The sequence below is a fragment of the Planococcus soli genome, from assembly GCF_016881065.1.
GTDB lineage: Bacteria > Bacillota > Bacilli > Bacillales_A > Planococcaceae > Planococcus > Planococcus soli.
Genome location: NZ_WXYN01000051.1, coordinates 115,343 through 173,013 on the forward strand (window position 1 = coordinate 115,343; position 57,671 = coordinate 173,013).

Consider the following 57,671-nt stretch of genomic DNA (forward strand, 5'->3'; position numbering starts at 1 on the left):
AATCGGATGTCGATCCGAGCCAAATTGCCGGCATAGGCATCACCAACCAGCGTGAAACGACAGTCGTTTGGGACCGCAACACAGGCAAGCCGATCTACAAAGCCATCGTCTGGCAGTCGCGCCAAACAGACGGCATCTGCAACGACTTGAAAGAGCAGGGCTTGAACGAATTGTTCCGCAAGAAAACAGGCTTGCTGATCGATGCTTATTTTTCTGGAACAAAAGTGAAATGGATTTTGGATAATGTCGAAGGCGCACGTGAAAAAGCGGACAATGGCGATTTGATGTTCGGTACGATTGATTCATGGCTTGTCTATAAACTTTCGGGCGGTGCAGCGCATGTGACGGATTACAGCAATGCATCCCGCACATTGATGTACAACATTTATGATCTGGAATGGGATCAGGAGCTTTTGGACATCCTGACAGTGCCGAAAAGCATGCTGCCTGAAGTGCGGCAGTCATCGGAAGTATATGCCAATACCATCAATTATCATTTCTTCGGCCATGAAGTGCCGATTGCCGGCATGGCTGGTGACCAGCAGGCCGCATTGTTCGGGCAGGCTTGCTTTGAAAAAGGCATGGCAAAAAATACTTATGGCACAGGATGCTTCATGCTGATGAATACCGGTGAAGAAGGCGTTGTATCAGAACACGGGTTATTGACGACTCTTGCTTGGGGTGTTGACGGTAAAGTTGAATATGCACTTGAAGGCAGCATTTTTGTCGCCGGTTCAGCAATTCAATGGCTGCGCGACGGTCTGCAGATCATTGAAAATGCACCGGAAAGCGAAGACTATGCGATGCAAGTCGAGTCAACAGAAGGCGTCTACATGGTTCCGGCATTTGTCGGCCTTGGAACACCTTACTGGGATACCGATGCACGCGGCGCCGTTTTCGGCCTGACACGCGGCACAACGAAAGCCCATTTCATCCGTGCAACGCTTGAGGCGCTTGCATATCAGACAAAAGACGTCGTAGATGTTATGATAGAAGATGCAGGGATTGAATTAAAGACTTTGCGTGTTGATGGCGGAGCAGTCGGCAATGATTTGCTGATGCAGTTCCAAAGCGACATTCTGGATGTTCCAGTGGAACGCCCGATGATCCAGGAAACAACGGCACTTGGTGCAGCTTATCTAGCTGGACTTGCGGTCGGATTCTGGAAAGACAAAGAAGAAATTGCCCAGCAATGGAAAATCGACAAAACCTTTACAAGCGAAATGCCGGCTGAAAACAGCGAAACACTTTACGCAGGCTGGAAAAACGCTGTAGCAGCAACACGTTCATTTAAACCAGTGAAATAACCTACAAGTTAATATCGAGAGATAAACGGCCGGAGACTATGAGAGACCAAGCCAGATGTGCAGAAGAAATTCTGCAGCTGTGCCTGGATCTCTCTTTTTATATGGAGAAACGGTTGTATGAGTTGAATAAGAACATAGTTTTACACCGCTTTGGGTAAAGAAAATCAGCTTAGTGCCTTGCAAAATAGGGTAGTCATGCAGGAGCAGATCAGTTTTCTCTATGCAGTCTTTCCATCGTTATTCCATCCACACACAAAAAAGGAGCAGATCAACTTATGAAATTTTCAAGCTTAAACAGAAATGAACGTTATGAACAAATGAAACAGACACAATTGGATGTCCTCGTTATTGGGGGCGGAATTACAGGTGCGGGCATCGCACTTGATGGAGCAGTGCGCGGCATGAATGTTGCTGTTGTAGAAATGCAGGATTTTGCGGCAGGTACAAGCAGCCGTTCGACCAAATTGGTGCACGGCGGTTTGCGCTACTTGAAGCAATTTGAAATCAGAATGGTCGCCGAAGTCGGCAAAGAACGCGAAATCGTTTATGAAAATGGACCGCATGTGACGACTCCGGAATGGATGTTGCTGCCGTTTTACAAAGGCGGAACGTTCGGGCCGCTCAGCACCAATGTCGGCCTGCGCGTCTATGACTTTTTGGCTGGCGTCAAAAAAGGCGAGCGCCGCAAAATGTTGAGCAAAGAAGAAACCCTGCGCCGCGAGCCTTTACTGAAGAAAAAAGACCTCAAAGGCGGCGGTTATTATGTGGAATACAAAACCGACGATGCACGCCTGACGATGGAAGTTATGAAAAAGGCTGTTGAAAAAGGCGCTTTGGCAATGAACTATGCAAAAGTAAAAAGCTTTATTTACGACAATGGCAAGACTGTCGGCATTCAGGTGGAAGACCAAATTGATGGAACAATCCACGAACTGTACGCGAAAAAAATCGTCAATGCAGCAGGACCATGGGTTGATACATTGCGTGACAAAGACCATTCGAAATTCGGCAAGACGCTTCAGCTGACAAAAGGCATTCACTTAGTCTTTGATGGCCTCCGCTTCCCATTAAAGCAGGCGATTTATTTCGATATGCCGGACGGCCGGATGGCATTTGCCATTCCGCGCGAAGGAAAAGTCTACGTGGGTACAACAGACACAGTTTATAAGCAGGACATCGCACATCCGACGATGACACTGGAGGACCGCAACTATGTCCTGAAAGCCATCGACTTTATGTTCCCTGAAGTGGCAATTACAGAAAAAGATATCGAATCCAGTTGGGCTGGTTTGCGTCCGTTGATCCACGAAGAAGGCAAGGACCCATCCGAGATTTCACGGAAAGATGAAATCTTTGTATCGGATTCCGGATTGATTTCAATTGCGGGCGGAAAGTTGACCGGCTACCGCAAAATGGGTGAACATATCATTAATTTAGTGGCAGAACAGCTGCATAAAGAAGAAGGCGTCAACTATCCGAAAAGCTCGACAAAGCGTTTGCCGATTTCGGGCGGCGAAGTGGGCGGATCGAAAGGTTTTGAATCGTTCATGGCGGACCGTATCCATCAATCGAGAGGCATGGGGCTGGCACCTGATACTATGCGAATGCTCGTCAATCGCTACGGGGCAAACGTGGACAAAGTTCTTCACTTCTATACAACCGGACTGGAAGAGGCGGCACGTGCCGGGCTGAATCAACTGGTTTACGCGATGCTGCGCTATTCAATGGAATACGAAGCATCATACAAGCCGATTGATTTCTTTATCCGCCGTACGGGTGCTTTGTATTTCGATATCCATTGGGTACATGCACATAAAGAAGCGGCCATCGCTTATATGGGCAGCACGCTTGGATGGACTGATGAGCAGGTTGCAGATTACCGCGCTGAATTGGAAGGCTTGCTGCACGAAGCCGTTCATCCTGTGGAAGTATCTTCTCAGAGCTTAAGCTAAATTCAACTCTATCCCACCTGCAATCATTAATTTGATTGCAGGTGGGATTTTTTTGATCTAGACTGGAAAAATTATTCTTTTGGGTTTATACTTATTAAAAATATCTGATTAGACGTAATATTGTGACTTTTAGATTATAGGAATAGGAGCCTTGCCATGAAGAAAACCATAAGTCTTTTTCTTGTTTTGCCGCTGCTCTTCACGGTCTTCACAGCTAATGAAAACAGAGTTTTTGCGGAAAAAGGTCCTCAGCAGGTGATTGTGAAATACAAGGAAAATTCTCAGTCTGCAGCCGCTGCAGCTCAGTCAGCCAACCAGAATGAAAAAGCGGAAATGGCTGCGCTTGAGGTGCCGGCAGGCGAAACTGCAGCTTCTTTTATGCAAGAGCTGAAAGCAAAAGGGGAGGTGGAATTTGTCGAGCCGGATTACCGCATTGAGCTGGCCTATACACCAAATGATCCGGAGTTTGCTAAACTTCAATACCATCATCAAAAGATTGAAACAGCCGCTGCTTGGAATCAGACAAAGGGATCAGCTGATGTGGTAGTTGCAGTGATCGATGATGGCATGGACCTGCTGCATTCCGAATTGGCAAATCAGTTTATTGCACCGTACGATGCGCTCAATAAGCAGGCAGGAACCATCAGTCCAGGTTTCCACGGTACGCATGTTGCAGGTCTGATTGCAGGATCGGCTGACAACGGCACATGGGGTGCTGGAGTGGCGCCGCATACGAAAATTATGCCGATTGATGTGTTTGACGATGGCGGTTACGCCTATACATCTGATTTGATTCATGGCATCGAACACGCCATAGCAGCAAATGTCGATATTATCAACATGAGCTTAGGATCTTATTATTACAGCAAAGCACTGGATCAGGCGATACAGCAAGCACATAAGGAAGGCATCGTTATTGTAGCGGCCGCAGGAAATGACGGAACGCGCAGCGCCCATTATCCGTCTTCCATGGCCAATGTCATTTCTGTCGGTGCTGTAACAAACAATGACACCAGTTCATTATTTTCCAATAAAGGGCCGTCCATTGATGTCACAGCTCCGGGAACGGATGTCTATTCCTCTTTGCCGAACAATCTTTTTGGCCCACTGAGCGGCACGTCAATGGCAGCGCCGATTGTTTCTGGTGTGGCAGCATTGATCAAAGCCGACCAGCCGTCCCTCAGCAACAAAGAAATTGAAAAGCTCATTTTTTCATCGTCGGATGATTTAGGAAAAGCTGGCAGGGACGATGTCTACGGGCATGGTCGAGTCAATGCCAGAAAAGCGCTGAAAAACTAAGAAAAAGCTGCGAAGCAATTCGCGGCTTTGAGCTTGTAGACAAAAGAGTATTTATGAAATTCAAAGAATGAATATTCATTTTAGCTTGTTTATACGGGATCCTGCGCTCCAGGCGGACGCTTTCCGCGGGCTTGCGCCGAACTAACTCGGACTTGGGTCCGAGTGGATTTCGGCACTTCGCTATCCCGCAGGAGTCGCCGCCTTGCGCTCCGGATCCTGGAGTGAGGTGATTTATCAGGCTTGTCGAAATCAGCGTCATGGAGAAACTGGCGAACAGGCTTCTCTATTTGATTAAAGCCGCATGCTCCCAACTGGGCTGGCCACGAGACTCCTGTGGCACAGCGAGAGCTGAAGACCCCGCAGGAACGCAGTGACGAGGAGGCTGAAGCTGAGCCCACGGAAAGCGAAGTGGCCGGACCGGTTGGGATGATACACTACTATTCATTTTGGTTAGATTTTGTCTACAGTCTGAAAGCCGCGAAGCAATTCGCGGCTTTTTTACGATGTTAGATAAATTAAGGCTTTTGAAATGTGGAAGTCGTTTTAAATAACCTATATAATAACAGAATGTTCAGAAAACTAATAGGCAGGTGAAAGCATGGTCGAGCTTCGGCAGAAAAGCTATTGGCAGATAGGAGTATTGAGCGGAGCCATCAGTGCACTGATTTATATGGTCCACGTCATCATGGGCGGCATATTATGGGATGGCTACAGCCATGTGCGGCAGACAATCAGCGAACTGACAGGCAACGGAGCACCTGACGCCGAAATGCTCAGGGTTTTTACAATTGGCTACGGAATTCTTGCAGTCATTTTTTCAGTGATTGTCTACGTGCTATTCCGAAAACATCAAGTCAACCGAATTGCTCAGTTTGGAGCTATTCTGCTGCTAGTCATGCATGCGGCATCGTTGATTGGCTATGGCCTATTTCCATTGGAGCAAGGAGGTGAAGTACTGACGTTTGGCAACTTCATGCATTTAGCGATAACAGCCATTGTGGTGATTACAACGGTGGGTGCATTATTTGCCATTGGCTACGGACTATGGCTGACTAAAAACTTTCGGGCTATCGGATTGTTTACGCTTGTCTGCGCAATCGTTATCGTCTTGGCCGGAGTAGCAACTCCGATTGTCTTGAATAATGAGTTGCCGTATGCCGGACTTGTCGAACGTCTTATTATATTCACCTTGCAGTTCTGGACTTTCGTGCTGTCACTCCATCTGTATAGGCTGCCAAAAATTATGGACATGGAAGTAAAGCGCTTCGGATTTATGGAAATTTATAAAGAACGCTGAAAAGACCGGACAAGGAAAACCCCTGTCCGGTCTTTTTGATTGTTACTGAGCTTTTTCCGCAATGGGAGCATTGCGGTCTTTGAAGATGAATTTCTTGCTGAAAATGTAGTTGGCGACCAGTACGATGACATTGGCCAATATTTTGGAGATTGTACCATTCATGCTTAGCAATCCAACCAATATCATCATCGTACCCAAATCCATAAAAAAGGACAGCACACGGAATCCGAAAAAGGATCCCATCTCCGCAAAGCGGTCGCGCCAATTGGTGGTGACACTTTTAAAGACGTAGCGCTTGTTGACAAAAAAAGCGAAAATCACGGCGAAGAGCCAGGCGATGGTCGTCGAAATGCGGTAATCCAGATGGAACAGCTCTTCGCATATCCAGTAGACTGCGATGTTGACGGCAGTGGTAAAACCACCCATGATCAAATACATGAGTATGCTGCGCCAGTCTTTTGATAAAAATTTCTTCATTGAATTCTCCGATCTCACTTTAAAAAATAATTTATGATTCGCAAAAAGCTATTTCTGTGCAATAGAGTTTTGTATTTAATAAATCCACGGTTTTGGATATACAGGGAAACGGCTCCCAAAAAACTCAGGAGAGAAATCAATAAACCAGCTGTGAATCCTTCCGGTCTATATTTTAACGCAACAGCGTGATTTCCGGAAGGAGCAAGCATGCCTGTATAAGCGGAGTGGACCGGGAATGTATCGACCGGCTGTCCGTCAATGCTCGCTTTCCAGCCGGATGAGTAAGGAATCGATAAAAATAAAACGGCATCCTGTTCAGATGAATATTGTCCTGTTACATAATTATTGCCGTAGCTGATGCCCTTTAGGCTGTTGTTCTGATAACCACGGATAATCTCTTCGTAGGCTCCGTAATCGGCAGCAATTACTTGAATATCTTTGAGCAAAAATTCCCCGGGCTGAATGGTCAAGTGAATAGTTTCAGTATCCGAATCCATTCCGAAACGGAACAGGACTTGGTTTTTGGCATTGCTGTAAGTATATTGGTCAATTTCGTAGCGATTAGAACGCATATTTTTTTCAAGTGTAAAGTTTGCTCCCAGATTATTAGCGGCTTGTATTGTTAAGCCGTTATTTTCTGTGTAGGGAAGAATGTCGGCAAAAACAGCCAACTCGGAAAGTGAATGCGTCTGAACGGGAATGGTGATTTCAATCGGTGTTTGGGATGCTATCCAGACCCCGTCTGCCCGATTTTCTAAGAGAGTATTATCATCAAAAACGGCGTCTGCCAGAGTGCCGATTGTTCGGGACACAGTGGACTCTTCGGGGGCCAGCCCAGCTGCATCGAAATAGTCATCCGGCAGTATCGCGTTTCGCAGCATACGTTCATCAAGCAGCGGATCCATTAGCCCATTCAGCGCAGATATCGGCATTGCCGATTCATATAGGAAGCCGATGGGCAGAAAAAACTGATTTTCTTCGATAAAGATGTTTTCATTTTCATAGACCTTTTCGTAGCCATAGGTGTTGTAGGGTTCAGCAAAAGTGACATTGTATTTATTGTTCAGCAGCGTATTTATAAATGTGCTGGATGGAAATCCTTGGGTGACATTCAGTCGACGGCTGCTGGCTGTTGCTAAATAGTCCATCTCAAACTTTTGCAGGTCCCAATCCATTAAGGACTGATACGCTACATAAGATCGATAGCTATAGCTCATAGAGGCATTAGGTCCAAGGATGCCGGGATAATTGATGTTGATCCGGTATAGGGCGGAATCATCTTGAATAGCTGCAAGCCCTTCTTTTATTTCTTCATTATTATAACGGGTCTGGTAATGTTCTTTATCCATCAGCCTTAGTACGCCCCACACTCCTTTATGGGTGTCCGTGAGTCTTTCTCCATCAGATTTGGCAATCAAATCAGTCATCAGGCTATGCGGAAGCAGGAAACTGTAGGCTATAGCTGACATAGCCGCGAAAGACAGCAATAGACTTTTCACACGTGCCTTTTCAGAAAACTGCCCTGCAATAAACAAAATGGCAAATGCTGCAGGCAGCAATTTGAGCCATTCTGCATAATGGGTAAACGGGTTGGCATCGAACCAAAAATAAAGGAGTAGCGACAAGGAAATCAAAAGAAAAGCATTTTTTGATTTTTTAAAGGAAGCGTCATTGAATGCACGGGCGGTGAGAATGATAAAAAAGAGATTAAAGATAAAAAAAGCCCTGAATTCAAATGGAGAACTAAAACCGCCAACAAGCAAGTGGATATTCTGAACCATCAATATGCCAATCAGTAAACTTGCTGCAGTCCCATAGAGCCAAAATCGATTTCTGGAGCCATTGATGAAAAAAAACGGAATGGCCAAGAGGGGCAAAAAATGCATGCCGCCTTCCCACAGCATTTTGCGGGTCAACTCCTGGGGACCCAAAACTAAATCGGCGATTGGCTGCGGTGGGCGTTCAAGTGCACTGGATCCGAACAGGCTTAGAACGGAAGGTAGGAAAATGATCATTGCAGTGCCCAGAGCGAGCACGTAAAGAAGCGATAACCGAAGGTGGAAATGCAGAAATGCTTTGCCGGTTTTAACAGTATTTGCTGCGGTGAAATACCGGAACAGGCTGTAAAGAATCAATCCAAGCGTGATCATAAACAAAAAATAGAAATTGCTGATGCTGGCAAGCACCAGGACGCTGAATAGCAGAACGGGCTTGTGCTGCGTTAAAAAACGCTCGTAGCCCAGCAGGATGAACGGAAAATACACCGTGGCATTGATGAAAAAGTAATGGGTATAAACATGATCGAAATTGAACAAAGCAAAGCCATTGGCAATGCCGGCCACCAAGGCAATATTCCTGTTAATGCCAAGTTTCCTCAATAACAAGTATGTTCCTGCACAAATCAGGAGAATTTTGAAGAGGGTCATTGGAACAAACGATCCGGGAAACCAGGTTTTTGGCAACATCAGCAAAGGCCATACAAAAATATCGCCGAGCATATAGTAGCCAAAATCATTCCAGAAGCTCCCACCAGGGCCATAATTCCAGGACCAAAACGGCAGCTCGCCCGTTCTGATGAGATCATGGAACAAATTGAAAAAATGGACGTATTGATTGGAGGCATCGCCGCCAGCTGCTAGGAAAAAATAGCCGTTGGCAGGGATTTTGTAAAAGATTAGAACTCCCATAAACAAAACAAGAATTGTGAGCAAGACAAGATGGAAATCGATTTTCTTTGGCATGAAAACGACACCTCGCTTAAACGATTGATGGCAACTTTTGTTTTGCTGGATTAGCTATTAATATACATGAAATCCAGGTATTTATCAGCAGTAACTGCTGTGGCCAAGAAGGTTAAGTGAAATAAGATGATTTTGAAGAAAGAATTTAGTATATCCTTACATAATATTCGGCGATAATGGGTAAAGAAGTATATTGAACGGCAATTGCATAGTTGCCAAGTTGAAACTGGAGGATGAGCAGATGAGAAAGATGAACCGGGGAATGATTACCTCATTAAGTGCAATTGGCGTGGCCCAGGCATTGAAAATTGTCACCCATAAAACAGTGACAGGAAAATGGGATTGGAGACAGGCCTTTACAACAGGTGGAATGCCAAGTTCCCACTCAGCAGGAGTATCTGCACTGGCTTCATATGTCGCCGCCAATAAAGGGGCGCGCCACACGGAAACAGCATTGGCCATTGTTTTTGGCGTCATCGTCATGTATGATGCGCAAGGCATTCGCCGCCATACCGGAGAAATTGCACGATTGGTTAATGACCTGGAAGACAGCTTTGTAAAATTCTCCGGAGAGTTCCCGAGTTTTGAATTTATCCAACGCGAAAAGGAATTGAAGGAATTGCTTGGCCATCAACCGGTTGAAGTAGTTGCCGGTGCAGCTTTTGGTACAGTTCTCGGATTGGTTTCAGCCGCGATTGAGAACCGTGTGCGTGAAATCGAAGAAAAAGAAAATCGTTCTAAAGCTAAATTGCCATACGACGGCCGCAGCCGCAGAGTGACGCGATCCAATTAAAAAAGACAGCCTATCCTTCCGGGATGGCTGTCTTTTTTCTGTCCAAATATTGGGCGACCGCACCTCAAAAGACAAAGACCGCACCCCAAAGAGGAATAACCGCACCTCAAAAGGCAAAGACCGCACCTCAACGAGAGATAACCGCACCTCAAAGAGTAAAGACCGCACCTCAACAATAAAGTAAACAAGATTGCGGTTTCGGCAGGAACTCCCGGCAAGATTGATCCGATGAAGTTTTCAGCGGGTGGTCTGCACTTCAATAGTAAAAGGTGCGTCTTCCTAATTTCTTTGTAAAGTGCAGATTAAGAAATTCTAAAGACTCCTGAAAAGGGATTGCGGTGTTCGGCAGATGGTATATGCTGACTGTAGAGCCTAATCACCTTGAAGGAGGAAGATCTTTTGAAAACTTCGTTTTTGAAAATGTCTGTTCCTGTTCTTGCCCTTGGATTTATTTTGATGCCGCAAGTCAATACCCAGGCTTACATTGCACTAAAAGCCCCGGCCACCGAAGAACAACGGCAAGCCGGCAAGCCGGCAACAGGTATTTTGGAATTAGGTCATTATGAGAAGCAATTAGACGCACTCGAAGAAGACCTTCAGGCATTGGTTGCGGAACTGGGTGAGGAAGAAACCATCAGCTTTGAGCAATATCAACAGTACCAGACTAAACTGGACGAATTGATCATGGAATTAAATACTATGTCTCAGGAAATAGAATCAGAATCTCCTGCTGTAGGCCACAACTTTCAAAAACTGCTGATTGTTCAGGAAAAGATCCATGAAATTGATGTGAAATAAATGACAAATCCAAGGAAACCGCAGCTGCCACATAGGCAGCAGCGGTTTCTTTGGGTGCCCATAATATTCCTGTTTGAGATGTGATCTCCAGAACTGCCTATGGCGCAAAAATTTCTAGATGAAAACAATTTTAATACAAATATTCCCAGGATTATGAATTGCCAATGGAAACGAAAGTTTCCCCGAATATATGAAATTTATCAGTATAATAAATACCTAAAATATGGTATTTTAATGATCGGATAATATTTATTAAAAATGATAATTAATACTGCAAATTTAATAATATTTTACATTTAGCTTGTTTTGTTAACTGTTAATTTGCTATCTATGATAAAATCATCTTCTGAATAGATAGATTTATTACAAATACGAAGACTTCATGACAAGTTGCAACCCTAAGTAGTTGTTTGACGTTATAAGGTTTATAATGGAAGAAATTAATGGGATTTATGCTAGTCCATCAGGAGGTACAGCCATGACATGTAATAAATGCGGGAAAGAAAATGAAGAAGGCGCAAAATTCTGCAAGGATTGTGGGAATTCACTCATGCAAAGAAGAAGCAAAAAGCAAAAAAAGCGTAACTTAATGTACGCAATCGTATTGGTATTAACTTTATTAGGTGTAGGCATTGGTTCTGCACAATTAATGGAAGACGAAGCAGAGCCAGTAGAACCGCCAAAAGAAGAACTGACTGCTGAAATAGAACCGGAGCCGGAGCCGGAACCAGAAGCACCGGAAGTGGAAGAAGAAACTGAAGAAGAGCCAGCAATAGAGCCAGGAGTAGTGGAAAAGGTTGAAGAGCCTGAAGAAACGGTTCCAGCTGAAGAAGAAACAGCAGGTACTGTAACGAAAGTGGAAAACGTCGTGCCGCCTTCCGAACAGCCAGAAAAAGTAGAACCGAAGAAAAAAGAAAAAACAGCAATCATTAAGGAATCACAGCAAAAAGTCTACACCATTTTAACTGAAGGCGGACAAGGATCAGGATTCCTGTTCTCCAATACCGGAATGGTTGTAACCAATGCGCACGCTGTAGCAGGTTTCACGGATGTAGTAGTCCGCAACATCAACGGCCAGGATCACCCGGGGACAGTCGTCGGCATTTCTGATGAATCCGATATTGCATTGATCCATGTTGAAGCATTTGAAGGCATTGAGCCATTGGAAGTTGAAATGGAAGCGACTGACGTGGGTACGGAAGTCATTGCACTTGGCAGCCCGGCGGGTATGGAAAACACTGCCTCAATGGGCTACTTGACCGGAATTGATCGTGACTTCTACCAGGAGTTTACTTACGAAGACATCTATCAGATTGACGCAAAAATTGCACCAGGCAGCAGCGGCGGTCCGCTGGTTGATGCAACAACAGGAAAAGTCATCGGCATCAATTCACTGGTGATTGAAGAAGGCGATTCGATCGGCTTTTCAATTCCAATGTATTCGATGCATGACCAGTTGTCACAATGGGTGACTGCTCCGATGTCGGCCGAAGAAGTTGCAGCCTTATTCCAAGTCTATGACGACTTTAACGGCTATGAAGACGAAGAATATGAATACGATATTGATTTGGAAATGAAATTTGATGAAACCAATTTAAGTGAATTCATCGGTGATTTCCGCTATTATTATGAAACCTCATTGAAAGAAGAAGACTTTTTCTACGTGCAGAATCTTCTTGTCTATGAGAGCGAGATTTACAATGGTATTTCTGAGTATATTACAGACATCGCAGGGCAGGGAATGGAGTTCAACTTCACACAGCTGGATATTGCCGGTATCGAGATTTTTGAAGACCATGCAATTGTCCACACGGAAGAAGCATTTGATCAAAAAAATGCAGCTGGTGAATGGTCCGTTCAGGAGCGCAATAAAACCTATACTATTGTAATGGATGAATACGGATTTTATTACGTTTCCGATATTGTTAATAAAGAATAGGAATCTGTTGGTTCCAAAGCCGCTTCGTAGAATCACTTGATTCTACGAAGCGGCTTTTTAGTTGCCAAAAAGAATCGGAAAGTCGCATGTTTTTGTGGCAAGATGTGTTTATTGCAGTATAATAGAATCAGTTATAGTTATCTAAATATTCCAATTTATAAAAAACTTTTAAAAAAAGAGGGATGTATATGGCGGTGTTAGTAACTGGGGGAGCGGGATTTATTGGCAGCCATGCAACGGCCGAATTGCTTGAAAATGATTATGAAGTGGTGGTTGTAGACAATCTATCAAATAGCCAAAAGGCTTCAATAGATCGCATTAAAGAAATGACTGGAAAAGAATTTGTGTTTCATCAAGTGGATTTGCTGGATTACAAGGCTTTGGATGACGTTTTTTCCCAGCATGACATATCCGCTGTCATGCACTTCGCCGGATACAAGGCAGTTGGGCAATCGGTCCAAATGCCGCTCAGCTACTACAACAACAATATTAGCGGTACGCTAACATTATGCGAAATTATGCTGAAGCATAAAGTGGAGAAGCTGGTCTTTAGTTCTTCCGCAACGGTATATGGCCAGCCGGAACGTGTGCCAATCGAAGAAACGTTTTCTCTATCAGCCACTAATCCTTATGGGCGCACCAAATTGATGAGTGAAGAAATTCTGAGAGATCTGGCTGTTTCAAATCCATCTTTCCGTATTGCAATTTTGCGCTACTTTAATCCGATCGGAGCGCATCCCAGCGGCAAATTAGGTGAAGACCCAAGGGGAGTTCCGAACAACCTGATTCCGTTCATTACCCAGGTTGCAATCGGCAAAAGGCAGGAGCTGCAAGTATTTGGAGGAGATTACGATACCAGTGACGGGACAGGCGTCCGTGATTACATCCACGTCATGGATTTAGTAAAGGGGCATATCAAGGCACTTGAGTATTTGGAAAAGCATGAGGGCATCGAAATTTTCAATCTGGGGACAGGCACCGGCTACAGCGTGCTGGAGATTTTACACAGCTTTAACGAAGTGACAGGTAAAAACATACCTTATAAAATTACAGACAGAAGACCTGGCGATATTGGAGTTTGTTATGCCAATCCGGAAAAAGCGAAAAAGCTGCTTGGCTGGCAAGCGGAGAAAAGCTTGGAAGAAATGTGCCGGGACTCCTGGAATTGGCAAGTTCAAAATCCGGATGGGTTTCACTAACAATCCTATTGTTTTCATGCAAGGTGCAGAGGGGTAGAGTTATGTTCGATATTTATAAGGAAATGTGGAAACGCCGGAAAATGATCCAGTCTCTTTCCATTCAGGAAATAAAAAGAGAATATGCAGGCACCTTGCTTGGATTTGTCTGGGGGCTGGTCAATCCGTTGATGCGAATTGCAGTCTTCTGGTTTGTATTCAGTGTAGGGGCAAGAGCTGGCGGACCTGTGGACGGGGCACCTTATTTTGCATGGCTTGCGATCGGCATGGTGGCTTGGTTTCTATTGAATGATGGTTTCCGGCTTACGCAGAAATCATTTCGCAGCAAAAGGTCGATTATTAAGAACACGCCTTTTCCGATTGCCATATTGCCGGCAGTACAAATTCTTTTTTCGTATTATATTCATTTGATCCTGCTGGCTGTCGTTTTTTTATTGACGGCTTTGTCTCTTCAAACCGTTTCCCTCTACAATTTGCAGCTTCTGTACTACGATTTTGCGGCAGTCATGCTGCTTCTGGGCATCGGCTCGATGACTGCGCCATTGGTTGCTGTCAGCAAGGATTTTGGCCGTTTTCTGGATACGATTCTCGTTTTCCTTTTTTGGATGACTCCTATTTTTTGGTCAGCCGACAATCTTGGCATGTATGACTGGATCATCAAGCTCAACCCGTTCCATTACATCGTCCAGGGCTATCGGGATTCATTTTTCTACGAAACCGGATTCTGGGAGCAGCCGGTATACACGTTCTATTTTTGGATCTTGGTATTCGTCTTTTTCCTTTTGGGAAATTACCTGCACAAACAGATGAAGCCCATATTCCTTGATACTCTGTAAGCTCTATTTCTGAAAGGCGGATTGTCATGGATATAGCAGTTAGTGTCAAAGATATCACAAAAAAATACAGTTTGTATAAAGATCCATGGGGTCCGATCAAAGAAGTGGCAACCCGAAAAAAACTGCATAAAGACTTTTTTGCCCTGCTCGGAGTGACACTCGATTTTCCAAAAGGCGAATCCATCGGCATTTTAGGAAAGAATGGATCCGGCAAGTCCACTTTGCTGAAAATCATTACAGGCATTACGGAGCCGACCTCTGGAAAAGTAGATGTCCAGGGTTCGATTGTGTTTCTCGATGTCAGTTCAGGAATTGATTCGGAGTTGAGCGGCTATGACAATATCTTTATGAAAGGCACGCTGCTGGGCTATACAAAACAGGACATGCTGGCAAAGATCGACGACATTATCGAATTTTCGGAGCTCGGGGAGTTTATTGGACAGCCTGTTAAAAATTACTCTTCCGGGATGAAAGCCAAGCTTGGGTTCGCCATTTCAGTCAATGTGGATCCGGATATCCTGATTGTCGATGAAGCACTGGCAGTAGGAGATGCTTCGTTTCAGAAAAAATGCATGGCAAAGATGAACGACTTTAAGCTGCAAGGAAAAACAATCATTTTCGTCAGCCATGACAACCATGCAATCGAATCGTTTTGCTCTAAAGCGGCATGGATTCATCAAGGAGAGCTCGTTACGTACGGCGATGCCAAGTTTGTCGGCTCCATGTATGGTGAATTCATGAGCGGCCGCAAACCGATCGAGTCGATACTGGCTGAAATTCAATACGAGCATGCCATCAACCAGGTAGCATATGCTGCTAAGGAAGATGGCTTTAGCCTTCAAATAACAGGGATCTTGCGGAATCAGCAACGGAAAAACGTTCACGAACGTTTCCAGCTGGCCATCCGGGATGACCGGACGGGCGAAACCATTATGAAAAATCTTAGTTCGGCAAACCAGGGCTTTACAGTCGATTTTAGTGAAAAAGAGTTTCCACTTTTTTTCAAGCCAGGCAAATTCAGCTTTTGGCTGCACGAGGACTTGGAAGAAGATAAAGAAGTGGAGTTTTCCATTTGGGCAGGAAATGCAGCCATCTCCGCATCGCCATCAAGCGGCTATGAACGTTTTCGCTACCACTTCAACGTCCAGCAGAACAACCTGCATTTGGCCATCGAAAACATTGAGAAAGCCGAGCAGCAGGTTAATCGGATCTGGATAGAGGACGAACTGCTCCATATCGATGGCATAGCATTTGTACGCGGTTATGAAACCAAATCGCCAGACGACCTTGCGATGAAGTTTTATTTAACGGAACTCAACACCTTTAAGCGCCATGCATTCCCAGTGACCATCAGCGAAACGGAAGACATAACAGAAAACCCTGCATACAATCCGCAAGGGAAAGTTTATAATTTCTCGCGTTTCCAAGTAGCAATAGACCTCAGACGACTTGAGATCGGAAGCTTTGAAAGCCACTTAAGCTACATAATGGAAAAAGAACCGCATCATCAGCTGCTGAATCTAGTGTGGGCATCAAAAGCTTCTGAATATCCAGCAGAGCCCTATTCCACCGAAGCCTATACAGTGCACATTCAAACCGCCAATAAATACTTGCGGCTCGAGAAAAGGGCCAGGCTATAGCTACGGCTGCTGAAAGTGAATCTATTTACAAGGGGTAATCATATGGAGCGAAAGAATATCGTATTTTTAATCAATGAATTCAACAACCACGGCGGGGCACAGCGGGTGGCTTCTATTTTGACGGAAGAATTTATGGAGGATGGCCATAATGTTTCTATTTTGAGTGTCAACCAGCAGAAAAAAGCACCAAGTTACTTTTCCAAAGAGGTGCCAGTCACACTCATCCATAAAGACAATTATCGTCCGGCTGCGGCGATTGAACTTTCCTCCAATTTAAAACAGGGGAAATTTATAAAAGTATCAAAAGAGTTGAACCGCCGTTACCGCCTGCAAAAGCAGCGTGAAGATGTCAAAAATTTTTTTGAGGCATTTGGTGATGAAGAGGTATTCGTCATAGCGATTCAAGTATACGGGATGCAATGGATGCAGCCGGTTCTTTATCAAAATAACATTAAAGTAATCGGGCAAAGCCACGAAAGTGTGGAAGCCGCCAGAAGTTCTCAACGTTATAAGCGGATACTTAGCCATTACCGGCAAGTTTCAAAATTCCTGCTCCTGACAAAAAAAGATGAAGAGCATTTTAAAGAGGCCGGGTTCACGAATACAGGAGTGATGTACAACCCCTCGCCATTCCGTCACCTTACCCCTCCAGAAATTTTGTACGAGCATAAAAAGATTGTTTCCTCCGGCAGGCTGGTCGCTGGAAAAGGATTTGACGTTTTGATCGAATCTTTTGCGTCTGTGGCAGAGAAAATTCCTGGTTGGACGCTGCATATTTACGGAGAAGGGCCAGCGAAAGACTCACTGCAAAGCCTCATCCGTATTTTCGATTTGGAAGAGCGCGTCTTTTTGGAAGGACAGACCGAAGACATTGAAGCATCTTTGAGAGAGGCAAGTTTTTTTGTCCTGTCATCGAAGGCTGAAGGCCTTCCAATGTCATTGATTGAAGCCCAATCGTGCGCCCTGCCCTGCGTGTCTACAGACTGCGCTCCGGGCATCCGGGAAATTTTAACAGAGTACGAGGATAGCCTCATTGCACCTGTAGGAGATATCCATTTGCTTGGCCGGCATATCAAACGCCTGGCCGAAAATCCTGAACTGTTTTACTCCTACAGCAGGAAGGCGTATGAAAACAGTTTGAAATTCGATAAAAAAGTTATCAAGCAGCAATGGTATAAATTGTTTGAAGAGTTGGGAGGGCGAAGAGATGGTCAATGAGCAAAAAACTTTGAGACGGCCGAAACTCTCTGTCGTCGTTATTGCCTTTAATAATGAGTTGTATATAGAAGAGGCTCTGCAATCCTTGCAGGAACAGACTTATACCGATTTTGAAGTTGTAGTGGTCAATGATTTTTCAAGCGACCGGACAGGTGAGCTGATCGATGGCTTTGTCGAAGGAAAAGCTAACTTTACAGCCGTTCACTTGACGGAAAACAGCGGAGGCTGCAGCACGCCTCGAAATACCGGCATCGCCAACTCAACGGGAGAATATGTGATGTTTTTGGACGGAGACGATTGGTACACCGTGACAGCTTGTGAAAAAATGGTGGAAGCGATCGAGCGGACCGGTTCAGATTTTGTGGCGGGACAGGTAATCCGTACGAACAATTATGAAATCTGGTACCACAAGCAATTGTATTCAATCGAACGCGTCAATTTGAACATTCGCGAGTTTATGGGAATGCTGTTTGACAGCTTGTCCGTCAATAAAATCTACAAGCGTTCATTTTTGGATGCCCATCATCTGCGGTTTCCCGAAGGTATCCACTATGAAGATATCGTATTTACGGGCAAAGCTTATTTTCTCGCTGAATCCTTCAGCATCATTCCAGAACCGGTCTATTATTGGCGAGTGGTGGAAAACAGTGATGTGAAGTCTATCACCAATCGGCGATTTGAGTTTGAAAATTTTCAGAATCGCATCATCGCCCATCGCTATTTTGATCAATTTTTGAAAGAAAGCGGAGCTTCCCTGTATCAGAAAGAAAAGAACAATAAGTTTCTCCGCCATGATTTAAAGCTCTATACCAATGACTACCTGCTTTTTGATGAAGACTATAAAGAGAAGTTTCATGTGCTAATCCATGACTACCTGCATGAAACAATGGATGAATATGCTTTTCAGAATCTGGCTGAAAAAGATCGGATTCTCTACTATTTGCTGTACATAGGAGACCGTGAGGCGTTTGATGATTGGATCGCTTACACCAACGGACTTGAAACGAAAACTAACCGGATTCACAATGTCGGCAGCCAGTATTATTTCAATGCTTCCAAAGCCGGGAATCATAAATTCTTGAAAATGCAGCGGCCGGAAATTGTCTATCACATTTCGGGTGTTCAGCTGGATGAAAAACAGTTTTCATTTCATGCGTCTGTCAACGTCCATTCGATTGACCCAGGCACCGTTACTTCTTTCTGGATGCTGCGAAACCGTCAGACGGGTGAGACACTCGTTTCAGAGCAGTTGGGGTATGGAACATACACTTTCCGTGTGGAAAACATGACAGAAGGAAATTATTATCTTTCCTTATACGTAAACCATATGGGGAATCTTCACAAAGTATTGGTGAAAGGGTCGGAAATAGCCGATTTGCCGAATATTGAAGTCAAAACGGATAGTCTATCAAAAAGTATATACATCAATGAAAAGAATTCCTTCTCTATCCGTGTTCAGCCCGTGAAGAGTGTTGATCAAGTTAAATGGAAACTTAAACAGCGAAGAAAGACTCAAAAGGCTAAAAAAGCGCAGAACACAGAATCCGCTTTTCAAAAATGGGCGAAACGCTGGATTCCCAAATTACCGGTCCGTTCCAAGTGGGTCCTATTTGAAAGCCATATGGGCAAACAATACAGTGACAGTCCTAAATATATTTATGAGCAGTTGCTTGAGACAGGCAGAAACTATAAATACATTTGGTCGTTCCAGGAGCCGGGAGCGGTGGAACTGCCGGGACCCGCTATTAAAGTGAAGAGAAACAGCCTGAAGCATCTTTATTACTTGAACAGTGCAAAGTTTTGGGTCGACAACCAGGGAATGGCGCATCTTGCTGAAAAGAAAGAACAGCAAGTTTATATTCAGACCTGGCACGGTACCCCGTTGAAAAGAATGGGTTACGACCAAAAGAAACTGCCGACCATTCAGGAGTTGACGCGTTTGAAAAAACAGACCGATGCATGGGATTACCTCGTATCACCTAACGGCTACACCAGCCGAGTGTTAAAAAGAGGCTTCAGATATGGGGGTGAAATTTTGGAGACCGGCTACCCGAGAAATGATATCCTCATTAGCCAACCGCCAGAAATCAAAGAAAAGGTGCGCATGAGTTTGGGCATTTCTGAAGAAAAGCATGTCATCCTTTTTGCGCCGACATTTAGAGACTGGGATCCAAACTCGTTTCAACGGGTATTGGATGATGTCCAGTATTTAAGCAAAGAGCTGCATGAGGATCAAGTACTCATCCTTCGGCTACATTATTTACTGTCGGATAAAATTTCTCAATTCGAATTGCCGCCAAATATTGTAGATGCCTCCAATTACCAGGACATACAAGAACTTTACCTGCTGGCCGACCTGCTGATTACAGATTACTCTTCCGTCATGTTCGACTATGCACTGCTGAAGCGGCCGATTTTGCTGTATTGCTATGATTTGGACGAATACATTACACGGCGAGGCATGTATTTCAATTTTGCTGAAAATGCACCTGGCCCTGTCTGTGAAACAATGGATGAATTGCTTGAATACTTTAAGCATCCAGAAAAACTTGCAGCTTTTGAAGGGGCTCTGGACCGGTTTGTCGAGAAGTTTGGAAGCCTGGAAGATGGAAAAGCTTCCGCTAAAGTGATTGACAGCGTTTTTGGGAAGAAATAAAGGGGGAAGGGTATGGCAATTCTCGTTTCTATCGTTATTCCTGTATATAACGCAATTCCATATTTAGAAGCCTGTTTGGAATCGGTGGCTATGCAAACCTACAAAAACCTTGAAGTAATAGCCATCAATGACGGATCCACCGATTTGAGCGAAGAGGTGCTTCAGCGGTATGCCCAAAACGATAAACGGTTTCACGTATACTCGCAGACTAACCAGGGCCTTGGCTTTACCCGCAATCGCGGTGTCTCGTTAAGCAGCGGCAATTATATTTTCTTTTTGGATTCGGATGATATCATTCCGCCAAGAGCGATTCGATCATTGGTGGATGCGGCAGAAAAAAGCGCCGCGGATTACGTGGTAGGAAAAGTCATCCGCTTTGACCAGGAGCGGCAGTATGCCCCGCCGCGTCATGTGGAGTTCGGTTTATATAATAAGCGGAAACTAACAACGCTGGAGGAAAGTCCGGAGCTTTTGCAGGACAGCATTGCCTGCAACAAGCTTTGGAAAAGAAAACTGTTTACTGAAAACAAGCTGGTTTTCAAAGAAGGAAAATATTATGAAGACTTATCTGTGACGTTAAAAGCGGCTGTGTTATCAACGAAAATCCAGGTTATTGATGAAGTGGTCTATAAATGGAGAATTCGGGAAGAAGAGTTTATGCCATCCATTACACAGCAGCAAATGAAGCTGGAGAATACGGCGCACCGACTTGAAGCGCTCAGTGAAAATCGGCAATGGCTGACAGCGACAGGCAGATCTCCCCGAATCATTGATGAACATGATCTGAAAAGCCTGTTGGATGTAATCCGGCTGCATGTCCTGAAATTTGCTTTGATTGCAGATGAAGAGAGGCAGCAGTGGCAAGAATTGGTTTTACCGTATTTGAAAAAATTTCCGCCATCCATTGCTGAAGAGCTGCCAGATAAAGAGAGACTGCTCTATCAATTAGCAATGGCAGATAAAGAACAGGATTTAATGGGATTGTCACAGTTGTTGACAAATACTGAGAAATCTTCGCTTGTGAAACAGGAAAGCGGCCGTTTTGTTTTTCAGGGAACTGACGCGGAATATGATATCACCAAATTCAATAAACCAAAGGTCGTTGTAGAAACAATCGAAAAGCGGGAGGGCAATTGGCAATTGTCCGGAAAGTTGTGGGTTCCAAAAGCTAGCCGTTCTTTTACAGGAAACTTTTATGCCAGAGACAGAAGGGATAATAAGGATCTGCCCGTAGCTATTATTGAATTGGACCAAATTGATGAAAACAGAATATATCCCTGCGAAGAGCAATCTTTTTTGATAGAGCTGGACGTGAATCCAATGAAAGCAGCTGGAAAAGATACAACCTATGATTTCTATTTCAAACTGGATCAGTTTCCACGATCACCCAGGACCAGAGTGAGGCTCCATTCCACAGGCGAGACGGATGAGTTTCTTAAAATCGGCCATCAGAGAATGGTTCTGTACCGCACTAACTTTGGAAATTTAAGTTCCATCATTTCAAAACCTCAGCGCTTAAAATCTTTGATTAAGAAGGTTTTGCCTTTGGGCAAAAGATAAAATAAAATCCCCTCCTTTAAGGAGGGGATTTGGCAGGCTGCCGAGAAATATTCGGCAGCCTTTTTTATGTTTTCATAAAGTGAGCCGTAACGAAATCTTTCTTATTGGCCATAATTAACATTTTGGGGGTTCTTGTTAAAAGTGTTTTTGCTTTTCTTAACAGTTGGCTCTAAATATTTAATCTTCCCTGTAAATTGACGTGTAATCCCATTTTGGTATAACAAGAAGGCAACACCGATACAGGATGAAAGTGTGAGAAACGCCATAATTGTTACATAAGTGAAGAAGTTCTCGCCGAATGTCAGAGAGAGCCTGACGAAATAAGGAAGAAAAATCATATGCGTCAAATAAATGAAGAATGAAAAATTACTGATCATGACTAAGGTTTGATTATCAAAATTAAACTTTCGAATCAATGCCACTAGAAGAAAGAACATACTTACAGAATACAGCAGCATATCGTATCGTTCACTGGAGATTCTTGTATAGTCCATTTCAAGGTAATTGAACATGATGATGCCGAAGCTGGTAAGAGTCATTAAAGCAGGCACCCATATTTTGTTGGTTAAAAAATTGACGAGTTGCTCGTAGTATTGGCCGATATAAAATGCGACAATAAAATAGAACAGCCACATGAAGATATGAGTCTTATACCAAAGAGGATATTTCGTCAGTATAAGCTCCTGGTAGGAACCAATATGCACAAAACCGTATACGTGTGCAAAAGAAATGGCGAACGAGACCAGTATCGGCCCAACAGGATTGATGCGGGCTAAATATTTTCCAATCAGCCAATGAAGAAGATAAAATTGGAAAATCACAATAACAAAAAATCCATACCATTGACCAAAGATCACTTTTTGAAAGGCAACTTCCATGAAAGAAGATAAGTCTTTATCAGAGCCTCTGTAACTGACAATTATTCCGATTAATATGTATGGCATTAAAATATACTTTATTCGCTTTTTGAAAAAGCCCTTTTTTAAACCGTCTGGATAATTTTTGGATAACAAAGTTTCAGACAGTAGAATGAAGATGGGGGTAGAGCAAAGCAAGGCAAACCGTATCCATAAGATATACTGATCGTAGGCAGCTTGGTCGACTTCTATATTTCTTAAGTAGTTGGATATTGAATGTGTAGCGACGATGGCAAGGCACATGATGGCTCTTATAATGTTGATTTCGTTTAAGTTTTTCACGTAATTTCTCCAATTAGCAACCGATACTTAAAGCAGTAAGGTACTTTCTATATTTGAAAAAGCAAGTAAGTGTTTTACCTGTTCACATTATTACAGTATAAATATTCTTTTTCGCCCTGTCTATCCTTAATTTTAATTGACAGAATTTACAAGAATGATAATATAAGATATTGCGACAATAAAATTGTGTAGGAGATTAACAGCTATGATTTTAAAGAAGTTTTCAAACAAATTTAAAAAAAGATTAGTAAAAAGAGTGGAAATCAAAAAGTACTTTTTTAAAGAGCAAAACTTGCTCTTTGAATTCGAGTTGTCTAATTTCTTTACGTTAAAAAAGAGTATTAAAGCAGAGTTTCTTATTAATGAAGAAACCCATCCGTTAAACAATGAACTGGTGAAAAGCAATCGCCTGATTGTAACAGTACCGCAGCATCTTCTGGCATTGGTAACATCAAGCTCCAGCATGCAATTGACTATCAACAACAAAAAAATATGGATTACAGAACACGAACTGTATAAAGCCGGTGATTTTCAGGAAGCTATATTAATTGGCAATAAGTTTTTATCGACGAAAGTGAAAAGGAATATTATTGTAAATAACCGGTTTGCTGATTTTTACTTTATGGAGACTCCGATTGAGTCCCGAATCCAGTCCGTACAATACGATGTTCTTTCCCTGTCTTTAGATTTGCCGGATGCGACGGAAGAAGCTTCTGCAAAAATTGAATTATATGCTTTTAATAATTTCCAATTCCGCATCTTAACGGGTACAAAGGATGCTGAAAAGAACATTATTGTATTTAGTGATTTTTCTGAAATGGCAGCTGGGCTATGGCGGATGTTCATCCATGTGGATAACAAATTATATCCCCTGAACTTAATGAAGCCTTTTGACGAACCATTCAGCTCCTACCATCATCAGCTCCAGATTTTGAGCCGCAATTCGGTGTTTTACTTGGAGTTGATTCCCCATTCGGTTAAAATCGAGTCTCTTTCAATTGAGGAGAAGCAAAACTATGAATACCTTGTATCGCTTGCCCTCTCTGACGGAAACACTGGTTTTGAGTATTCACTTCTAGTAGATGAGCCGAAAAGCGGAATGCTGAAATCTTATCCGTTAAAGCGCCAGAACGAGCGCCTTCAAACCCGTTTGCCGATAAAGGATTTGCTGGAAAATCTTTTTGTAAAACGTTTTTTCCTTGTTGAACACAGTGAAGAACCCAAAGTCTACAGATTCAGTTTAGATAAGCAACTTTTAAATGGCACAACCACGCATTACAAAGTCGTATCAAATTCGCAATTCGTCAAGTTAAGATTTTATCGCCGCAAAGATTTATCACTTGGCCTGGCAATGACGCAAGCTAAACTGAAAAAATCGATCCATGAAGTAAACGACTTTCAAATACAGGGAGTGATAGGATCGATTGAAGAATTTATCGGTTCTAAAGCTTATTTGATGATTGAAGACCGATTGTCTCAAGATTCACTTCAAGTCCCGATTACTGGGGAGTTTACAGTCGATCTTAACAGTCTGGATTTGATGGGGATCAAAAGTAAAGACAAAACGGTTCTCGACCTTTTTGTTGTTATTGAAAATGGCTCCGGAGAAATTATCCGAAAAGAAAAAATTAGGTACAACAAAGCCCGTTATAAGAAAGACAATTACTACAGCTATAAAAAGCAATATGACGATCAAGGCAATGAACATCACTTTATGATTACGACTACCCCGTTTAACAACGTAAAAGTCGAATCATTCACTATCCGAAGCCACGTGAAGATCCCAGTGGATGTCGAAGCAAAAGATGAAAATATCTGGCTGATGGGCGAACGTACGAACACAGCCCAGGACAATGGAATCGTCTTTTTCAAATGGCTGCAGGAAAACACATCTATTGAATCCTATTATGTAATAGAAGAAGACAGTTCAGACTATGAACACATCAAGCACATTCCAAACGTCTTGATATTTGGTTCGGACAAGCATTTCGAAATTGCTTTCAAAGCTAAAGTTTTGCTTGGGACGCATGATTTGGAAAATATTTTGCCTTATAAGCCGGCGAGGGGATTTTTCGGCTACGAAGAAACTGTGAAAATCTTCCTCCAGCATGGCGTATTGGGCCGAAAAAACGTTGAGTACCATAAGAAAAATTATGATATGCCATTTGATTTATTCATTGTCAGTTCGGACCCTGAAAAACAAGTCATTGTCATGGATGAGATGGGCTATGAGGATCATGAAGTTGCTGCAACCGGTCTGGCGCGTTTTGATAAGTTAATTCAGGTTAACCCTCCGAAAGACATTTTGCTGATGCCGACCTGGCGTGACTGGATCAATACGGATGAGCAATTTTTAAAGAGCGAATATTTTCTTGCGTATGCCAACTTGATCCAAAATGAAAAGTTGCTCGGTTTACTGGAAGAGTATAACGTCAACATTAACTTTTATCCGCATTACCGGGCTCAGGACTACTTCCAAAGCGAGATTGAAAATATGCATGAACGCATCAAATTCATCCCGCTGGGGTCGCAGACTGTTCAACAGTTATTGATAGATCATGCACTGCTCATCACGGATTACAGCAGCGTCAGCTTTGATTTCACGCTGCTCAATAAACCGGTCGTATACTATCATTTTGATGTAGACCGCTTTTTCCGCAAAGGCATCCTGCGTCCGATTGAAGAAACTTTCATTGGCGGCATCGGTACTTATGAAGAAGAGCTTGTAACGATTATTGAAGATCGAATTAAGAGCAATTTTGCTAATTTCGAATACGAAATTACCGGCATCATCAAACATCAGGATCAGCAAAATAGCCGACGCATCTATGACGAAGTCCAAAAGCTGATCGAAGTGAAAAAAACTACAAAAGTCTAGGCCTTTTAACAGATGAATAGGCTGTATGCATAAGAAAAGAGCGGTGAAGTAAATCTCACCGCTCTTTTCTTATGTGTTTTTATTCACTGGAAACCAAGTCTGCAACTAAAATATAACGGTCCGGTGCATATCCGACAAAATCAAACGGGTAGCAGGTCGAAACGGTTAGAGTGGCTTTGGGTTTCGGGACAATCACGGTCCGATCGTCTTCGTCCACAATTCGCACTTGCCGAACTTTGTATGTGAAAGTGCCGGAGTGGGTTTTGACAATGAGTGTATCACCTTTGCCTACCTCGCCTAGTTCACGGAAGACTGTATCACGATGGCCGGACAATACGGAGTTGTCACTTTCACCCGGCATTACGCTTTCAGCAAAATGTCCGACGCCTTTTTCGAGCTCATCTTCGTTTGTACCGTGTATAATTGGCAGGCTGGCTTCAAGTTTCGGGATGATCAGTTCACCCATCAAGTCGCCGATTTCGGGTGTTTCGGGATATTCGGAATGAAACACTGGATCAGTGGTCGGCTCTTCAATTTGTTCCTCAGCTGCTTCAGGTTCCTTGGGGATTTCCAGTTCTTCGGCAAGTGCAGGAGACTGGGTTTCTGGTTTATTGCTGAAGTCTTTTGCCTCGACGTTTCCAGTTTTATAAAGCATATAACCTTTTACAAAAGTTGCCGTGCTGGTAGTGCTGAACCATAGGCCAAGTAAGATAAGGGCAATGGATAGAGAAAGAAGAAGCGGTTTTTTGCTTCTTCTTTTTTCCTTTTTGTGCCTCATCATTAGACTTCTTCAGCTCTGATTCGGCGGAATAAAGCGATGCCTGCAAGAAGCAAGGCCAGTCCGAAAGCGGCATTTGCTGCGAAGTCAGAGGCTGTTGCCGGTAATTTTCCACCTTTCACCGTTTGGGTTGCAGATGGTGTTGTTGGAGCGGTTGCAACCGGTTTTTGTACCACAGGCGGTGCTGTAATAACTTTCTCCACAGTGTCCAAGCCTTTTCCGGTGTCCACGATTACGTCAGACCCGAACATTTCAGCCGTCATAAGGATGTCTGCAAGGAATGCGTCTTCCAAATTGTAAATCTCGATCAATAAATCAGCGCCTTCAGTTGATTCAAGCGTCAGGAGTGTAGCTAAAGAAACAGGCGATTTTTTATCATCCTTGACAAAGTAATAAGTTGTTTTCAATTCCAGCAAATCGGTCATTTCACTGTAGATATCCATGATTTCAGCAATCTGTTCTGCTGTCAGTTCATCAGCAGTTTCAAATTCGCCGACTGCCATCATGCGATCACTTAATTCCATCAGTTTTTGTTCGAATGCAGGATCTTCATAATCCAATGTTTCCATGTGAGCGATCAATCTTTCAATTTCTTCTTCGGTCAAACCCAATTCAGTGAAAAGGCCATCAACATCAATGTCAATGTCAAAGTAGCTTGGGTCTTGATAGAAAATAATGGATGACTCTAAATCTTCAATGAAGTCGTAGTATGAAAGGGAATCATCATATTCCTGTAAAAAAGCTTCCAATTCATTTTCGGAGGAGAATCCGTACTCTTCCATAAGCGCCTGCAAGTTTGTTTCATCAATTGGCGTTCCCATATAGTCATCCAAATAAAAATCAATGTAGTATTCGACATCTTCGATGAAAATCAAATATGTACCGTCAAGCACATCCATACCGTAATCAATGTCGCCGTATTCATAAAGCACTTCGTTCAATTCAGTGCGGGACAATTTTAACTTATTTGCGAGCGACTGAACATTTTCTTCAGTTAATGGCGTACCTAACTCATCAACTTGATCAAATTCGTCCAACGACCAATCTTTGCTGTCCAAATAGTCAAGATAATCTTGTTTTTTCCAGTTGATTTCTGTTAAAAACTGGTCAAATTTAGCATCGTCCGCTTTGATGGCAAATGCCGAAAGTGGCATGATGCTAAATGACAATCCTAAAACTAATAAAAATGCGGCTAAACGTTTCATTTTCTTCCCCCTGTGTATAATAAATGGAATATCTAGACTATTATAGTCTTGGTTTAATTTAAATAATATAGGTATATATGTTTATATAAATTGAATTTTAAAGGTAATTTTAATAAAAATGAAGTCATCACTCTGAATGAAGAGGTTTCCACAAATTATTGGGTGTTTCTTCTATAGTGAACTGCGAAAGACAAACTGATTGAACTGATTATTCTGTTAAATGTTATGATAGGCATAAAAGCGTTCAGAACTAAAGGAGGAACCACTGATGTCCATTAAAAAAGCCATCATCCCAGCTGCTGGGCTGGGAACACGTTTTCTTCCTGCCACTAAGGCGATGCCTAAAGAGATGCTGCCAATCGTGGACAAGCCGACGATCCAGTATATTGTAGAAGAGGCTATCGCATCTGGAATTGAAAGCATCATTATTGTAACCGGCAAAGGGAAACGGGCAATCGAAGATCATTTTGACCACGCACATGAACTGGAAGCAACATTGCTGGAAAAAGGCAAGATGGACATGCTGGAAACAGTACTTGAAACATCAAAACTAGAAATCCATTTTATTCGCCAGAAGCATCCACTTGGATTAGGCCATGCGATTTGGTCTGCGCGCAACTTTATCGGTGATGAAGCTTTTGCTGTATTGTTAGGGGATGATATTGTAGTAAACGAAGAACCGTGCCTTGCACAACTGATGAATCAATATGACAAAACAGGTAACTCGATTATTGGGGTACAGCAGGTTCCGGCAGAAGAAACTTACCGATATGGAATTATCGATCCACTGTCAGTGGATGGTCAATTGATGAAAGTCAGAAATTTTGTAGAAAAACCGGTACTCGGAACTGCTCCTTCCAATTATGCAATCATGGGCCGCTATATTTTGACTCCTGATATTTTTAAATTTTTGGGTGAACACCAATTTGGAGCGGGAGGAGAAATTCAGCTGACAGATGCCATCCAAAAACTCAATAAAGTTCAAAATGTCTATGCTTTTGAATTTAAAGGGCGCAGATATGATGTTGGAGAAAAATATGGTTTTATTGAAACAACAATTGATTTTGCTTTAAAGCGCCCTGAGCTGAAAGAACCGCTGTTAAAGCTTTTCGAAAAGATTTTGCGCGAGGAAAAAAGAAGGAATCGCTTGGAGTAATGGAACAAACAGCGAAACAGAACAGAGGTTTTGTGCGCAGCTACGAAATGTACTGTGTAAGTATCAGGAGAGAACAGGCTCATGTATACTAAAAGAAAACGAAGGCAACGGAGGTCAACGCGATGGACACCATTCTTGCGATATGCATCGGACTGGCATTAAGTGCAACGGTGGGTTTTAGAATTTTTACGCCATTGCTGATTACGGGAATATTCGTACATGTGGACTGGCTGACACTTTCGGAAGGTTTCAGTTGGATTGGCAGTACACCAGCGATTGTCGCATTTGCCGCAGCCACCCTTTTTGAAATTGCCGTCAATTATATTCCCGCTGTAGGATCCTTCATGAAAATGATTTCAACGCCAATTGCCGCTTTGGCAGGGATCCTGCTGACTGCCTCTTTTATCGGGGATATGAGCCCTTTTCTCGAATGGAGCATTGCCATCATCGGTGGAGGAGGAGTGGCTACAGTTTCACACGCGACCATTACAGCGGTCAAAGGAGTGAGTGAAACGGCATTGCTGAGCCCAGCCGTTTCTGCAGCAGAAGATGCCACGGCTACATTAGTGCCGATTCTAATATTTATTGTTCCATTCCTGGCAGTTCTCTTTTTGATTGGCATGGCTTATATGATTTTTAAGCTTTACCGGAGGTTTCTGTACAAGCCAAAAACTGTATAAAAAAGGAGCTGGAATAAATTCCAGCTCCTTTTTATTTGGTAAATGGCATCTCAGGGATTTGGCTTACTGCTATCTCGGAATCACCAGTACTTGTCCCACGCGAATTGCATTAACATTGGCGATCTTGTTGGCGGCAGCTATTTTAGCAACGGTCGTACTGTAAGTTCGGGCAATGCTGTATAGTGTATCCCCAGCCTTTACCGTATGTGTGACAGAAGTTGCAGGCGGAGCAGTGGTTTGGCCGGGAATCGTCAGCACCTGTCCGACACGTATGAGATTGTAGTTGGTGATGTTATTAGCTTTGGCAAGCGCTGAGACGGTTATATTGAACTTTTTCGCAATGCTGTAAAGAGTATCTCCGGCTTTAACGGTGTATTTGACAGAAACAGCCGGTGGAGGAGTCGCTTTACCTGGAATCGTTAATACTTGTCCGACGCGGATCAGATTATAATTGGTAATGTTATTTGCTTTGGCCAACGCTGAAACAGTGACGTTGAATTTTTTCGCGATGCTGTACAGTGTATCCCCAGCCTTGACGGTATACTTGTTGCCGCTTACTGGTGAGGCAGGCAATTTTAATAACTCTGAGACTGTGACGAATTTATATCCTTTCGCTTTCAACTTGCTGATCATACCTGGCAGAGCACCTGGAGTTCCAGACGCGCCAGCACCAGTATGCATCAAAACAATGGACCCCGGCACAATATTGTTTACGACTTTATTGGTGATTTCCGTGGCTGAGATGCCTTTCCAGTCAATGGTGTCAATATTCCATTGAATTGTATGCGTGTAGCCTGCATCTCCAACAGCCTTCAATACGGCAGCATTGGATGCGCCAAACGGGGCTCTGAAAATCGGCTTGGTCGATTTTCCGGTGATCCCTTTGATTGTAGTTTCGGTGGTATCAAGCTCACTCTTCATTTTTGCGGCAGTAAGTTTTGTGAAATCAGGATGTGAATAAGAATGGTTGCCGAGCTGATGGCCTTTGGCAGATATGTTCTTAATCCACGAAGGGTGGTTTTTGGCCCCGGAACCTGTTAGAAAGAACGTTGCTTTTACATTATTGGCAGACAGGATGTCCAGAATTTTGTTGATGTTAGTGCCATCTGAACCGTCATCGAAAGTCAGGGCAACCACTTTGCTGGTTGTGCTGCCTTTCGTAATGTAAGTGGAGCTTGCTGCCTGTGGCTGGCCAGAGAAGGACAACACGGTGAACAGGATTAATAATGCGGCTGCTAAGACTTTAATCCATTTGGAAAGCACCTTTCTCACCCCTTTAGTTAGTGCGCTGGACAGAGCCAGCGTATGTATGGGATCAATCGGGCATAGATGGGTTGAGAAAAATAAAAGGAGATTCTTACGTAAATTTTATACTCCTATTATACCACGCGTATAAGCAATTAGCGCTATTATAAACTGAATATTATGAAAATATTTGTAAGTAACTGATGCAATAGCTTTCAAAGAGCAGACTTCTATTGAGTAGTAAAAAGCCAGCATTCCCGAAACGGAATGCTGGCTTTTAAATTAAAGATCTTTTGGATCATAAATGACAGTGATGAGTTGGCATGTGCTTTGGCCAGTCGAATATGTATTCCAGTGATTGCGGAATTGATCGATTTTTTCAACGTCCATCTTAGGATCCAGAATATGGTGAATCACTTCACTGGTTGTTTTTACAATCGGACCAGGAAAATACAGGCTGTTCTCGGCCCAAATACCTTGAGTTTTTCCGTAGTCTATAAGGTCATAAGTGAAGAAAATCATCTTTTTTCCAAGCAAAGAAAACTCTACTGGAATGGATGAATAATCAGTTATCAAAACGTCGCTGACAATAAGCAATTCGCTGAGATGCGGGTAGTCGTTGACCAGCAGTACACGCGGATGCTTTGTGAAGTTCGTGACCTCTTGGACAGAAGGATGAAGCCTGATTAACAACACATACTGATCATCCAGTTTCTCCAGCATTTCTTTTACATCCAGCTGCACCTTCATGCTGTGCAATGAATTTTTCCGGAAAGTAGGTGCATACAAGACAACTTTTTTCCCGGCGATGGCCGGGTATAATTCCAATAAAGTCGTAAAAGCTTTTTCTTTAGCAACTGGATCAAAGTAAAAATCAGTTTGAGGTACTCCTGTGTAGATAAAGTGGCTTTGGTCAACATGGAACGATTCAGAAAAAATATTTGCCATTTGCTGTGAGCCGACCGGAATGTATTGAAATCGGTCATATACTTGCTGGAATCTTAATTTTGCCCGTTCGCTTCTGCCGGAAGTTTCAGGATCGCTCCAGCCAAACTTCTTAATGGCTCCAGCAGCATGCCATAATTGAATGCATTTTACTTCTTTTCGGAACTTAATGACCGAAAGAACGCCAGCATAGTTATCGACGAAGACATATTTGGCAGTGGCCAAATGGTAGACGGACAAAAAAGTATCTGCAATATTAGATGTCTCAAAGCTGTAAATTTTCTTGTTGCTCGTAGGAACAGCGGTAAAGTCAATTTTGCATTTGGCTTGGTTAATAAAGATGATCTGATGGTGTTTTGCTTTTGATAATTCTTTCGCTATAAAAAAAGCGTTATCACCAAAAGAAGAAAGAAAGACGGTTTTATTTTTCATGGGGAAAAGCTTGAAAAGGGCAAATAAAAATTTGAATAAAAATAGATAGATGGAAATTCCAACTTCTTTAATCATTGGCTATTGTAAAGGTCTGTTTTGATTTTTGTTGTCGAGATACCTTCTGTCCGCGGCAAGTAAAGAACTTCACAATAATCCTTCAATTCATCAAACTTGCCTTCCCAGTCAGACCCCATTACAAATAAATCCACATCATTGCTTTGGATATCCGTCACTTTTTGGCCCCAATTGTGTTCCGGAATAACTTCATCCACATATTTTATGGCTTCGAGTATCAATTTGCGTTCTTCGTAAGAGTGATAGGCAGCTTTGCCTTTAATCGCATTAAACTCATCGGATGATAAGCCCACGATTAAATAATCTCCGTTCTCTTTTGCCCGTTTCAATATGTTTATATGGCCATGATGAATCAAGTCAAAGGTCCCGTAAGTTATTACTTTCTTCATATATATTCACTCCAAAAATGCTTATTTTCGATTTTTTTCACAATATGCTATGATACTATCTTATATGTTATCATGTGTAATAGCTATTGGAAATATAGGTATGTATGAGGTATTAGACGCTTTTATCTAGAAAAAGATGCATGTTTTGAGTTGCTTGGTTTACGCTTCGTTTCAGTATAGAATAAATAGAAACTAAATGTTATTATTTATAGTAAATTTCTGCCAAATCTGTTTTTAAAGAAAGAAGTAAGGTGAATAATTTGAGCGTTGTCCAAAAAATTAAAGGTCTTAAAGATAGCAGCTACACAAGAAGACTTTTTCGTGCGGTATTTGTAATCCTGGGAAAACTTCCGAAAAAGAAAAAATTGGTGGTGTTTGAAAGTTTTCACGCGAAGCAATTCAGCGACAATCCGCGAGCCATCTATGAGCATATGAAAGAACATTATCCAGAATTTAAACTTCTTTGGAGTGTTGATAAGAGTGCAATCAAGCTTTTTGAAGAATTTAATGTGCCATATATTCGCAGATTCACCATCCCGTGGTTTTGGACATTTCCAAGGGCCGAGTACTGGGTCAACAATGTCCGGCTTCCCAGATGGATGCCAAAGCCAAAAAATACTGTATACCTTCAAACGTGGCACGGAACTCCCTTGAAAAAACTGGGACTGGATATTGAGGAAATTCACATGCCCAATACAGAAACAGAAGCCTATAAAAAGAATTTCACGCTGGAATCTGAGAAATGGGATTACCTGATTTCTCCAAATTCGTATTCAACCGAGATTTTTAAGCGCGCTTTCCATTATAATGGAAAGGTCATTGAAACAGGGTATCCCCGTAATGATGTGTTGACAAATCACTCGGATCAGTTGATCAGCAATCTGAAAAAGGATTTAGGGATTGCCGAAGACAAAAAAGTTATGCTTTATGCCCCTACTTGGAGAGACAATGAGTTTTATCAAAAAGGGAAGTACAAGTTTAAATTTCAATTCGATCTGGAAAACTGGAAGAAAGAATTTGGCGACGAATGGGTGCTGCTGTCCCGTATGCACTATTTAGTTGCTGAAAACTTTGATTTCTCGGCATATGAGGGTATGGTATATGATGTGTCGCTTTATCCTGATATCCGTGATTTGTACCTAGCATCAGATTTGCTGATAACAGATTATTCTTCTGTCTTTTTCGATTATGCCATTTTAAACCGGCCGATCATTTTCTTTATGTATGACTTGGAGAACTACCGCGACCAGTTGCGCGGCTTTTATATGGATATCGAAAAAGATGCACCTGGGCCTATTGTACAGACGGAAAATGAACTTTTCCAGGCAATTAAGTCAATGACAAATGCCAATGTGCAGTTAAGCCCAATTTTCTCTGAGTTTAAAGGCCGTTTCTCTTCTCTTGAAGATGGTCAGGCAACAGAACGTGCAGTAAAAGCTTTTTTAAAGTAAAATATGTAAGTTAAATTTAATAGCAGAACTAGTCAAAAAGTGATTAAGTGAGGATACCTATGAAATCAGCTATAAAAGTCATTAAAGAGCAAGTTCAATTCTTTTATTTAGTTAAACGATTATCTGTTTATGAACTGCGCAGCTTAACCAGAGGCAATTACTTGGGCGCAGCTTGGGAAATCATCAATCCGGCTATCCAGATTCTCATCTATTGGTTTGTATTCGGTTTTGGAATCCGGCAGCGTGAAGATGTTGGCGACATTCCGTATTTCCAATGGATGTTTGCGGGAATTTTGGTTTGGTTCTTTATTAACAATAGTGTTATGAAATCATCCAAGTCCATTTACAGCAAAATCCGAATGCTTTCCAAAATGAATTTTCCGATGAGTGTTATTCCGAATTACACAATCTTTGCACAGTTTTATCCCCATCTGATATTATTAGCTATTGGCATGTTGATATTGCAGTTTATCGGATTTCCAATCTCCATCTATTATCTGCAGTTGCCGATTTATATCATCGGTCTGCTTGTCTTTTTGTTTAGTCTTGCTTTGATAACGTCTACTTTGGCGACTATCATCAGAGATGTTCAAATGCTGTTGCAGTCGGTTATGCGTATGCTCCTATACTTATCGCCAATTTTATGGCCGCCAACTTTGCTGCCGGAATCATGGCAGTCGTTTTTAATGCTCAATCCCTTCTACTATGTGATAGAAGGCTACCGTTACTCGCTGCTTGGAGAAGGCTGGTATTTTATCGAGAATCCTGTCTATACGCTTTATTTTGTTGGAGTGGTTGCACTGACGTTCCTGGTAGGTGCTTATCTTCATGTGAAATTTAGAAGTCAATTCATTGATTTCTTATAAAAATTGGAAGTGAAACTCTTGGTTAATTCAGTAGAAGTCAAAAATGTCTCTAAGCGTTATAAATTATATAAAAAACAATCAGAGCGAATTCTTGATTTGCTGGTTCCTTATAAAGATTACGGTGAAGATTTTTTCGCTTTGCAAAATGTCTCTTTTGAAGTGGAACAAGGGTCGATTGTCGGACTTGTTGGCATTAATGGTTCAGGAAAATCGACTTTAGCGAATATTATTGCGGGTGTTATTCCAACGACCAATGGCCAAGTGACGAGCAATGGCAATGTCGCTTTAATTGCAGTGAATGCCGGGTTGGATGGCAAGTTATCCGGACGTGAGAACATCGAGCTCAAATTGCTGATGCTTGGATTTTCACAAAAGGAAATAGCCGCTATGGAAAATGAGATCATTGAATTTGCCGAACTGGAGAAGTTTATCGATCAGCCAGTGAAAACCTATTCCAGCGGCATGAAGTCACGTTTGGGCTTTTCCATATCGGTGCGTGTAAATCCCGACATTCTGATTGTGGATGAAGCTTTGTCTGTAGGAGACAAAGCGTTTTCTGAAAAGAGTTTGGACAAAATGATGGAATTCAAAGAAAAAGGCAAAACAATGTTTTTTGTGAGCCATTCGATTTCGCAGATGAGAAGATTCTGCGATCAAATTTTGTGGCTGGAGTTTGGCGTGGTCAAGGAGTACGGTGCGACCAAAGAAGTACTATCCAAATACGAGTCTTTTCTGGAAGAATACAAAGCTTTATCGAAAACAGACAAAAAAAAATACCGGACCAGCGCACTCAATCGGCAGTCCAAGAAAAACGAAGAACCTGCAGTCCTTTAGAGGACTGCAGGTTTTTTCGTGTGAATAATCAGTCAGAGAAGAAATTTTGACCGGATTGAATTACAGTAGAAGAAAGGGGGCAATTATATGAATAGACAAATGGATAAAGACAAGCTGGTTGCGACATTTTCCATTGTCGCTGCAAATCCGGAAACTGGAGAAGTCGGTGTGGCCGTACAATCGAAGTTTCTGGCAGTCGGATCGGTCGTTCCATGGGCGAAAGCAAACGTCGGAGCGGTGGCCACGCAGTCCTGGGCCAATACGGCATATGGACCAGAAGGACTTGAGTTTTTAGAAAAAGGCTTGTCGCCTGACGAGGTAATAGACAAGCTGATAGCTGACGATCCAGGCAGAAGTTTGCGCCAAGTGGCCGTCGTTAATGCAGATGGTGAGGCGAGCGCTTTTACGGGGCACGAATGCTACGACTGGGCAGGACATAAAATAGGCAAGCATCATTCCTGCCAGGGCAACATCCTGGTAAGTGAGAAGACGGTCAGTGAAATGAGCAGAGCCTTTGAGGAATCGGAAGGCCCGCTTGCGGAACGGCTGCTGATAGCTATATCGGCTGCTCAACATGCTGGGGGCGACAGCAGAGGCAAACAGTCGGCTGCAGTTTATGTGCTGCAAGATGGCGCGGGGTATGGCGGCTACAACGATGTCAAAGTTGATTTGCGTGTGGATGATCATCCGGAGCCGATCGAAGAACTGCAGCGGCTGTATGAACTGCACAAAATGTATGCTGCACCTTCCGAGGAAAAAATAGCCATTGAAGAAAATGTGTTGGAAACAGTTGTAGAGCAGTTGGTAAAAGCCGATTTGCTGGAGTCGGTCGATCACAGCAGCTATGACGAAGAAGTGAAAGAGGCATTGAAAACTTTTGTGTTGCGTGAGAATTTTGACGATCACTGGTCAGAAGAAGCACTTATTGATGAAGCTGTGCTGGAATACTTGAAAAAGCAATAGAATGGAAGCCTGCTCAGTTAAGCTTAGCAGGCTTTTTTATGTGGGGTGCGGTCTTTTGCGTTTGAGGTGCGGTTATGGGGCATCGAGGTGCGGTTTGTAGCCTGCGAGGTGCGGTCTTGTCCATTTGAGGTGCGGTTATCATCAAACGAGGTGCGGTCAGTTAAAAACACGCACAAAAAAGGCAGCTCATCGTGAGCCGCCTTTTTTTAAACTTACTGTTTAGTTTACTTCTTTTTTGCGGAATTTCGAGACCACTTCGTAGACGATTGGCACGATGACCAATGTCAACAACGTGGAACTGATCAATCCGCCGATAACCGTGATGCCGAGGCCTTGTGAAATCAATCCGCCTCCGCCTTCAGCACCGATGGCAAGCGGAATGAGCGCGCCGATTGTTGCCAGGGCAGTCATCAAGATTGGGCGCAGCCGTGTCACGCCGCCTTCAAGAAGGGCATCGCGTGTACTCAAACCGGCTTTCTCCATATGGATGACGCGGTCAATCAAGACGATGGCATTGGTGACAACGATACCGATCAGCATCAATACGCCAATCAATGCGTTGACACTTAATGATTCTTTAGTAATCCATAATGCGACCAATACACCGATAACGGTGAATGGCAATGAAAACAGGATGGAGAACGGAGCGAGTGCACCGCCGAATGTGACAACCAGTACGAAGTACACAATGGCAATGGCTGCAAGCATGGCCAGGCCAAGCTGAGTGAACGATTCGTTGATTTGTTCAGTCACGCCGCCGTGGTCAGTCGTTACACCAGCCGGCAGTTCGAGCTCTGAAGTCTGCTCGTCAATTTCTGCAGTTATGTCCGCGGCATTGTTGCCAAGAACTTCTGCTGTCAAGGAAGCAAACATTTGGCCGTCTCTGCGGTTAATGGTATCTGGTGATTGGCCTTCTTCGACTTCCATGACCTCACCGATTGTTACGGTCGTCCCAAGTGCTGTGGGAATTTCGACATCTGTTACATCATCAATTCCTGCATATTGTGTTTCTTCTGTTTCAATGTATACATTGATGTCTTCTTCTTCATGGGTGACGGTAGTCAAGACCGGTGCTTCGCCGACGCCGCTTAACGCCATGCCGATTTGTGCGGCCGTCAGCCCATTTTCGCTTAAGCTTTGTTGATTAGCGACCAAGGTGAATTGGTCATAAGCTTCGGTTAAGCTGGACTCTGTGTTTTCCAAGCCATCGTTATCTTCCATTAACGGCTGGATTTGATCGATGGCTGATTGAATATCTTCCACACTGTCACCGTAGACGAACATTTCCAGTCCGCTTCCTCCGGTTGCCGCAAAATCCATACTAGCCCATTCTCCGGATTCTGTAGAGCTATTCAAGTCTTCAATCAGTTTTTCACTTTCATCAGTGAATGCTTCAAAATCGTCATCATACTCAATATAGAACAATGCGGAATTGTCTCCACTGCCGCCCATTGCCGACATTGGGTTGCCGCCGCCAAGTGAGTATTGATACGAGGTTACGCCTTCTCGTCCTTCAATAGAGCTCTCCGCGTCAAGTGCAACAGCTTCTACATCTTCGCGTGTCTGTCCTGGTTCCGGACTATAAGTAGCCATCACCGTTTTTTGTTCTTCTTCAGGCAGGAAGCTGACGCCAATAACCGGTATCAGGAACAAACTAGCTGCAAGGACTAACGAAGCTCCACCAAAAGTGATGATTTTATGGTTTAAGGTCCATTCCAAAATGCGTTTGTAGCTGTCAGCCATTTTACCAGGCTTGTGTTCTTTTTGTCTGGATTTATTAGTGTCAAGATTGTGCAGTTGCTTGCGGTACATCAAATGCGCCATCATCGGAACGATGGTAACTGCAACCAATAGGGATGCCGACAAAGCAAAGACGACTGCCAAAGCGAAAGGCAGGAACAATTCGCCGATTTGTCCGCTGACTAGTGCAAGCGGCAGGAATACAGCGATGGTCACAACGGTAGAAGAGAAAATCGGTACGAACATTTCGCGTGTTGCTTCACGGATCAGTTCTTTGCCGCGCAATTTTTCGCCGGGCAAAGCCATGCGGCGATAGATATTTTCGATAACAACAATCGAGTCATCGATAACGCGTCCGATTGCGACAGTCAATGCGCCGAGTGTCATGATGTTCAAGGTGATATCCATTTGGTTCAATAAGAAAATCGCCATCAATAATGACAAGGGAATAGAGATGATAGAGATAACCGTTGTCTTAAAGCTGCGAAGGAACAGCAAAATGATTACGACAGCAAATAAAATACCGAATAGCGCTTTGCTGAGCATCGTTTCAACCGATGTCTCGATCGGTTCGCCTTGGTCAAATGTGGAAGCGACGGTCAAGCCGTATTCTTCCTCAACATCTGCAACGATGTCTTTGACGCCATTGACCACTTCAACGGTATTGGCGTCGGGTGATTTGACAATTGAAATACCGATAGATTCTTCACCGTTTGTACGGGAAATCGATTCGGCTTCGCTTACCACTTCAATCTCGGCCAGTTCGCTTAATGCAACTGTCGGGATCGATGATGGTGCAGTGGCTGGAGTTTCAGCCGCAGGTGCTTCAGTTGTTGGTGGTTGAGCTGCCGGTGCTTCCGTTCCAGCTTCTTCAGATCCAGGAGCAGCAGGGGCAGCACTTGGAGCATCAGTGGCCGCTGCAGGAACAGCCGGAATCTGAAGGTTTCTCAAATCATCGACGGAGGTGATATCGCCATCAATAACCAGGTTTTTCAGTTCACCGTCAAAATCGGTCAATCCTAACGGGAAGGTCAGGTTGGATCCTTGGATCAATTGCTGAATTGTATCTTCAGTCAAGCCGTATTGTGCCAGGGCTTCCTGATCAAAGGACATGGTGACTTTCTGGACACGCTGTCCCGAAACTTGTGCCTCGGACAAACCAGCTACCCCTTCAAGAGCAGGAATTACGTTTTCTTCGACGCTGGCCGTCAGTTCTTCCAGTGAACTCTCAGAATCGCTGATGCTCAATGTCAGAACAGGAAAGGCATCCAAACTGATGCGTGAAACCTCTGGATCATTGGCAGACTCGGGAATTGAAATTTGTGACAAAGCATCTTCCAATTCACGGGTTGCTTGGTCCATATCGACTTCAAAGTCGTATTGAACTTGAATGGTTGATGCATTTGCCATCGATGTGGACGTTGTAAGTTCAACGCCATTCATATTCTGGATCCGCTGCTCCATCGGAATGGTGACTTCTTCCATAATTTCATCCGGTGCTGCACCTGGGTATGTAGTAACGACGGTCACAGCCGGAAGGGTGATGCTGGGAATGGATTCCTGTTTCATGGTCAAGCCGGCATAAAGACCAGCGACAACGATCATGAGTGTCAAAATCCATATCGCAAACTTGTTGTTCAAGGAAAAATCGATAATTTTCTTCAAGTTGTTAGCTCCTTTTTCTTAAATGAAATTTTCCAGATATAACACGTCGTTCTTAATGGAAGGAGACTGTTTTAAATAAACCAGCAAGGCTTCAATTAAAAACTCCTCTTGTTCTTTTTTGCCGACTTGTTCTTTCAATAAATTGAGTGAAGCCAGCAACTTCTCGGGATGAGGTTCAGAGGCTTCAATTTTTTCAGCCATGTGGAGAAAGATCTCGTCTATGGTGACTGGCGATGAACGCGCCTCGGTTAAAACAGGTTCCATATCTTCCAGATTAGCGACAATTGCATCGATTGCCGCGGTGACGAAATTGACCAGCTTGGAAATCGGCACATGTTTTTGTTCGATGACCAGTGTAATGATGTATTGCTGCATTAGGCCTTCGAGCACCATCACCAAATCATCCAAAAATGGTTCGACGGGAGTTCCGTAGGTATCCAGCAGGATGGTCTTGTGCAGCGTAATCGTCGACTGGCGCAGTTCCATGAACAATGATTTCAGCTTCTCGCTGTCACTGAGCGGAAAATCTTTGAATACCATCATGAAAAAATCCTGATTGGAAAGTGTACGCTCAATCTCAATCGCTAACTTCTCTTTGAAAACATCCTTGTGATCGGATCCTGGGGCGTGCTGAGAACTGGAGATTGCCCCCGTGATTTCTTCATGGTATTGCTTTAAGATTTCGATGAATAAATTTTCCTTCGAATCGAAATGCTTGTAGAAAGCACCTTTGGAAATGCCTACGGCTTGTGCTACTTCCTGCACCGAAGTTTGATGAAAGCCTTTTAAAGAAAATAAATGTACAGCCTGCTTCATTAACTCAGTTCTTTTGTCCATTCGAGCCCTCCTAAACCGACTGGTCACTTTTAATGACTGATTGGTCACTTGTTTCAGATTATAGCTTAAGGGGAGCAAAGTCAATTTGATGAGCTTTCGATTTTGTGGCAATTTAATGGCAGGAATCTATTGAAGTTTTCATCGGCGATTTAGAGGACTATGCTTGCAGGTATAGAATACTAGTAAGTATTGGAATGAAGAGTTTTACAGAGGAGAGGATTGAATGATGCAAAAGTATATCAGTGAACCATTTGTCGAGGAGCGGGTTGAACAGCCTTATGTAGGGATTCCGGTATTGGCAGGGCTGGCGGAATGGGATAAAGTGAATGGCCTCGTCGGTGAGCTTTTTGACTGGCTGAAGGGCAAAGGCATCAAACCGGCAGGAACTCCATTTTTCCGTTATTGGTGCATGGGAGACTCTGAGGGTAAATACAAAATGGAAGTGGGCATACCGGTCAAACGGATGGTTAGCGGGGATGGCCGGGTGGTCGCCAGTTTCATACCGGGAGGATCTTATTTATCGGCGCTGCATAAAGGACACCCCGACAATTTGGAAAAATCTCTTGCAGCACTCGAACAATGGGCGTTGCAGGAAGAATTGGACATCGACAAGCGATGGGAAGGGCAGGAAGAGATTTGGAACGGACGTTTTGAGTTTTATGTGACCGATCCGGAAACAGAACCTGATTTGAACAAGTGGGCAATCAGGATCGCCTTTTTGCTGATGAGAGACGATGCAGCTTAAAGTGTATAAGAAAAAGCTTGCAGGAAAGATACACAATAAAGTAAAGAGGCGATGGGATGATAGGGTCTGTTGTAGTTGCTATTATTATTTTCGGATTAGTTGGCATAGGAATTTATTGGAGTTCCCATAAGACGAAATCCGCATTAAAAAATGAAAATCGGGAATTGCTGTTGCTGACACAAGATGAGTTCTTGAAAAAACAAAAGGAATTGGACTTGGATTTCGTAGAAGGTACGGAGTCTGGCTTTCGAACCCGCGCACAAGAGTTGGAAGCTGCTTATCCCCTTGATTATCAGCTGCATATCTACAACCGAATGGTTAAAGAAACAAGGTACAGCCAGTCAACCATTCTCGAATTGATGTTTGAACAAAAGCGATTTTTGCTGATGGCATCTATTCTGAAAAAAGTGCCCATGTTTTCGAAAGCAGTAGACGAGGTTTGGCACCAACAGTTGATGTTCACCAATGAGTACTGGAATTTCACAGAGAAGTTTGCCGGCCGGTTTATCCACCACGCTCCAAATGTGGACGGCACAGATGGAACAGACGATAAGTTTTTATTCGATATGATGTACAAAAAGCTGTTTATCGAGAAATCTTCTTCGGCGAAATCATGGGATGCTCCATTTTATGAAATGGTGCCAAGTGCCAGTTTCCTCGCAGAATGGAGAGATTCAGACATATCACTGCTCGAAAGCCGATACTTTTTTGACAGGAGCGAAACCCGGCATTCTGTATACGGATTGATCCGAGAGATCAAGAGTGACATTGAATCTGCAGTGAACAAGGGGAAGTACAGCCGATTTCTGGAAAAGCAATCCCGCATCGTCCAGGGCTCTTATCCCACACCAGGAACATCCAATGAACTGACACTGCCTTACGTAATCTGGGCAGCAGGGGACACGGGTGCAACGTATTCCGAATCACTTGGACTTGCCAAAACCCATAAAAAAATAAAGTCGGATTCCGATGGAAGAAACTCCGGATTTTTCGGAACCGCATCAGATAAGCCGAAAAGTTCAAAAGAAGCTTGGTGCGGATCTGACTCAAACGATTCGGGCGGCTCTGGAGACTCCGGCGGCGGTTCTTCTTGCGGAAGCAGTTGTGGAAGTTCCAGCTGATCTAAATCAACAAGTGTAATTATAAAAGTTGAACAAAAAATCTCTTCTTTAAGCTGCTTTAGGAATACTGTTTTGCCGAATATCGACGCGTGAGGATCTTTATATAGAAGAAAGACACCTCTCTCTGCAGTGGCCACAAGTGCCACTGCAGAGAGAGGTGTCTTATTTTGCTTACTGCTTATTTTTTTCACGAACGTTGGAATAGTAATAAATCATTTCATACATGCGGCTTCGCTGCTTTTGCAGAATGCCGATAGAGACATTGACTTCTGTTGATACATTGAACTCATCGAACAGGACGCGGGTCCTGTTCCGGGCAATGGTTTCCAGCCGGTAGTGGTGGTTGAAAATCCAAACGCAGTCAGGATTGCCAGGAGACCTTGTGGGGTAAGCGGCTAAACCGTTTTCCGAAATGAGAAGGGTTGTTTTTTTATGCTGTTTAAGATTGTGCCGTGTAGCTTTCACGCGGCCTTCGTATGTGGATGCATACATCATACAAGTTTTATCTATCAATGACAGAACCGAATCACGGGAGTAAAAAACGTCATCTTTCGTCACAATTTTTGATTTTTTCTCTGTCTCAAAATAACTTTCAACAAACAACACTGATCGATCAATTAACTTCTCATCATACTTCTTCACTATCACAAGCTCCCCTTTCTCAACACATAAAAAATTTTACCATTCGTGCGTTTTGCAGGCAATCTGTTTTTCTGAAAATAGGTACTATTTTGACAATTTTGTGTGCCTAAATTCCTGTTTGTTTTGACGATAAAGTGTGTATCCTAGGGGCAAATAGCATAGAAATCAAGTGGCGAGTGCTCTTTTCAGGGCTTATTCTGAATGGACCCGGGAATCAACGAACGTTCAGAAGGACAAAACCAATGAAAGATTTTGAAGAAGTGGCTGCACAATATGCGCCAATGATTTCTGCTATGATCCGCAAACTTCACATCTACCGTGATTACGATACGTATCGCCAAATCGGCAACATTGCGCTTTGGCAGGCATGGCGGCGTTTCGAAGACGAAAAAGGAAACTTTACCCCTTTTGCTTATCGCAGCATTCGTGGAGCGATGCTCGATGAACTGAAGCGGGAGACGAGAAAGAATGACCAGGCAACCCATATAAGCAATGTGAAAATGGAAAGTGGAGAAGCAATATCAGAAGATTTGCCCGATTGGCTGGATGTGAGCATGCTTAATGACCATGAAAAATGGCTACTCGAAGCACTTTACGTAAATGGAAGGAGGCTAACGGATCTGGCAGTCAGTGAAAAAATTTCACTTGCAGGTATGAAAAAAAGGCGCGAGCGGCTGTTAAAAAAACTGAGGGAAGCGACTCCTCATCCATTCAAGGAGTAGAGAAAGCCGGAACTTTGAAAGGTTGGCAGCATGAAGGATTCAGAAAAAGGTGGTATGGAACAAAATCGAATTGTATAATAAATGACGCGGCAGAAAGAAATGGGGATGAATCATATGGAAGCAATGATGACGGGCATGATCAATAATATTTTCTTCATCATATTTCCGATCATCGTCTATCAGATGCTGGCGACAGCCGGCCAACGAAATTTCTTCGTTAGCCACCGCGTTACAATGACTGTTCTTTTTTCGATTTCCATCATACTTTGCATGCTTTTTCCTTATCAATTTTTAACGGACCAATATATTTTCGACTTGCGCCAAGTTCCAATGATCGTTGGAGCATTATACGGAGGCCCACTAGTTTCAGCCATGCTGTTTCTCGTATCTTCTGTTGGCCGATTTTTCATCGGCGGAGACGGGATGTACATCGCGATCCTTAACCAATTTGCCATTGCAGCGGGAGTTCCATTCCTCCGTCCGCTGTACATGCGAGTTAAAAGGCTGGGGAAAATTGTTCTGGTGTTTTCCATCTCCATTGTTTCCCTGTTATTCAACATGTTTGCGGGCGCTTACTTTTTTGGAGACCCGCTCGGCGATATCCTTGGCATTTGGGTGATGCTGATGATCAATCAAGGAACGATTATCGTGTTGACGGCTTTGCTGATTGAACACATGCAGCGTCAGGAATACATGTACAACTCGCTGTTGAAGCATGAAAAAATGGAAACCGTCAGTCATTTTGCCGCTGCAGTTTCACATGAATTGCGCAATCCGCTGCAAAGCATCAAAGGATTTATTCAACTGATGAAAGAATATGAATACAGCCGAGAAAAGCAAGTGGAGTTTCACAGCCTGATTTTAAAAGAAATCAATGCTGCAGAAGATTTGATTGACGATTATCTCGTCTATGCCAAGCCAACCTATGGACAGCTCGAATCCATTGCGGCTTCTGCGGAAATTCAGCACGTCATGAAAATTATGGCACCATATGCCAACGTAAAAGATGTAGAAATGCAAATAACGTATATGGACGAACAGGCAGAAATTCTCATCGATCGCCAGAAATTCCAGCAGGCGCTGGTCAATATTATCCGGAACGGCATTGAAGCGATGCCGGACGGAGGGACACTGGCTGTTGCGGTGAAAACATCTCCGGCCAAAGTGTGGATTGAAGTAACTGACGAAGGCATCGGCATGACAAAAGAAGAAGTCAAGCGTTTAGGGGAACCTTATTTTTCAAATAAAATCAAAGGAACTGGACTTGGCATGATGGTCACATACAGCATCGTCAGCCAAATGAATGGTCAAATCATGGTGGATTCTGAGAAAGGTAAAGGTACCGAATTTACATTGGAATTTCCGAATTTCTCCGCATCTCCGAAAAAATAGACCATCAGCCTTAGAGGCCGATGGTCTATTTTTGTATTGGGAAAATCTTCTGCATAAGCTGATAGTTTATTTATGTGTTAATTGGCGGACAAAAGGCAGGACCGATTGTTCTTTCAGTTTGGCCTCGAACATAATATCGGCATCAATGCCGCCCAATAATCTCAACAGTTCCTGAAAGTCCGTTTCAGAAACCAATCCATGATGGCGAAGATCGGTAAATCCTTCTTTGCCTGTACTGATATGGATTTTTGGCGTGCCATAGCCTTCCCAAGTTTTCAGGATTTCAGCATAATCGACGGGTTCGCCTTCATTGTTGCAGTTGTGGTGATGGATATCAAAGCAGATAGGCACTTTGCACATGTAATGGACATCCAGAACGTCTCTGACAGTAAAGGTTTTATCGTCATTTTCCAGCCGCAGCCGCTGGCGTATGCTTGGTGACAATGCCAAATAGGCTTCTGCAAAGCGTTGTTTCGCTGCTTCTTTGTCTCCATATGCTCCACCGGTGTGGAGAATGATATCCGAGCCGCCTAGCAATTGAATCAGCTTGTCGTGATACTCAAGATCTTCAATCGATTTCCGGACCACTTCCGGTTTAGGTGAATTGAGGACGGTGTATTGGCCAGGGTGAACAGAAACCCTCATCTCGTGTGTTTCGACAAGCAGACGGATTTTATCTGTAATGGCCACTACATCCGGATCTTCCCACCAAATCCAATCGTTTATCGGATGGGTGGAAAGCGGAACGATAGAGCTGGAAGCCCGGTAAAAATAAATGTCATTTTCCAGATTCCACTCGAGAATTTCGAGTGTGGTCTCGAAATTTTTCATCGTCAGTTCTTTTATCTTTCCTGTACCTTCCGCTTCGGCAGTCGCTACACGCAAAGTTCTAAATATTGTTTTCAATTCAGTGTTCATGCAGGCGTAACCTAATCTCATGTTGTTTCAGCTCCTTGCTCTTGTTATACCCTTCCGGCACGGATTGCATTCCTCCTATTGGGGTATAATAAAAGAAATAATCCAAGAGGAGGAATTCTAATGATTGCAGAAGTAACACAGACCGAACAAGGATATGTGGCGACTTTTGACCGGAAATTGGCTCATGAACCAGAACAGGTTTGGCAGATGCTGACGGACAATCAGAAAATTCACCAATGGTTTTCAGGATTGCAGTTGGAAAAGCCGGGTAAAGACGGCTTTTTATCTTTTGATATGGGTAACGGCAACTTTGAAAAAATGTCCATCACAAACTTTGAAGAGAAAAAGCAATTGGGTTTTGAATGGGGCGAAGACCATGTCTTGTTTGAACTTACCCCTGAAGAAGGCGGGACCCAGCTTCGAATGGTGGAAACTTTAAAAGTTTTTACAGACCACACACCAAAAGATGTAGCGGGCTGGCATGTATGCCTGGATGTGCTGGAAGCGCTTCTCGATAAGAAGGGGATTGAACGGACATTGGAATGGGAGCATTGGTACCCTGAATACAAGCGGCTGTTTGAAAGCATGCGTGTTTCTTTTGAATAAATGGCAGTAAAGCTTAAACTTATGCGATTATTTTGGGTTTTTTAAAATATAATTTAACTTCAATTTTATAGCGAGATTGGTAGACGTTCGTGAAATGTTTTTCAGCATTTGCGAACGTTTTTAAAGTTTAGTCAAGTATTTTTAAGGTTCTCTTATAAAAAACTATCAGAGAACCTTTATTCTTCAAGTTTCTTTGAATATCTAGTCTGTTATGATAAATGATAAAAGAGAGGTCTGAAATGAAACATCTGCTTTTAAAAATTGTAGTGTTCTCCATATTTACATTCATAGTTGCAGTTTCTGATATTCCAACGTATATAAAAAACATTTTTGTAATGGCGATATTGTTTTTTTTACTGCCATTTGAAAACCACTTTTTCACAAAAGAACGAATGTCCAGAAAGTGTATAGCTGCTGCAAGTGGAGCAGTTATTTTTACGTCCTTATTCCTGCTGGTACCTTTGCTATTCTTCAATGAGGGAGCAAACTACAAAGGGCTTATTGATTTCATTCTTTCTTTTAGTCTTATATTGTTTTATGCTCTTTTAGGATTTGGTGTTTATGGATTACCCGCCTCTCTTTTTTCAGATTGGATTGCCGAAAAGTTTTCTTATCGATTAGCCAGTGCTGCTGTTATCCATTTAACATTCGGATTGTTATTGATTACCAAACTGTCACTGATTCCTATTATTTGTGCGGGAATCTTTTGGGTAATTGATGAAAAAATACGCAAGAATCAGAGGAAAGATTTTCTGCGAGAAAGAAATTCAATCATAAGAAGTGAGTAGCAGCTTTTACCGAGATAAAGGAGAAGTTTCTTCAATAAACTTAAACGTGGAATGAGTATGATTTCGCCTGTCCGCAGTCAGCACAAATGGACAGGACGGCTCGCATAGCGCTTGGTAATATCAACTAAAGGAGTGAAAGCTATGGGGTGGGTGGAATCGTTGCAGCGTGCCATTGATTATATGGAAGAGCATATGGAGGATCCGGTTACAATAGACCAAATTGCCAAGCAGGCAAACTCTTCCGTTTTTCATTTTCAACGAACCTTTTCCATATTGACGGATTGTTCGGTTGCTGAATATTTACGCAGAAGAAGGCTGACTTTGGCAGCGCAGGAGCTGTCAGCCACTGACCGGAAAATCATCGACATCGCCTATAAATATGGCTACGACACTCCCGAGGCTTTTGCAAAAGCATTTCGGCGGCAGCACGGTGTCACACCGAGTGAAGCCAGAAAGAATTTGGGAAAGCTGCAAGCTTTTAACCGCCTGGTGATTCAGGTGAATTTGAAAGGGGCTGATCCGATGAAATACCGAATTGTGGAGAAGGAGAGTTTTCAGGCCGTTGGGACAAAGCGTGAATTCACACTGAGCGATGGGGAGAACATGGCAGGGATTCCGAAAATGTGGAACGAACTGAATGAGGACGGAACAAGCAGTGCGATTGCCAGATTGAACGATGGAGAAATCAGGGGCTTGCTGGGCATTTGTGCCGACTATCAGGACGGTGGAACTATGGATTATTGGATTGCTGCTGAAAGCACGGCAAGTGTTCCTGAAGGTTTCTCCCGGTTGGAAGTGCCTGCATCAATATGGGGAGTCTTCGAAGTGCACGGAGCAATGCCGGACGCAATGCCAAAAGTTTGGAAGCAGATTTTCTCGGAATGGTTTCCGTCGAATCAATACGAAAATGCCGGCACCGCCGAACTGGAAGTTTATCCGGAAGGAGATCCTTACAGCGAAGACTACGTTTCCGAAATTTGGATTCCGCTGAAAAGTAAGAGGGGAGGAAAAGCGGACTGAAATCTGTGCTGGCTTTGAAACGTGGATATATATAGCGCTCATAAAAGTGGCATAGCCACTTTTATGAGCGCTCTTTTTTGTCTTTACCGATTAAAGCCAACAAACTGTACATCGCGGCGATAAAAATTAAAACAATACCGAAAGCAGTGGTTAGTAAATCAAAGTTAACTTCATTGACTGTATTAGCTGTGAATAACTTCTAAAGTTAAATGAGTTTTTTTCGTTCATTCTCAAAGCGGGTCTCCAAAGCACTGCTGATTTTTCGCATGACTTCAAGCTGTGTGTCATTGGCATTGACCTTGTGAGTCCACAGATAGGCCTGCATTGGTTTTGCAGGAGCATGTTCAAGCAATAAAACCTCGCGGCAAAAATCGGGCGTCTGTTTGCCGGAAATTAGTTTTATGGTGTAGAGTGAGGTGGTTTTGACAACTTTGTCTATCTGGTAGCTTTCGTTGAACTTATCTAAATCTGCAATGTGTTCAAATTCATTTTCTGTTTCTTTTAATGGTGCCACTTAAAACACTCCTTACGACATAGTCTAGACTGTACTTTTTTTAGATGATACACTAGCTGACGCTTATAAGCACTATTTTTATGGAGCCTTGAAATAGATTCATAATTCTTTAGTCTAACAAATAAAAAATTATTAAAGTGGGTAAATAACTACTGATTCCTTGGAGTTCTCAGACAATTATTCCCGTAGTTTTATACTCACCCTGCCTGAACATCACTGAATCCTCAAAAAATGAAGTATGGCGTATTGAGGTGAAAGAAGAAGGAATGCCTTTATACGGACAGCAATAGTCTTACTGCTGCAGATCATCAAATTGCTTAAACCGAAGCGAAACTGCCGAAAATGTTTGAAAACCCGATAATTTTTCGGACAGAATTCGCAGAACGAAATTTTTAAAAAAAGAAGCCTGACAATCTGTTTCATACAGGATTGCCAGGCTTCTTCGTATTTGATTTTTTGTGTTGCCGCGCCAACTTTTACTTTATCTTAAATTCAAACCGGTTGTCTTCCTCGAATATCCCTTTTTCATAGTTTCTTTCGGCAAAGGTAAGGGTTCCATCATGGGAGACCAGCACGACAGTTGCAGAACGCGTGCCGTAATCAGGTGTTTTGATAAACATTGGTGAAAGCATCCTTTCAAGGTCAAGCCCGACACCGGTGTCGGGCAAGTGGGTATCCGGAGCATGCTCCTCGTCTGTCAATATCGTGAAAATCTTGTCCAGGTCAGCTTTTTCGGTTTCGGCCATATAGGAGGCAAGCCTTTCTTTGCCTTTTGTGACCTTGGGCCATGGGGTGTTCAGAAAATGATTGCTGAGCCCGTGTATGCCTGGTGGAATATCATAAGATTCTTCCTGTATGTTGTTATAGTAAACCAGCTTTTCAGCATCGCCGATAATAATATTGAATCCCGCATATTGTTTCGGATCAATCGTCTGCAAATACTCTATTGGTGAGGTTGTTCCTGCCAAAAAGTTTTTGACAACTTCCCCTCTGGACAAACGCCCAGATTCCAGATTAGTTGGATCCCGGAAGTTTGTTAATGCGGCAATGCGGCCCTGCTTTGTAACGCCAAGCCATGTACCCATCCCAGTCAAGTCTCGCCCCGCCAAAATATGAGGTTCATCATCCCAAAAATGGGCTGGCGCAGCAGGGCGTCCATAAAACTCGTCTCGATTAGCAGCAACAATCAGTTTGTATGTTGGGTGTTTCCTGAATTGCAAATTGATGAGGCACATGTTTTTTCCCCTTTTTGATTTATTATATACAATCAAGCGTTCTGTTAACAGAAAGAGCTTTCAGCGCCAAACATTTGAAGTGCGGATAAGGCAACTGGGTACGGCCAGTATTTGAGCGGAAACCAGTTTTGAAATAGGATGGTATTTTACTGGTTAAAAAGTTTGTCCCACACATGGCCTATTGATATAATATAAAAATATAATTTAGGAAATTTCGGATTATTGATAGGTCAAAAGTTTCAATTGGAAGTATTTTCTGCTACACTGTTAAAAGAGTTTTTCTTGAAAGTGATTTAATATACTGGGATCAGGGGGAACGGCCATGATGAACCAAGCAGCTTCATTATCTTTTACGCGTGTATTAATGGAAGGCATCAAAGAAATGGTATTTGTTGTGAAAGTTGATGACGTTTGTTCTTTCACTTATGAGTTTCTTAACAAAGCAGCAATGGAAAAAACCTTGTTAGGGCCTGGTTCAGTCGGAAAAACCTTTGATGACATTCATTCCAAGTTCATGGCAAAATTTTTAAATGAAAAATATAGTGAAGTTATCCAGACAAACCAAAGTACAAGCTATGAGGATTCATTTTATTCTGCTGACAATAAACTGCATTATTCAAAAACCCTGCTGACGCCTCTTTTTGATGACTTAGGAAAATGTACTCATATAGTTAGTCTTGTAAAAGACATCACCGATGAGAAAATAGCGAAACTGGAGAGCCAAGGAATCCAAGAACGCCTCGAAGAAAGCAGTGCGCGCTATCGATCTTTGTTTGACAGTAATGCTGATGCCATTTTCACGGTTGATTTTAATGGCCACATTACAGGTGGGAATTCTGCAGGAGGCAAGCTCAGTGGGTATTATATGAATGAACTGGCAGGAAAAAACTTTATTGATTTTGTTGTTCCTGAGGATAAAGTGCAGGCAAAAGAAAATTTTCATTTTTCAATTTTAGGTAATATTAAAGACAGCCGCCTTCAAATCTTCAATAAAACCGGTGATGTAATCTGCTGTCTCGTCAAGTTTATTCCCATTAATGTGAAGAGTAAAATCACGGGTTTTTATATGATTGCCAAAGACATGACAGAACTGGACAAAATCGCAAGCCTTTATAAGGCGGGCGAGGAAAACTTTCGGATCATTGCCGAAAATGTCCATGACGTCATCATATTGATGAACCATCATAAACAGTATCTTTATGTATCACCATCATCTGAAACGATATTCGGCTATAGACCAGACCAAATCATCGGGCAGGAGCCATATTTCAATGTTCATCCAAAAGATATTTCGAATATAAGTGAGGCTTTTGAACAGGCAGCAAAAAATGGTTCCACATATCTGGTGCAAATTCGGCTGCTCCATAATGAACGTGGCTGGATCTGGTCAGAAATCAGCGGTACCCCGGTTTTTGGGGAGGATGAAAAATTTAATCACATGGTAATGGTGGCAAGGGATATTTCGATTCAAAAAGAGTATGAAAGCCAGCTCAAACATTTTGCTTATTATGATTCCTTGACAGAGCTCCCGAACCGCCGCTATTTCCAGGAATATGCGACTGAAAGATTGGAACTGAATGAAAATGGCCGAAGAAGTTTAGCTGTTCTCATACTCGATATTGATGATTTCAAGGAAATCAATGATCAGTGGGGGCATGAAACCGGTGACGCAGTCATTCAGGAGTTTGGTTTCCGGCTGAACAATTGCATGCATGGAGAGAATATGGCTGCACGTTTGGGGGGAGATGAGTTTGTCATTTTGCTGGCAGATACCGAAACCGAAAAACAAGTGGCAGAAGTTGCCGATATGATTTATCAGGTGATGAAAGAGCCGGTAGAAGTGGAAGGTTTATCACTGAACATTTCAATCAGTATGGGGATTGCTCTTGCACCTTCTGAGAAAGTTTCCATTTCTGTTATGATGAAGCGCGCTGATATGGCGATGTATAAAGCAAAGCAGCAAGAGAAAAATACATTCCAAGTAAGTCCGACATGAGCTGAAATGGCTCATGTTTTTTATTGACCCAAAATGTCAATAGATCTTCTATAATACATTTGCATACTTGTGCGCCTGAAGATAATGAAAAAGACTTTACGTAAGCATCGGAAAGGTATAGTTTTGTATGTCTGGATTCATTCCAAAGGAGCAGAATAGCCTGTAGGGAACGTGGTTGCTATAATTGAATAAAAGGTACATTAAAGAGGGGCTATTATATGCGGAAAATTAAAATCGGCTTTATTTCTCCTTATGAAGCCATGGTTCCAATGGTAGAAGAGTTAGGAGAGAAACAAGAAAATTTGCAGGTTGCCACAAAGGTCGGTAACTTAGAAGAAGGCGTGAAGTACGCAAAAGAAATGGAGCGTTCAGGATATGATTTGATCATTAGCCGAGGGGGAACAGCCGGGCTGATTCGAAACGCCATTTCTCTTCCGGTAATCGATGTACATATGTCAGGATATGATTTGTTAAGAACGATTATGTTGACTATGGGCCATTCAAAAGAAAAGAAAGCCCTGGTTGGCTTTACCAATATAACGCTAGGAGCCGCCTCAATAATCAATCTATTGGAGATTGACATGACCGTTGTCACCATACAGGACGCCAATGAAGTCGATGTGGTTTTAAAGTCACTTAAAGAAGAAAAACACACAATTGTCTTAGGAGACGTGGTAACTGTTGCTGCTGCCCAAAGACTGGGAATGAGCGGTTTTCTTATTCAATCGGGCCGGGAATCTATTATGGAAGCATTTGAAGAAGCGCGCAGGCAATTTGTCTATCAGCAAAAAAGCCAGCGGTTGGTTAATGTAATGCGCTATTTTTTGGGAGCCAGAAAAATGGACATGTTAATTGCAACGGCGCAAGGAGATGTTATTTTTGAAAATTGGTCTAAATTTCCAGGAAGTCCTATTTCGCAGAACGAATGGATTGAGCTCGTCAATCAAGCTTTCCAAACCGGTAATTCCATCTTTCGCACGGTAGATACTTTTCAAATTAGAGTTGATCTATTCCAGGAACAGGAAGAAAAAGTAGCGATGATTCTTTTCGAAGACCTCTTAACTGCTTATCCTAATATCACAATCGAGCAAATTGATCAATTGCCTTATATCGTAACTGAAAGTGCAGCTATGAAACGGATTAAAAATTTAGTAGAAAAACCGTTGATGGCTAAAGAAAATATTGTTTTAATCGGTAAAGCAGGCGTCGGCAAAAAAGAACTCGCCCGCTATATCCATGCTGTTCATGGAAAAAATGGATTTTTTGTTTCTGTGGATCTTGATAAACTGGATCAGGTTGAAGAAAGTTTTGCTAATTCGAAAATCGATACTGTATTTATTCATCTTAGCCAAGTTCCTGAGCTGAAAAAAGTGAACGAACTTCAGCATATTTTGGCGATTGCGGAACAAAAAAATGTACAAATAATCTTTTCACAGCAGGAAGTATTTGAGGAGCTAAAGAGTAATTTGGGGATGGATGAAGCGGTTATCATACACTTGCCGAGTCTCCAGGAGCGAACAGAAGATATTGAAACATTAGTGCAGCAGTTCCTCATGGAATTTCACCAGGAATTAGGAACACAACCAATTAAAGTGAGGAAAAATGCGATTGAATACTTGAAGAACATGCAGTGGCCAGGTAATACAAACGATTTAAAGGCATATATAAAAAAACTGGCATTGGCCGAAAGTGGCTATGTCATTGAAGAAAACCTGCTTCGTGATCTGCCTTTTGTTTCCGACGTGAAACCTGAACAAACCACCGTGGTATTAGAAAAAAATGAAACATTAAAGGAAATTGAACAAAAAATCATTGAAAAAGTTCTTAAGGAAGAAAACTTTAATCAAACAAAGGCGGCTCAGCGTTTAGGAATGAACCGGGCTACTCTATGGCGCAAACTCAAAAAATGAGCTTGCGTTTTTTTATGATTAAAAGTGTTGCATTTTTATACTATTTATCAGATTTATGTGTTTATACAGATAAAAGTGTTGCTTTATTATACTTAAATTTTTATAGTGTTAATGAAAGCGTTATCTTAAAGTAGAGTGAAAAATAAAAAAACGAAAAGAGGTAAAGAAATGAAAATTAAAGCAACGATGGAACGAATTCCAGGCGGAATGATGGTAGTACCGTTATTATTGGCAGCAACAATTAATACGATAGCCCCTGATTTACTGAGAATAGGCGGCTTTACACAAGCTTTATTTGTTGATAGTGCAAACGCTTTAATCGCGCTGTTTCTGTTATGTACCGGTGCTCAGATCAACGTGAAGACTTTCGGCGTTTCTTTGGCAAAAGGCGGAACATTGCTTGCGACTAAATGGATTGTCGGAGCATTGTTTGGTCTTTTAGCTTATATGTTTGCCGGAGATAATGGATTGTGGCTAGGAATCGCTCCGATTGCTGTAATAGCAGCTATGACAAACAGCAATGGCGGTTTGTTTGTTGCATTAGTAGGACAATACGGGAACAAAGAAGATCGCGCAGCTTATTCTCTGCTGGCGCTAAATGACGGCCCGTTTTTAACTATGGTGGCATTGACGATTTTTGGAGCGATGGGATTTGTTGAAGGTCTGTTTTCGCCAGTTTCCTTTATTGCTGTTCTGTTGCCTATTTTGATTGGTATGATCTTAGGTAACCTGGATGAGGATATGCGCACTTTCTTAGATAAAGGGAGCTCTATGCTGATTCCGTTCTTTGCTTTTGCTTTAGGAATGGGAATTGACTTTAATGCTATTATTACTGGTGGACTAGGTGGAATTGTGCTTGGCCTAATGACTGTTTTCTTAACGGGGACAGCTGGTTACTTAGTCTTTAAAGCGCTAAAATGGAATCCGATTGTAGGAGCTGCTGAAGGCTCTACTGCTGGAAATGCAGTGGCGACACCTGCAGCTATTGCGGCGGCTAGTGCCGGATTCTCTTCGGTAGTGGATATAGCGACAGTCCAAGTTGCAGCTTCGACTGTAACAACGGCTATATTGTTGCCGCTTTATATCGCATTTTTAGTGAGACGTATTGAAAAGAAAGGCTTTGTATTTACTGGTGGGGAAATAGTAAGAAAAGAAGCTTTAAAGGAGTGACAAATTGTGGCGACTCAAATCGGCATCATTGCAGATGATTTTACAGGAGCCAATGACTCCGGTGTTAGACTGGCACAAAAAGGGTTAAGAGCTCGCGTGATTTTGGCTGGAAGGGAAGATGAAAATACGGATCCGAATATAGACGTTTGGATTGTTGATACAGATAGTCGGGCTATGGAACCAATAGAGGCTTATAATATTGTATCTTCGGAAATCGAACGACTGAAAAAAAGAGGGGTTTCCTCATTTTATAAAAAAGTGGATTCGACACTTCGCGGCAGTGTAGCAGCAGAATTAAAAGCATTGCAGGATTGTGCTGGTGCAGAAATTATTTTTATTGCACCAGCGTTCCCGACTCTTGGACGTACGGTAAGAGATGGAATTCTATATGTAAATGATATCCCTGTAGGTGAAACAGAATTTGGCAATGATCCAAAGACCCCAGTGCTGCACAGCTATATTCCGGACTTACTGGCATCAGAAGATGTTTTTACCGCAGTATTAACTCACGAAATCTTGAGTGGGAAAAATCCAGAACAGTGGGTGCAGCAGCAAATAGACAGTGGTGTAAAGTGGATTATTTGCGATACGGTCGTTGAGGAAGACTTTATTCAGCTAGTATCTCTGGAAGATAAACTGGATGTGAAAATAGGGTGGGCAGGTTCAGCAGGACTGATAAATTATTTGTATTCAGTCTCCGCTGAATCCCAAGAATTTGAACTACCGGCTCGCAGTACTGGCAAGGTTTTGTTGGTTTCAGGCAGTTTGTCAGGAAAAACAAAAGAACAACTGGATAATTTAGCGCAGAGACCTCAAACCTTGATGATTGAAATTAACCCTGCAAGATTATTGGAAGATCCTGAAAGAGAAGGGGAAACAATCAAAGCGTTAAATCATTCTGCCGATTGGGACAGTGCGGTGATATACGTGGAACCCTCTCAGACAAACCGGGACCAGGTAGCAGAATGGGGATTGCTGAAAGAATGGACTGCTAATCAGACAGGCAAAGGAATCTCACAGGGGCTGGGGAAACTCGTGAATTTAGCATTGAAAAATGGCGGATTCGACGCACTTATTATGACGGGCGGCGATACTGCCAAAGACATTTGCAAGGAAATTGGCGTTGCGGATATGGAACTCCGCTTTGAAATTGAAGCAGGGCTGCCGCTCGGGATGGTAAAATGGAATGGAAAAGAATTAATCGCAGTAACTAAAGCAGGAGGATTTGGAAATCCTGCCTCATTGGTCAATGCTGTTGAATTTTTGAAAGGAGCGGGTTTAAATGAGCACACATAAACCGGTCATCGGAATTACTATGGGGGACGCTGCAGGCGTTGGACCAGAAATCATTTTAAAAAGCTTTGAGCATGACATCGTTCATGACACAAGCCGTTCGTTTGTCATAGGAGACGCAGCTATATTGGAGCGGGCGAAAAATTTTACTGGGAGCACTAAAACAATTAATCGCATAAAGCATCCATCTGAAGCCGGCTTTGACAAAGAAGCAATTGACTGTCTGGATTTAAATCTATTGCCGGCTGATTTGAAGATTGGCGAAGTCTCAGCTGCTGCTGGAGATGCGGCATTTCAATATTTGTCAAAAGCAATTTCTTTAGCAAACAATGGTGACATTGATGCTATCTGTACAGCACCACTAAATAAAGAAGCTTTGCAAAAAGGTGGGCACATGTATCCGGGCCATACAGAAATATTAGCAGACTTGACTGGCACAAAAGATTACTCCATGATGCTTTCTGCACCAAACTTGAAAGTTATCCATGTAACTACGCATGTAGGAATCATTGATGCAATCCGGATGATTAATCCAGAGCGCGTTTTGTATGT

The 57,671-nt window shown here is 42.8% G+C and carries 46 protein-coding genes (2 of these 46 running past the window's edge); 32 read left to right on the forward strand and 14 right to left on the reverse strand.

All coding sequences use genetic code 11. The features are described from left to right. The 4 genes from glpK to GJB59_RS15410 form a co-directional block, all read left to right on the forward strand. Positions 1–1,307, forward strand: the 3' portion of a protein-coding gene (glpK, locus tag GJB59_RS15395; RefSeq protein WP_142825961.1) for a glycerol kinase GlpK. Its footprint begins 196 nt before the window's first position; the window shows 1,307 of its 1,503 coding nt (coding positions 197–1,503); the start codon falls outside the window, past its left edge; its stop codon occupies positions 1,305–1,307. 275 nt (positions 1,308–1,582) lie between these two features. After that, positions 1,583–3,259, forward strand: a complete 1,677-nt coding sequence (locus GJB59_RS15400) for a glycerol-3-phosphate dehydrogenase/oxidase (protein WP_142825962.1) — start codon at positions 1,583–1,585, stop codon at positions 3,257–3,259. A gap of 156 nt (positions 3,260–3,415) precedes the next feature. Continuing rightward, positions 3,416–4,558: a S8 family peptidase gene (locus tag GJB59_RS15405; protein ID WP_142825963.1), complete on the forward strand. Its 1,143-nt coding sequence runs from the start codon at positions 3,416–3,418 to the stop codon at positions 4,556–4,558. A 598-nt stretch (positions 4,559–5,156) separates the two neighbouring features. Beyond that, on the forward strand, positions 5,157–5,855 hold the full coding sequence (locus GJB59_RS15410) for a DUF998 domain-containing protein (RefSeq protein WP_142825964.1): 699 nt from the start codon (positions 5,157–5,159) through the stop codon (positions 5,853–5,855). Positions 5,856–5,897: 42 nt separating this feature from the next. Here GJB59_RS15410 and GJB59_RS15415 read toward each other — a convergent pair whose 3' ends face one another. Next, positions 5,898–6,332, reverse strand: a complete 435-nt coding sequence (locus GJB59_RS15415; protein ID WP_142825965.1) for a GtrA family protein — start codon at positions 6,330–6,332, stop codon at positions 5,898–5,900. 14 nt (positions 6,333–6,346) lie between these two features. Then, positions 6,347–9,073, reverse strand: coding sequence for a YfhO family protein (locus GJB59_RS15420; protein WP_142825966.1), 2,727 nt, complete (start codon positions 9,071–9,073; stop codon positions 6,347–6,349). A gap of 241 nt (positions 9,074–9,314) precedes the next feature. Between GJB59_RS15420 and GJB59_RS15425 the strand changes: the two genes are divergently transcribed. The 9 genes from GJB59_RS15425 to GJB59_RS15465 all read left to right on the forward strand — a co-directional run bounded on the left by GJB59_RS15425 (position 9,315) and on the right by GJB59_RS15465 (position 21,709). Next, complete coding sequence (locus GJB59_RS15425; RefSeq protein ID WP_142825967.1) at positions 9,315–9,866, forward strand: divergent PAP2 family protein; 552 nt, start codon at positions 9,315–9,317, stop codon at positions 9,864–9,866. 399 nt (positions 9,867–10,265) lie between these two features. After that, on the forward strand, positions 10,266–10,664 hold the full coding sequence (locus GJB59_RS15430) for a hypothetical protein (protein ID WP_142825968.1): 399 nt from the start codon (positions 10,266–10,268) through the stop codon (positions 10,662–10,664). Between the two features lie 478 nt (positions 10,665–11,142). After that, a complete protein-coding gene (locus tag GJB59_RS15435; RefSeq protein WP_142825969.1) occupies positions 11,143–12,603 on the forward strand; it encodes a trypsin-like peptidase domain-containing protein in 1,461 nt (486 codons plus the stop codon). 188 nt (positions 12,604–12,791) lie between these two features. Next, positions 12,792–13,802, forward strand: a complete 1,011-nt coding sequence (gene galE / locus GJB59_RS15440) for a UDP-glucose 4-epimerase GalE (protein WP_142825970.1) — start codon at positions 12,792–12,794, stop codon at positions 13,800–13,802. A 41-nt stretch (positions 13,803–13,843) separates the two neighbouring features. Then, positions 13,844–14,635: an ABC transporter permease gene (locus GJB59_RS15445; RefSeq protein ID WP_142825971.1), complete on the forward strand. Its 792-nt coding sequence runs from the start codon at positions 13,844–13,846 to the stop codon at positions 14,633–14,635. A 26-nt stretch (positions 14,636–14,661) separates the two neighbouring features. Continuing rightward, positions 14,662–16,275 (forward strand): ABC transporter ATP-binding protein, encoded by a 1,614-nt coding sequence (locus GJB59_RS15450; RefSeq protein WP_142825972.1) that lies wholly within the window; start codon positions 14,662–14,664, stop codon positions 16,273–16,275. A 42-nt stretch (positions 16,276–16,317) separates the two neighbouring features. Then, a complete protein-coding gene (locus tag GJB59_RS15455) occupies positions 16,318–17,493 on the forward strand; it encodes a glycosyltransferase (protein WP_142825973.1) in 1,176 nt (391 codons plus the stop codon). Beyond that, positions 17,483–20,149 (forward strand): bifunctional glycosyltransferase/CDP-glycerol:glycerophosphate glycerophosphotransferase, encoded by a 2,667-nt coding sequence (locus GJB59_RS15460; RefSeq protein ID WP_142825974.1) that lies wholly within the window; start codon positions 17,483–17,485, stop codon positions 20,147–20,149. Before GJB59_RS15455 ends, GJB59_RS15460 begins: the two co-directional genes overlap by 11 nt. 12 nt (positions 20,150–20,161) lie before the next feature. Next, positions 20,162–21,709 carry a glycosyltransferase family 2 protein gene (locus GJB59_RS15465; RefSeq protein ID WP_142825975.1) on the forward strand — a complete coding sequence of 516 codons (1,548 nt, stop codon included), beginning with the start codon at positions 20,162–20,164 and terminating at the stop codon, positions 21,707–21,709. A gap of 101 nt (positions 21,710–21,810) precedes the next feature. Here the strand turns inward: GJB59_RS15465 and GJB59_RS15470 are convergent, their stop codons facing one another. After that, entirely contained in the window at positions 21,811–22,908 is a 1,098-nt protein-coding gene (locus tag GJB59_RS15470; protein ID WP_142825976.1) for an acyltransferase family protein, read from the reverse strand. Between the two features lie 205 nt (positions 22,909–23,113). On the opposite strand from GJB59_RS15470, the gene GJB59_RS15475 reads away from it, so the two are divergent. Beyond that, positions 23,114–25,786 (forward strand): CDP-glycerol glycerophosphotransferase family protein, encoded by a 2,673-nt coding sequence (locus tag GJB59_RS15475; RefSeq protein WP_142825977.1) that lies wholly within the window; start codon positions 23,114–23,116, stop codon positions 25,784–25,786. A gap of 79 nt (positions 25,787–25,865) precedes the next feature. Here the strand turns inward: GJB59_RS15475 and srtD are convergent, their stop codons facing one another. Continuing rightward, positions 25,866–26,567, reverse strand: coding sequence for a class D sortase, LPxTATN-specific (gene srtD / locus GJB59_RS15480; protein ID WP_185959968.1), 702 nt, complete (start codon positions 26,565–26,567; stop codon positions 25,866–25,868). Then, on the reverse strand, positions 26,567–27,769 hold the full coding sequence (locus tag GJB59_RS15485; RefSeq protein WP_142825979.1) for a processed acidic surface protein: 1,203 nt from the start codon (positions 27,767–27,769) through the stop codon (positions 26,567–26,569). The genes srtD and GJB59_RS15485 overlap by 1 nt, the downstream gene beginning before the upstream one ends. 268 nt (positions 27,770–28,037) lie before the next feature. On the opposite strand from GJB59_RS15485, the gene galU reads away from it, so the two are divergent. Both galU and GJB59_RS15495 read left to right on the forward strand, forming a co-directional pair. Beyond that, complete coding sequence (gene galU, locus GJB59_RS15490) at positions 28,038–28,925, forward strand: UTP--glucose-1-phosphate uridylyltransferase GalU (protein ID WP_185959969.1); 888 nt, start codon at positions 28,038–28,040, stop codon at positions 28,923–28,925. 122 nt (positions 28,926–29,047) lie between these two features. Beyond that, positions 29,048–29,605: a DUF4126 domain-containing protein gene (locus GJB59_RS15495; RefSeq protein ID WP_142825981.1), complete on the forward strand. Its 558-nt coding sequence runs from the start codon at positions 29,048–29,050 to the stop codon at positions 29,603–29,605. 69 nt (positions 29,606–29,674) lie between these two features. Here GJB59_RS15495 and GJB59_RS15500 read toward each other — a convergent pair whose 3' ends face one another. From GJB59_RS15500 to tagD, 3 genes are all read right to left on the reverse strand, one after another. Further along, positions 29,675–30,868 carry a polysaccharide deacetylase family protein gene (locus GJB59_RS15500; protein WP_142825982.1) on the reverse strand — a complete coding sequence of 398 codons (1,194 nt, stop codon included), beginning with the start codon at positions 30,866–30,868 and terminating at the stop codon, positions 29,675–29,677. 264 nt (positions 30,869–31,132) lie between these two features. Then, positions 31,133–32,227, reverse strand: coding sequence for a CDP-glycerol glycerophosphotransferase family protein (locus GJB59_RS15505; protein WP_236015721.1), 1,095 nt, complete (start codon positions 32,225–32,227; stop codon positions 31,133–31,135). A 71-nt stretch (positions 32,228–32,298) separates the two neighbouring features. Then, a complete protein-coding gene (gene tagD, locus GJB59_RS15510; RefSeq protein WP_142825984.1) occupies positions 32,299–32,691 on the reverse strand; it encodes a glycerol-3-phosphate cytidylyltransferase in 393 nt (130 codons plus the stop codon). Positions 32,692–32,942: 251 nt separating this feature from the next. Between tagD and GJB59_RS15515 the strand changes: the two genes are divergently transcribed. The 4 genes from GJB59_RS15515 to GJB59_RS15530 all read left to right on the forward strand — a co-directional run bounded on the left by GJB59_RS15515 (position 32,943) and on the right by GJB59_RS15530 (position 36,805). Then, positions 32,943–34,142, forward strand: coding sequence for a CDP-glycerol glycerophosphotransferase family protein (locus tag GJB59_RS15515; RefSeq protein WP_244946820.1), 1,200 nt, complete (start codon positions 32,943–32,945; stop codon positions 34,140–34,142). 59 nt (positions 34,143–34,201) lie between these two features. Continuing rightward, on the forward strand, positions 34,202–35,008 hold the full coding sequence (locus GJB59_RS15520) for an ABC transporter permease (RefSeq protein WP_142825985.1): 807 nt from the start codon (positions 34,202–34,204) through the stop codon (positions 35,006–35,008). An 18-nt stretch (positions 35,009–35,026) separates the two neighbouring features. Beyond that, the gene (tagH, locus tag GJB59_RS15525; protein WP_142825986.1) at positions 35,027–35,842 is read left to right on the forward strand and encodes a teichoic acids export ABC transporter ATP-binding subunit TagH; all 816 of its coding nucleotides are present in this window, start codon (positions 35,027–35,029) and stop codon (positions 35,840–35,842) included. Positions 35,843–35,929: 87 nt separating this feature from the next. Next, positions 35,930–36,805: a DUF1028 domain-containing protein gene (locus tag GJB59_RS15530; RefSeq protein ID WP_142825987.1), complete on the forward strand. Its 876-nt coding sequence runs from the start codon at positions 35,930–35,932 to the stop codon at positions 36,803–36,805. 219 nt (positions 36,806–37,024) lie between these two features. On the opposite strand, the gene GJB59_RS15535 is transcribed toward GJB59_RS15530, so the two are convergent. After that, positions 37,025–40,210 (reverse strand): efflux RND transporter permease subunit, encoded by a 3,186-nt coding sequence (locus GJB59_RS15535; protein ID WP_142825988.1) that lies wholly within the window; start codon positions 40,208–40,210, stop codon positions 37,025–37,027. Between the two features lie 18 nt (positions 40,211–40,228). Beyond that, positions 40,229–41,047 (reverse strand): TetR/AcrR family transcriptional regulator, encoded by an 819-nt coding sequence (locus tag GJB59_RS15540; protein WP_142825989.1) that lies wholly within the window; start codon positions 41,045–41,047, stop codon positions 40,229–40,231. 223 nt (positions 41,048–41,270) lie between these two features. Here GJB59_RS15540 and GJB59_RS15545 point away from each other — a divergent pair, with 223 nt between their 5' ends. Both GJB59_RS15545 and GJB59_RS15550 read left to right on the forward strand, forming a co-directional pair. Then, positions 41,271–41,792: a GyrI-like domain-containing protein gene (locus tag GJB59_RS15545; protein ID WP_142825990.1), complete on the forward strand. Its 522-nt coding sequence runs from the start codon at positions 41,271–41,273 to the stop codon at positions 41,790–41,792. Positions 41,793–41,848: 56 nt separating this feature from the next. Then, positions 41,849–42,913: a UCP032817 domain-containing protein gene (locus GJB59_RS15550; protein ID WP_142825991.1), complete on the forward strand. Its 1,065-nt coding sequence runs from the start codon at positions 41,849–41,851 to the stop codon at positions 42,911–42,913. Between the two features lie 171 nt (positions 42,914–43,084). On the opposite strand, the gene GJB59_RS15555 is transcribed toward GJB59_RS15550, so the two are convergent. Further along, positions 43,085–43,555, reverse strand: a complete 471-nt coding sequence (locus GJB59_RS15555) for a competence protein ComK (protein WP_142825992.1) — start codon at positions 43,553–43,555, stop codon at positions 43,085–43,087. Between the two features lie 242 nt (positions 43,556–43,797). On the opposite strand from GJB59_RS15555, the gene GJB59_RS15560 reads away from it, so the two are divergent. Both GJB59_RS15560 and GJB59_RS15565 read left to right on the forward strand, forming a co-directional pair. After that, a complete protein-coding gene (locus GJB59_RS15560; protein WP_142825993.1) occupies positions 43,798–44,277 on the forward strand; it encodes a sigma-70 family RNA polymerase sigma factor in 480 nt (159 codons plus the stop codon). A gap of 114 nt (positions 44,278–44,391) precedes the next feature. Then, complete coding sequence (locus GJB59_RS15565) at positions 44,392–45,669, forward strand: sensor histidine kinase (protein ID WP_142825994.1); 1,278 nt, start codon at positions 44,392–44,394, stop codon at positions 45,667–45,669. Between the two features lie 66 nt (positions 45,670–45,735). Here GJB59_RS15565 and uvsE read toward each other — a convergent pair whose 3' ends face one another. Beyond that, positions 45,736–46,608 carry a UV DNA damage repair endonuclease UvsE gene (gene uvsE, locus GJB59_RS15570; RefSeq protein ID WP_142825995.1) on the reverse strand — a complete coding sequence of 291 codons (873 nt, stop codon included), beginning with the start codon at positions 46,606–46,608 and terminating at the stop codon, positions 45,736–45,738. 99 nt (positions 46,609–46,707) lie between these two features. Here uvsE and GJB59_RS15575 point away from each other — a divergent pair, with 99 nt between their 5' ends. The 3 genes from GJB59_RS15575 (at position 46,708) to GJB59_RS15585 (ending at position 49,001) form a co-directional block, all read left to right on the forward strand. Further along, entirely contained in the window at positions 46,708–47,193 is a 486-nt protein-coding gene (locus tag GJB59_RS15575) for an SRPBCC family protein (protein ID WP_142825996.1), read from the forward strand. 239 nt (positions 47,194–47,432) lie between these two features. Next, the gene (locus GJB59_RS15580; protein WP_142825997.1) at positions 47,433–47,981 is read left to right on the forward strand and encodes a hypothetical protein; all 549 of its coding nucleotides are present in this window, start codon (positions 47,433–47,435) and stop codon (positions 47,979–47,981) included. 141 nt (positions 47,982–48,122) lie between these two features. Beyond that, positions 48,123–49,001, forward strand: coding sequence for an AraC family transcriptional regulator (locus GJB59_RS15585; RefSeq protein ID WP_142825998.1), 879 nt, complete (start codon positions 48,123–48,125; stop codon positions 48,999–49,001). A gap of 205 nt (positions 49,002–49,206) precedes the next feature. Here GJB59_RS15585 and GJB59_RS15590 read toward each other — a convergent pair whose 3' ends face one another. Together GJB59_RS15590 and GJB59_RS15595 are read right to left on the reverse strand one after the other, a co-directional pair. Continuing rightward, complete coding sequence (locus GJB59_RS15590) at positions 49,207–49,515, reverse strand: hypothetical protein (protein ID WP_142825999.1); 309 nt, start codon at positions 49,513–49,515, stop codon at positions 49,207–49,209. 476 nt (positions 49,516–49,991) lie between these two features. Beyond that, complete coding sequence (locus GJB59_RS15595) at positions 49,992–50,750, reverse strand: NRDE family protein (RefSeq protein WP_142826000.1); 759 nt, start codon at positions 50,748–50,750, stop codon at positions 49,992–49,994. Positions 50,751–51,072: 322 nt separating this feature from the next. Here GJB59_RS15595 and GJB59_RS15600 point away from each other — a divergent pair, with 322 nt between their 5' ends. From GJB59_RS15600 to pdxA, 5 genes are all read left to right on the forward strand, one after another. Further along, a complete protein-coding gene (locus tag GJB59_RS15600) occupies positions 51,073–52,746 on the forward strand; it encodes a sensor domain-containing protein (RefSeq protein WP_142826001.1) in 1,674 nt (557 codons plus the stop codon). Positions 52,747–52,964: 218 nt separating this feature from the next. Then, a complete protein-coding gene (locus GJB59_RS15605) occupies positions 52,965–54,656 on the forward strand; it encodes a sigma-54-dependent transcriptional regulator (RefSeq protein WP_142826002.1) in 1,692 nt (563 codons plus the stop codon). A 168-nt stretch (positions 54,657–54,824) separates the two neighbouring features. Further along, positions 54,825–55,826 (forward strand): 2-keto-3-deoxygluconate permease, encoded by a 1,002-nt coding sequence (locus GJB59_RS15610; RefSeq protein ID WP_142826003.1) that lies wholly within the window; start codon positions 54,825–54,827, stop codon positions 55,824–55,826. A gap of 6 nt (positions 55,827–55,832) precedes the next feature. After that, the gene (locus tag GJB59_RS19310) at positions 55,833–57,122 is read left to right on the forward strand and encodes a four-carbon acid sugar kinase family protein (RefSeq protein WP_142826004.1); all 1,290 of its coding nucleotides are present in this window, start codon (positions 55,833–55,835) and stop codon (positions 57,120–57,122) included. Next, positions 57,109–57,671, forward strand: partial view of a 4-hydroxythreonine-4-phosphate dehydrogenase PdxA gene (gene pdxA / locus GJB59_RS15620; RefSeq protein WP_142826005.1) — the 5' portion only. The gene runs 436 nt beyond the window's last position; 563 of the gene's 999 nt are visible here — the first part of the coding sequence; its start codon is at positions 57,109–57,111; the stop codon falls past the right edge of the window. The genes GJB59_RS19310 and pdxA overlap by 14 nt, the downstream gene beginning before the upstream one ends.

Coding starts and splice junctions, on each gene's coding strand:
- GJB59_RS15400 (WP_142825962.1), top strand. CDS start 1,583: ATGAAATTTTCAAGCTTAAACAGAAATGAACGTTATGAACAAATGAAA.
- GJB59_RS15405 (WP_142825963.1), top strand. CDS start 3,416: ATGAAGAAAACCATAAGTCTTTTTCTTGTTTTGCCGCTGCTCTTCACG.
- GJB59_RS15410 (WP_142825964.1), top strand. CDS start 5,157: ATGGTCGAGCTTCGGCAGAAAAGCTATTGGCAGATAGGAGTATTGAGC.
- GJB59_RS15415 (WP_142825965.1), bottom strand. CDS start 6,332: ATGAAGAAATTTTTATCAAAAGACTGGCGCAGCATACTCATGTATTTG.
- GJB59_RS15420 (WP_142825966.1), bottom strand. CDS start 9,073: ATGCCAAAGAAAATCGATTTCCATCTTGTCTTGCTCACAATTCTTGTT.
- GJB59_RS15425 (WP_142825967.1), top strand. CDS start 9,315: ATGAGAAAGATGAACCGGGGAATGATTACCTCATTAAGTGCAATTGGC.
- GJB59_RS15435 (WP_142825969.1), top strand. CDS start 11,143: ATGACATGTAATAAATGCGGGAAAGAAAATGAAGAAGGCGCAAAATTC.
- galE (WP_142825970.1), top strand. CDS start 12,792: ATGGCGGTGTTAGTAACTGGGGGAGCGGGATTTATTGGCAGCCATGCA.
- GJB59_RS15445 (WP_142825971.1), top strand. CDS start 13,844: ATGTTCGATATTTATAAGGAAATGTGGAAACGCCGGAAAATGATCCAG.
- GJB59_RS15450 (WP_142825972.1), top strand. CDS start 14,662: ATGGATATAGCAGTTAGTGTCAAAGATATCACAAAAAAATACAGTTTG.
- GJB59_RS15455 (WP_142825973.1), top strand. CDS start 16,318: ATGGAGCGAAAGAATATCGTATTTTTAATCAATGAATTCAACAACCAC.
- GJB59_RS15460 (WP_142825974.1), top strand. CDS start 17,483: ATGGTCAATGAGCAAAAAACTTTGAGACGGCCGAAACTCTCTGTCGTC.
- GJB59_RS15465 (WP_142825975.1), top strand. CDS start 20,162: ATGGCAATTCTCGTTTCTATCGTTATTCCTGTATATAACGCAATTCCA.
- GJB59_RS15475 (WP_142825977.1), top strand. CDS start 23,114: ATGATTTTAAAGAAGTTTTCAAACAAATTTAAAAAAAGATTAGTAAAA.
- srtD (WP_185959968.1), bottom strand. CDS start 26,567: ATGATGAGGCACAAAAAGGAAAAAAGAAGAAGCAAAAAACCGCTTCTT.
- GJB59_RS15485 (WP_142825979.1), bottom strand. CDS start 27,769: ATGAAACGTTTAGCCGCATTTTTATTAGTTTTAGGATTGTCATTTAGC.
- galU (WP_185959969.1), top strand. CDS start 28,038: ATGTCCATTAAAAAAGCCATCATCCCAGCTGCTGGGCTGGGAACACGT.
- GJB59_RS15495 (WP_142825981.1), top strand. CDS start 29,048: ATGGACACCATTCTTGCGATATGCATCGGACTGGCATTAAGTGCAACG.
- GJB59_RS15505 (WP_236015721.1), bottom strand. CDS start 32,227: ATGAAAAATAAAACCGTCTTTCTTTCTTCTTTTGGTGATAACGCTTTT.
- tagD (WP_142825984.1), bottom strand. CDS start 32,691: ATGAAGAAAGTAATAACTTACGGGACCTTTGACTTGATTCATCATGGC.
- GJB59_RS15520 (WP_142825985.1), top strand. CDS start 34,202: ATGAAATCAGCTATAAAAGTCATTAAAGAGCAAGTTCAATTCTTTTAT.
- GJB59_RS15530 (WP_142825987.1), top strand. CDS start 35,930: ATGAATAGACAAATGGATAAAGACAAGCTGGTTGCGACATTTTCCATT.
- GJB59_RS15540 (WP_142825989.1), bottom strand. CDS start 41,047: ATGGACAAAAGAACTGAGTTAATGAAGCAGGCTGTACATTTATTTTCT.
- GJB59_RS15545 (WP_142825990.1), top strand. CDS start 41,271: ATGATGCAAAAGTATATCAGTGAACCATTTGTCGAGGAGCGGGTTGAA.
- GJB59_RS15550 (WP_142825991.1), top strand. CDS start 41,849: ATGATAGGGTCTGTTGTAGTTGCTATTATTATTTTCGGATTAGTTGGC.
- GJB59_RS15560 (WP_142825993.1), top strand. CDS start 43,798: ATGAAAGATTTTGAAGAAGTGGCTGCACAATATGCGCCAATGATTTCT.
- GJB59_RS15565 (WP_142825994.1), top strand. CDS start 44,392: ATGGAAGCAATGATGACGGGCATGATCAATAATATTTTCTTCATCATA.
- uvsE (WP_142825995.1), bottom strand. CDS start 46,608: ATGAGATTAGGTTACGCCTGCATGAACACTGAATTGAAAACAATATTT.
- GJB59_RS15575 (WP_142825996.1), top strand. CDS start 46,708: ATGATTGCAGAAGTAACACAGACCGAACAAGGATATGTGGCGACTTTT.
- GJB59_RS15580 (WP_142825997.1), top strand. CDS start 47,433: ATGAAACATCTGCTTTTAAAAATTGTAGTGTTCTCCATATTTACATTC.
- GJB59_RS15585 (WP_142825998.1), top strand. CDS start 48,123: ATGGGGTGGGTGGAATCGTTGCAGCGTGCCATTGATTATATGGAAGAG.
- GJB59_RS15595 (WP_142826000.1), bottom strand. CDS start 50,750: ATGTGCCTCATCAATTTGCAATTCAGGAAACACCCAACATACAAACTG.
- GJB59_RS15600 (WP_142826001.1), top strand. CDS start 51,073: ATGATGAACCAAGCAGCTTCATTATCTTTTACGCGTGTATTAATGGAA.
- GJB59_RS15605 (WP_142826002.1), top strand. CDS start 52,965: ATGCGGAAAATTAAAATCGGCTTTATTTCTCCTTATGAAGCCATGGTT.
- GJB59_RS15610 (WP_142826003.1), top strand. CDS start 54,825: ATGAAAATTAAAGCAACGATGGAACGAATTCCAGGCGGAATGATGGTA.